The organism is Nocardioides koreensis (genome assembly GCF_039531775.1).
Lineage (GTDB): Bacteria > Actinomycetota > Actinomycetes > Propionibacteriales > Nocardioidaceae > Nocardioides > Nocardioides koreensis.
Genome location: NZ_BAAAQR010000015.1, coordinates 54068 through 107977, shown reverse-complemented (window position 1 = coordinate 107977; position 53910 = coordinate 54068). Strand labels below are relative to the sequence as shown.

Genomic DNA, 53910 nt, shown 5'->3' with positions numbered 1-53910 from the left:
CTCGACGGAGGGCGCCTCCTCCACGCGCTGCTGTGGTGGCGGTCGGGCGACGGCGAGCGGGCCACGATCCGGGCGGCCGGCGTGGGACGGACCTTCGCGATCCTGCTCATCGGCTCGGGCATGGCCCTGCTGCTCGTCGGCGACACGGTCGGGGGCGTGTGGCTCGCGGCGATCGGGTGGTTCCTCTACCAGGCCGTGCGGCAGGAGGTGATGTCCGCCCGGGCCACGCAGGCCTGGACCGGGCTGCACGTGCGCGACCTGATGACGGCGCCGCCGATCACGCTGCCACCCGACATGACGATCGCCGACCTCGCCGAGCACCTCGACGCCCTGGCCGACCACTCGGCGTACCCGGTCGTGGCCGGGGACCGCTACCTCGGCACGCTGCTGCTGTCCCACGCCGGCGCCGTGCCCGAGGCCCGTCGGTCGTTCGTCCGCGTGGTCGAGGTGATGACCCCGGCGGCCTCGCTGCCGGTGCTGCACCCCGACGACGAGGTGGTCGACGCGGCGCGGGCGATCACCGCGTCGGTGACCACCCGGGGCGTGGACATGCCGCACTCCTCCGTCGTGCTCGGCGGGCCGACCGGTGAGGAGCCGGTCGGGGTGCTGTCGACCGCCGACCTGGAGCGGGCGATCGCGGCGGCCCCGCTGCGGCGCGAGCACGTCGGCGAGGAGCGCGACCGGCGCTACCTGCGGGGCTGAGACCTGCCTACAGTGACGGGATGCCCGACGTTTCGCACCGCCCGTCCGTGCTGGTCTTCGACGTCAACGAGACGCTCTCCGACATGGCGCCGATCGCCCACCGGTTCACCGAGGTCGGCGTGCCCGGGGCCCTGGCGGCGCCGTGGTTCGCCGGCGTGCTGCGCGACGGGTTCGCGTTGGCCGTCGGCGGGGTCTCCGCGCCGTTCGCCGAGATCGGCGCCGAGGGGCTGCGGGGACTGCTGTCCGGGTGCGCGCTGGACCGGCCGGTCGAGGAGGCGGTCGAGCACGTGATGACCGGGTTCACCGGCCTCGACGTGCACCCGGACGTGCACGCCGGGGTCCCGCAGCTCGCCGGGCTGGGGCTGCGCCTGGTGACCCTGAGCAACGGCGCCGCGTCGGTCGCGAGGTCGCTGCTCGACCGCGCCGGGCTTGCCGGCCACTTCGAGGAGACGATGTCGGTCGAGGACGCAGGCATCTGGAAGCCCGCGCGCGGTGCCTATGCCCACGGCTGCGACCGCGTCAGCGTCGACGCCGCCGACGCGATGCTGGTGGCGGTCCATCCGTGGGACGTGGACGGTGCGTCGCGGGCGGGGCTGAGGACCTGCTGGATCGACCGGACCGGCGCGCCGTACCCGTCGTACTTCCGTGCTCCCGACCTCACCGCCACCGGCCTGGACGACCTCGCCCGTCAGCTGGCCTGAGGGCCGACCGCGCCCTCAGCGCCCGCGCAGCTGCCGCCGGTCGTCGGGCAGCCGCAGCGTGCGGCCGGTGCGGTCGAGGTGCGCGAGCAGCGGGAGCGCCACGCGGCGGCTGGTGCCGAGCGCCTGCCGGGCCTCGCTGGTGGTGAACGGCTGCGGCAGCGTGCCCAGCAGCTGCACCGCCTCCTCGTCGGCACCCGGGAGAAGCACGACGCCGTCGGCGACGCGCAGCAGGTGACCGGAGCGGTGCAGGGCCGCGACCGCGCGGGGGTCGAGCCCGAGCTCGGCGAGCCGCCCGGCGGCCGGGGCCGCGAACGGTGCCGGTGCCAGGTCCTCGCGCAGCGCCGCGACGGCCGGGGCGAGCGTGGCGGGCAGCGACGAGGGCGAGTCACCGAGGACCCGGCCGGCCTCCACGCGCAGCGGCGGGCGCACCAGCGCCGTCACCAGGCCGACGTCGGGCAGGCCGAGCTCGTGGGCGAGCGCGGCCTCGGGGACCCCGGGCTGCAGGGGAGTGGCCAGCCGCTCGACCGCGTCGCGGAGGCGGGACCGCAGCTCCGCGGCGGACCGGGGCGAGACCAGCCAGTCGCCGGCCTCGACCGCGCCCTCCGGCAGCGGCTCGTCGCGGACCCCGAGGCGCCGCAGCAGGCTGCGCCGCACCAGGCCTCGGGCCGCGAGCTGCGCACCGGTGGAGGCGTCGTACGCCGTCAGGGTGGCCGCGCGGGCCCGTGCGGCGCCGCGCCGGCCCAGGTCCGGGGGTGCGGGGTCGAGGACCCGCACGCCCCAGATGGCGCGGCTCCCGGGGTCGCGCAGGATCGCGCGGTCGTCGATCCGCAGGGGGAGCGGGTGCTCGAGGGTGAGCCTGGCGAACCCGTCCGCGAGCGGTCGCGCGCGCACCGTGGTCAGCGCGGCCCCCACGTGGAGGACGGGGCGCTCGGGGAGGCGGGCGGAGCCGCCGCCGGTGAGCCCGACATCGACGACCGTCACCGGCTCGAAGGCGCCGGGGGTGACCAGCACGCTGCCCCGGGTGATCGCCTCGGGCGCCCGCCCTCCGAGGTCGAGCGCCACGCGGGCGACCCCGGGGACGGCGTCGACCGGGTGCCCGAGCGACTCCAGCCCGCGCACCCGCACCTCGACCCCGTCGCACGACAGCGTGTCGCCGACGCGCACCGTCCCGGCGGGCAGGGTGCCCGTGACGACCGTGCCCGTGCCGTGCACCGTGAAGCGCCGGTCCACCCACAGCCGCACGTCGGCGGTCGGGTCGGGCGCCGGCACCCGGCCGAGCACCTCGGTCAGCACCGCCCGCAGGTCGGCCAGGCCGGCACCGGTGCGGCCGCTGACCGCCAGTGCCGGCACGTCGCGCAGGGTCGTCCGGGACAGCTCCTCCCGGGCCCGGGCCAGCGCGGGTGCCGGGTCCGCGAGGTCGGAGCGGGTCACCACGAGCACGCCGTGGCCGACCCCGAGAGCGTCGAGCGCGGCCAGGTGCTCCGCGGCCTGCGGCATCCACGGGTCGTCGGCGGCGACCACGAACAGCGCGACCGGCACCGGTCCCACGCCGGCGAGCGCCGTGGACACGAAGCGCTGGTGGCCGGGCACGTCGACGAACGCCACGTCACCGACGTCCGGGAGGTCGGTCCAGCAGTAGCCGAGCTCGATGGAGAGGCCGCGCTCGCGCTCCTCCGCGAGCCGGTCCGGATCGCTGCCGGTCAGGGCCCGGACGAGCGTCGACTTGCCGTGGTCGACGTGCCCGGCGGTGGCGACGACGTGCACGTCAGCCGGTCCGTCCGTCCGGCGCGGTGGCCGCGAGCACCCGGCGTACGGCCTCGGCCAGCAGGTCGTCGAGGTCCTCGGGGACCGCGAGCAGGTCGAGCAGCAGCCGGCCCTCGTGGACGCGGCCGACCACCGGCGTGGCGCCGATGCGCAGCGGCTCCGCGAGCACGGACGGCAGCGCCACCGCGGCGCTGGGGAGCACGACGCCCGGTGCGCCGCCGCCGCCGACGGCACCCTCGGAGACCACCGGCTCCGCGTCCGGCCCGATGGCCAACGCAAGTCGCCGGGCCCGGGCCATCAGGTCGGCGGGCCGCCGGGCCAGGGCCCGGGGGACCGGGGGCGTGGGGCCGGTGAGCGTGGCCTCCAGTGCGGCCAGCGTCAGCTTGTCGACCCGCAGGGCCCGGGCGAACGGGTGCCGGCGCAGGCGCTGGACGAGCTCGCCGCGGCCGAGCAGCAGGCCGCACTGGGGACCGCCGAGCAGCTTGTCGCCGGAGGCGGTGACCAGGTCGGCGCCCGCGGCCAGGCAGGACGCGGCGTCGGGCTCGTCGGGCAGGCGGGGGTGGGGCGCCAGCAGCCCCGAGCCGATGTCCACCACGAGCGAGGCGTCGAGGCCCGCCAGCTCCTCGACGGAGACGCTCGAGGTGAACCCCTCCACCCGGAAGTTCGACGGGTGCACCTTGAGCACGAACGCCGTGTCCTCGCCGAGGGCGGACTCGTAGTCGGAGAGGCGGACCCGGTTGGTGGTGCCCACCTCGCGCAGCCGGCCGCCCACCGACTCCAGCAGGTCGGGGATCCGGAACCCGTCGCCGATCTCGACCATCTCGCCCCGCGCCACCACGACCTCGCGCCCGGGACCGTCGGGCCTCTGGGCCAGCGCACACGTCACCAGGGCCAGGGCGGCGGCGCCGTTGTTGACGACGTGGACCCCTTCGGCGCCCGGCACCGCGGCGGCCAGGGCGGCCAGGGCGGCCGCGCCGCGCGCGCCGCGCCGGCCGGTCACCAGGTCGAGCTCGACGTCGGTGGGTCCCGCCGCGGTCGTCAGCGCGTCGATCGCGGCCGCGGACAGCGGGGCCCGGCCGAGGTTGGTGTGGACGACGACCCCGGTCGCGTTCACCACCGGGCGCAGCGACGCGCTGCCCGCCGGCAGCGCTGCCAGCGTGGCCTCGACGACGCCCTCGGGGGCGACCTCGCCGCGCCGGCAGGCGTCGAGGACGTCCACCACGACGGCCTTCGTGCGCGTGCGCCCGAGCCGGCGCGTCGCCGCCTCGACCCGGGGGTCGGCGAGCACGGCGTCGGTGCGCGGCGTACGACGTCGGGGGTCCTCCACGACCGGGTCTGCTCCCACGCTCAGGACCCTAGCCGCTGGACCGGAGCGCGCCGGCGGGGCCCGAGGAGACGGCCAACTCATCCCCGCGAGGTGATGCCTGCGCGGCACTTCCGGGATCGCATGGGAGGTGGCCCAGGACCCAGACCGAGGAGCAGGCATGGCCATCCACAGGACGACCGGAGCACAGGCGGAGGACGGGAGCGTGGTCCCGCGCTTCACCAGGGCGGGGATGCTCGAGGTCCCCAAGACCCGGCTTCCCGAGCGGGAGATGCTGCCGGAGACGGCGTACCAGATCGTCAAGGACGAGGTCATGCTCGACGGCAACGCCCGGTTCAACCTCGCCACCTTCGTCACCACCTGGATGGACGACGAGGCGGACCGCGTCTACGCGGCCACCTTCGACAAGAACATGATCGACAAGGACGAGTACCCGCAGACCGCCGAGATCGAGTCCCGCTGCGTGACGATGCTCGCCGACCTTTGGCACGCGCCCGACGCCGCCGAGACCGTCGGGACCTCGACGACCGGCAGCTCGGAGGGCTGCATGCTCGCGGGGCTCGCGCTCAAGCGCAGGTGGCAGCAGGCACGGCGCAGCGCCGGCCTCGACACGGACCGCCCCAACATCGTGATGGGCGGCAACGTCCAGGTCGTGTGGGAGAAGTTCGCCAACTACTGGGAGGTGGAGCCGCGCTACGTCCCGCTCGAGGGCGACGTCTTCCACCTGACCGCCGACCGGCTCCTCGACCACGTCGACGAGAACACGATCGGGGTGGTGGCGGTCCTCGGCTCCACGATGGACGGCACCTACGAGCCGGTGGAGGAGATCTGCGCCAAGCTGGAGGAGTACGAACGGGCCAGTGGCGTCTCGGTCCCCGTGCACGTCGACGCCGCCTCCGGCGGCTTCATCGCGCCGTTCGTGCAGCCCGACCTGGTCTGGGACTTCCGGCTGCCGCGTGTGGTCTCGATCCAGGCCTCGGGCCACAAGTTCGGGCTGGTCTACCCCGGGGTGGGCTGGGTGCTGTGGCGCGACGCGGAGCACCTGCCCGAGAGCCTGGTCTTCCACGTGAACTACCTGGGTGGTGACATGCCCACCTTCGCGCTCAACTTCTCCCGGCCGGGCGCCCAGGTCGTCCTGCAGTACTACCAGTTCCTCCGGCTCGGCCGGGACGGCTTCCGGCTGGTCCAGCAGACCTGCCAGGACGTGGCGGTCCACATCTCGCAGACCCTGGCCGCGATGCCCGAGTTCGACGTGATCTCGGACGGACGGGAGCTGCCGGTGGTGACCTTCTCGGTCAGCAAGGACGTCACGAAGTACGACGTGTACGACGTGTCCCGCAAGCTGCGCGAGCGCGGCTGGCTGGTGCCGGCGTACACGATGCCGCCGAAGCGGGAGGACCTGGCGGTGCTCCGGGTCGTGGTGCGCAACGGCTTCAGCCACGACATGGCCGAGCTCTTCCTCAAGGACCTGCACACCGCCGTCGACTGGCTCGACGACCTGTCCGGCCCGATGCCGCACGAGGAGCAGCCCAGCAGCTTCCACCACTGAGCCGGTCTCCGGGTCAGATCTCCTCGGGGAACATCTGGATCGCCCCGGAGGGGCACTCCGCGACGCAGAGGCCGCAGCCCTTGCAGTAGTCGAGGTCGATCAGGTAGCTCTCCCCGGGCCGGCCGAGCTTGATCACCGCGTTGTCGGGGCAGACCCCGTAGCAGTTGTCGCAGCCGAAGCAGTTGCCGCAGGACAGGCACCGCCGCGCCTCCATCAGCGCGGTGGACTCGTCGTGGCCGAGCACCACCTCGTCGAAGGTCGACTCGCGACGGGCCCGGTCCAGGACCGGGCGGTGCGCCCGCGGCGCGTCGGCGTAGTACCAGGTGTTGATCGTGTCGAAGGTGGCCAGCGCCGGGCGTACGACGGGCTCCGGGACCGCACCGGACAACCAGGCGTCGATGTGACGCGCCGCCCGCTTGCCGTGCCCGACCGCGACGGTGACCGAGCGCTCGTACGGCACCATGTCGCCGCCGGCGAAGATCCCCGGGCAGCCGGTCATCATGTCGGGCCCGACCGCCACCACGCCGTCGTCGACGACCAGGCCGGGGACGCCGTCGAGCAGCGAGAGGTCGGTCTCCTGGCCGAGGGCGAGGACGAGCGAGTCGGCGTCGAGCTCGTCGAGCTCACCGGTGGGCTGCGGGAAGCCGGACTCGTCGAGCTCCATCCGCTCCACGACGAGCTTGCCGGCGTCCACCTGCTTGATCGTGGTCAGCCACTTGAACAGCACCCCCTCGTCCTGGGCCTCGGCCAGCTCGGACTCGTGGGCGGGCATCCGGTCCTGGGTGCGGCGGTAGACCACGACCGCCTCGGACGCGCCGAGCCGCTTCGCGGTCCGGGCCGCGTCCATGGCGGTGTTGCCGCCGCCGTACACCGCGACCTTCCTGCCCAGCAGCGGCTTCTCGCCGGTCTCGAGGTCGCGCAGCATGTCCACCGCGTCGAGCACGTGGGCCGCGGAGCCGGCCGGGATGTAGGTGCGCCGGCCGAGCTGGGCGCCCACCGCGAGGAACACCGCGTCGTACTCGTCGCGCAGCGCCGTGAGGTCGGTGACCTTGGCGTCGAGCTCCAGGGTGACCCCGAGGTCGAGGATGCGCTGGACCTCGGCGTCGAGGACGTCGCGGGCGAGGCGGTAGCGCGGGATCCCGAACCGCATCATGCCGCCGGCCATCGGACCGGCCTCCCGGACCGTCACGGTGTGGCCGCGCCTCGCGAGGTGGTACGCCGCGGACAGGCCCGACGGCCCGGCTCCGACGACGAGCACGTGCTTGCCCGTGGGCGGCACCTCGACGGAGACCGTCCACCCCTGGCGGATGGCCTCGTCGCCGACGAACCGCTCGACGGAGTTGATCCCGACGGCCTCGTCGAGCTGTCCGCGGTTGCAGGCGGTCTCGCACGGGTGGTAGCAGACCCGGCCCATGATCGCGGGGAACGGGTTGTCCTCCATGATCACGCGCCAGGCCCGTTCGTAGCCGGCCCCGCCCTCCTCGCCCTCGTAGAGCCAGCCCTGGATGTTCTCGCCGGCCGGGCAGGCGTCGTTGCAGGGGGGCATCCGGTTCGTGTACACCGCCCGCTCGGTGCGCCACGAGCCGGTCTTGTTGGCCCGGCTGGAGCCGATGTCCAGGGTGATCGCGAAGGGCTTCTCCATCACTCGTCCCCGTCCGGCAGCAGCCCGAAGCGGGCGATGTTGCGGTCGGCGCTCGCCTGCAGCCTGGCCACGATGTCCGGTCGTCCGGGATCACCGAACAGGTGGGCGTAGCGCTTCTGGAGGCGGAGGTACTCCTCGACCGGGACCTGCCTGCGGATCCTCGACACCTCGGTGACCTCGCCGTGCTCGGCCTCGAAGACCGGGAACATCCCGGTCTCCTTGACCAGCCGGGCGAGCTTGATCGTGTCGGCGGAGTCGGCGCCCCAGCCGAGCGGGCAGGGCACGAAGACGTGGAGGTAGCGGGCCCCGCGGAAGCTCATCGCCCGCTCGACCTTGTACTCCAGGTCGCGCAGCTCGGCGACGGTCGCGGTGGCGACGTAGGGGATCTCGTGGGCCATCGCGATCAGCGGGACGTTCTTGCCCTGGCCGAACACGTTGCCGGGCTCGGGACCCAGCGCCTTGGTGTTCGCGGTCCGTGCGGCCGGCGGCGTGGCCCCGGACCGCTGCACGCCGGTGTTCATGTAGCCCTCGTTGTCGTAGCAGACGAAGAGCACGTCGTCGTTGCGCTCGAACATGCCCGAGAGCGTGCCGAAGCCGATGTCGACGGTGCCGCCGTCGCCGGCCTGGCCGACCACCCGGATGTCGTCCCGGCCCTTTGCCTTCAGCGCGGCCGCGACGCCGGCGGCGACCGCGGGGCCGTTGCCGAAGAGGGAGTGCAGCCAGGGCAGCTGCCACGACGACTCGGGGTAGGGCGTCGAGAAGACCTCGAGGCAGCCGGTCGAGTTCACCGCGAGCAGCTTCCCCTCCGTGGCCCGCATGGCTGCGTCGAGCACGTAGCGCGCCCCCAGCGCCTCACCACAGCCCTGGCACGCCCGGTGCCCGGAGGTCAGGGAGTTCGAACGGCCCATCCGCGCCTGCACCGACCGCTGCTCCGGGTCGAGCAGCCGGTTCCCGGCCACGAAGGTGCCGGTCTGGTAGAGCTTGATCTCCTGGTAGGCCATCTCCGTCCCCTACTCGTACGCGCCGGACGCGACGGTGCCGATGTCGCGCAGCATGTGCTCGGCGTGCGGCCCCGGTCGCCGGCCCTGCCGGGACCGTTCGAGCTCTCGCTGCACCAGGGCGAGGTCGAGGTCGAGGAAGTGCAGGCGCTGCGGGTCGAGCCGCCCCGCGAGCACATCGTCGAGGAGGCCGCGCAGCGACGCCCGCGTCACCGGCCGACCGCCGAGGCCGGCCACGACGTCGTACACCTCCACCGGGAGGCCCCGCGTCGCGTCCCGGGTGTTCTGGCCGACGATGCCGCCGGCACCGACCGCGAACGCCTTCTCCACGACCACGACCCGCGTCGCGTGGCCCAGCGCCTCGCGCACCTCTCCGACCGGCCAGGGGCGGAAGCAGGTGACGCCGAGGACCCCGACCGCGACCCCCTCGTCGCGCAGGGCGTCGACGACCTCCTCGATGGTGCCGAGCACCGACCCGAGGGCGACGACCACCGTCTCCGCGTCCTCGAGGCGGTAGGCCTTGAGCAGCCCGCCCGAGGACCTCCCGAAGGCCGCGCGGAAGTCATCGGCGATCGCGGGGACCTCGTCGAGCGCCGCCATCTGCTTGGCGTGCATCAGGTACTTCACCTCGGCGAACGCCTCGGGCCCCACCATCGCCCCGATCGTGACCGGGTCCTCGGGGTCGAGCACCTGCTGGGGGACGAACGCCGGCAGGAACGCGTCGACCTGCTCCTGGGTGGGGAGGTCCACCTGCTCGAACGCGTGGGTGAGGACGAACCCGTCCATGCACACCATCACCGGCACCGACAGCGACTCCGCCAGCCGGTAGGCCTGGACGTGCAGGTCCACCGCCTCCTGGTTGGACTCCGCGTAGAGCTGGATCCACCCCGAGTCACGCATCGACATGGCGTCGGAGTGGTCGTTCCAGATGTTGATCGGCGCGCCGATCGCCCGGTTGGCCACCGTCATCACGATCGGCAGCCCGAGGCCGGAGGCGTTGAACAACGCCTCGGCCATGAAGAGCAGCCCCTGGCTGGACGTGGCGGTGTAGGTGCGGGCACCGGCACCCGAGGCCCCGATGCACGCCGACATGGCGCCGAACTCGGACTCCACCATGAGGTACTCGCACGAGGCGAGCTCGCCGGTGCGGACCCGGTCCGACAGCGACTCGACGATGTGGGTCTGCGGCGAGATCGGGTACGCCGCGACCACCTCCGGCCGGCACAGGGTGACGGCGCGGGCCACCGCCTGCGAGCCCTCGATCTGCTCACGCATCGGTCAGCCTCCTCAGCGCCGCGCGGACGTGCTCGTGGGCCACCTCGGCGGCCCGGGCGTTGCCGGCGCCGACCTCGCCGGGGAACCGGTCCCGGATCGCGTCGCAGACCGCCCCGAGGGAGACCTGGCCGGTGAGCGCGGCGAAGGCGCCGAGCAGCGCCGCGTTGGGGAGCGGGCGACCGAGGTGCTCGCGCGCGATCTCGGTCGCGGGGACGCTGGCCACGTGCTCGGGCGTGAGCCGACGCACCAGGTCCTCCAGGCCGAGCTCCTCGAGCCGGCGCGAGGTGTTGACCAGCAGGAAGCCGTCGGGCTCCAGGCCGGCGAACAGGTTCACCTGGTGGAGGAGGGTCGGGTCCTGCACGATCAGCGCGTCCGGGTCCGTGATCGGCTCCCGCAGCCGGATCGGGCGGTCGTCGATCCGGCAGAACGAGACGACCGGTGCGCCGGTGCGCTCGGAGCCGAAGGTCGGGAAGGCTTGGGCATGCCGGCCCTCGTCGAAGGCTGCCACCGACAGCAGCTCGGCCGCCGTGACGGCCCCCTGGCCTCCGCGGCCATGGATGCGGACAGCGAACATCTAGCCTCCCTCTCCCCGGGAGGCTAGGTCCGTGCTCGTGCTTCGCTCAGGGTCCTTCGGCCCGACTCGGGGGAGGAGAGTCCGTCGGGTGCTCCTCCGGTAGGGATGATGCGGGCGCTGCGATCGGGTTGGGATCGTCGGACGTACACCGATGCGTAGCCGAACGCGGGAGCCGATCATGTCGCAGCAGGTCCTACACCCCAGCCTCGAGGAGCGCACGGCGCACGGCGTGGACGCGCGCGGGCACGCCCTGCCGTCGAGCCACGCGGGGTGGACGCCGGCTCCGGACCGGCCCGATCCCGTGGCGCTGATCATGGAGCAGAACCTCCGTCGCGATGCCGACCTGGTCCCGGTGCGCCACGGCCGCATGAAGGCCTCGCCGTTCACCTTCTACCGCGGCGCGGCGGCGATCATGGCCGCCGACCTCGAGCCGACACCGACGGCCGGGCTCGACGTCCAGCTGTGCGGGGACGCGCACCTGTCGAACTTCGGCGTCTTCGGCTCGCCCGAGCGGCAGCTCGTCTTCGACATCAACGACTTCGACGAGACCCTGCCCGGCCCCTTCGAGTACGACGTGAAGCGGCTGGCGGCCAGCCTCACGGTGGCCGGACGCAACAACGGCTTCACCCCCGCGGACGTCCGCGCGATCACGACGACCTCGGTCGCCAGCTACCGCGAGGCGATGGCCGACTTCTCGACGATGCGGACGCTGGACGTGTGGTACGCCCACGTCACCGAGGCCGACCTCCGGCAGGCCGTGGCCGGGCTCCTGGGCCGCGAGGTGAAGAAGAAGAACTTGAAGGGCAAGGAGGCGCGCAAGCTCGAGAAGAGGTTCGACAAGAACGCCGAGAAGGCACGCTCCCGCGACAGCCTCCAGGCCCTGACGAAGCTGACCGAGGTCGTGGACGGTGAGCGCCGCATCGTGAGCACTCCTCCCGTGGTCGTTCCGGCTCGCGAGCTGTTCGCGACGTACGGCCTGGACCCGGGGCTGGAGGAGGGGATCATCGTCAGCCAGTTCCGCGAGTACCGGTCGACGCTCCAGCACGACCGGCGCCAGCTCCTCGAGCGGTTCGAGGTCGTCGACTGGGCACGCAAGGTGGTGGGCGTCGGGAGCGTCGGGACCCGGGCGTTCATCGTGCTGCTGCGGGGGCGCGGTGAGGACGACCCGCTGTTCCTCCAGATCAAGGAGGCGTCCCGCTCCGTGCTCGAGGGGCCCTCGCGCCGCAGCGAGTTCCGGCAGGCGGGGGAGCGGGTGGTGCAGGGCCAGAGGCTGATGCAGGCCAGCAGCGACATCTTCCTGGGCTGGACCAGGGGCGTCGAGGCCGACCGCTACTTCTACTGGCGCCAGCTCCGCGACATGAAGGGCTCCGCGCTCGTCGAGCAGATGCCGGCGGGGGGAATGACCCTCTACGGGAAGCTCTGCGGCTGGACCCTCGCTCGGGCCCACGCGCGGTCGGGTGACCCGGTCGCGATCGCCGCCTACCTCGGCGAGGACGACGCCTTCGACCGGGCGGTCACCGACTTCTCGGAGCGCTACGCGGACCAGAACGAGCGCGACTTCGAGCAGTTCGCCGAGGCCGTCCGCAGTGGCCGGATCGAGGCCACCGAAGGGGTCTGAGCCGGTCCGGGTCGGTCGCAGGTCTGTTGGCGGAGGCGGACGGGAATCGAACCCGCCTGACCGGGATACCCGGCCACATCGGTTTTGAGGACCGAGCCCGTCACCAGACGAGAAACGCCTCCGCGGAGAAACCTAGCGGGTGCCGGGTTTGGCGCCGCGTGGTGTGGTTACGTGTAGGCAGCAAGGGCGGGTTCGAGCTGGGAGGACGGAACGGCGTGGGTGCGAAGACCTTCATCGGCTCCTGGCCGCTGGTCCGCCAGCTGCGGGGCGAGGACCGGCTCGGCCGCGGCGCGGCCGCGATGTCCCCGCGCAGCGAGCACCTCGAGCCCCGGACCGCGGAGGCCGACGAGGTCGTCGACTCCGTCTGCCCGTTCTGCGCGGTGGGCTGTGCGCAGAAGGTCTTCGTCAAGGACGGCAAGGTCACCCAGATCGAGGGCAACCCCGCCAGCCCGATCTCACGCGGCCGGCTGTGCCCCAAGGGCAGCGCCAGCAAGCAGCTGGTGACCTCGCCCGGCCGCGTCACCAAGGTCCGCTACCGGCGCCCGCACGGCACCGAGTGGGAGGACCTCGACCTCGACACCGCGCTGGACATGATCGCGGACCGCGTCATCAGGACCCGCAAGCAGTTCTGGGAGTGGGAGGACGACCAGGGTCGTCGTACCCGCCGCACCCTCGGCATCGCGAGCCTCGGAGGAGCGACCCTCGACAACGAGGAGAACTACCTCATGAAGAAGCTCTACACGGCGATGGGCGCGATCCAGATCGAGAACCAGGCGCGTATTTGACACTCCTCCACGGTTCCCGGTCTGGGAACCTCGTTCGGCCGTGGTGGCGCAACAACCTTCCTGCAGGACCTCGCCAACGCTGACTGCATCCTCATCGAGGGTTCGAACATGGCGGAGGCGCACCCGGTGGGCTTCCAGTGGGTGATGGAGGCGAAGCGTCGCGGCGCGAAGATCATCCACGTCGACCCGCGGTTCACGCGCACCTCGGCGGTCTCGGACCTGCACGTGCCGATCCGCGCCGGCTCGGACATCGCGTTCCTCGGCGCGCTGGTCAACCACGTGCTGAGCAACGAGCTCGACTTCCGTGAGTACGTCGTCGCCTACACCAACGCCGCGTCGATCATCGACGAGGGCTTCCAGGACACCGAGGACCTCGACGGGCTGTTCTCCGGGTTCGACAGCGAGCGCAGCCACTACGACCCCTCCACCTGGCAGTACGAAGGCACCGCGGCTGCTCCGTCCGCGGGGCAGCGCGACCCCGCGCAGGACGCCGGCCCCAACGGCGCTCGCGGCGCCGAGGACGAGGCCCACAAGTCCGCGCACGAGGCGGCCAAGTCCGAGTCGCACGGCTCCGGGGGCCCGGCGGTGTCCAGCAAGCCGCCGCGCGACGAGACCCTGCAGCACCCGCGCTGCGTCTACCAGATCCTCAAGCGGCACTTCGCCCGCTACACCCCGGAGATGGTGCAGGAGGTCTGCGGGATCGACCCGGACCAGTTCCGGGAGGTGGCCGAGGCGCTGACGGCCAACAGCGGCCGCGAGCGCACCACGGCGTTCTGCTACGCCGTCGGGTGGACCCACCACAGCACCGGCGCGCAGATGATCCGCACCGCCTCGATCCTCCAGACCCTGCTGGGCAACATCGGCCGCCCGGGCGGCGGCATCATGGCGCTGCGCGGCCACGCCAGCATCCAGGGCTCGACCGACATCCCGACGCTGTTCAACATCCTGCCGGGCTACCTGCCCATGCCCCACGCGGCCATGCACCGCGACCTCGACGAGTACGTCGCCTCCGACGCCGGCGCCACCGGCTTCTGGGGGAACATGAAGTCCTACATGGTCAGCCTGCTCAAGGCCTACTGGGGCGATGCGGCGACGCCCGAGAACGACTTCTGCTTCGACTACCTGCCGCGGCTCACCGGCGACGCATCGACGTACACCACGGTGAAGTCGATGATCGACGGCGGCTGCAAGGGCTACTTCCTGGTGGGGGAGAACCCCGCCGTCGGCTCGGCCAACGGCAAGATGCAGCGGCTTGGCATGGCCAACCTCGACTGGCTGGTCGTGCGCGACCTGCAGATGATCGAGTCGGCGACCTTCTGGCAGGACGGCCCGGAGATCGAGACCGGCGAGCTGGCCACCGAGGAGATCGGCACGGAGGTCTTCTTCCTGCCGGCCGCCTCCCACGTGGAGAAGGCCGGGTCCTTCACCCAGACCCAGCGGATGCTGCAGTGGCGCGACAAGGCCGTCGACCCGCCGGGCGACTGCCGCAGCGAGCTCGACTTCTACTTCGAGCTCGGCAACCGGATCCGGGAGAAGCTGCAGGACTCGACCGACGAGATGGACCGGCCGCTGCTCGACCTGGCCTGGGACTACCCCGTCGACGAGAAGGGCGAGCCCGACGGACAGGCGGTGCTGCGCGAGATCAACGGCACCGGCCCGGACGGCAAGGCGCTCAGCGCCTACACCGAGCTCGAGGACGACGGGTCCACCGCCTGCGGCTGCTGGATCTACTGCGGCGTGTACGCCGACGAGGTCAACCAGGCCCGGCGCCGCAAGCCGCACTGGGAGCAGGACTACGTCGCCGCGGAGTGGGGCTGGGTCTGGCCCGCCAACCGGCGGATCATCTACAACCGAGCCTCGGCGGCGCCGGACGGCACCCCGTGGAGCGAGCGGAAGAAGTACGTCTGGTGGGACGCCGAGGCCGGGAAGTGGACCGGCTCCGACGTGCCGGACTTCATCGCGGACCGGGCCCCCGACCACGTCCCGCCGGACGACGCCCGCGGACCGGACGCCATCGGCGGCCAGGACCCGTTCGTCATGCAGACCGACGGGAAGGCGTGGCTCTACGCGCCGCTGGGGCTGGCCGACGGCCCGCTGCCCACGCACTACGAGCCGCCTGAGTCGCCGGTGCGCAACCCGCTCTACGGGCAGCAGAACAACCCCTCCCGACGCAAGCTGGCCGATGCGTCCAACCCGATCAACCCCAGCTACAGCGACGTGTTCCCGTACGTCTTCACCACCTACCGGCTCACCGAGCACCACACGGCCGGCGCGATGAGCCGGACGCTGCCCTACCTCACCGAGCTGCAGCCCGAGCCGTTCTGCGAGGTCTCGCCGCGGCTGGCGGCCGAGCGGGGGCTCGAGCACCTCGGCTGGGCGACCATCGTCACGGCCCGCACGGCCATCGAGGCGCGGGTGCTGGTGACCGACCGGCTGCGCTCGCTCCGGCTCGGTGACCAGGTGGTCGAGCAGGTCGGGCTGCCCTACCACTGGGGCCGCAACGGCATCACCCAGGGCGACTCGCCCAACGACCTGGTCAACGTCACGATGGACCCCAACGTCTACATCCAGGACAAGGTCGGCACCTGCGACATCCGGCCCGGCCGGCGGCCGCGCGGGCCGGCGCTGACGTCGTACGTCGAGGACTACCGCCGGCGCGCCGGCGTCGACATGGACGACCCCACGAACGGGAGGACCGACTAGATGGCCAACTCGCTGTGGGGCCGGCTGGACGACGTCCAGGCCGACGCGGGGTACGACGGCGCCCACCCGCCACGGATGGGCTTCTTCACCGACACCTCGGTGTGCATCGGCTGCAAGGCCTGCGAGGTGGCGTGCAAGGAGTGGAACGAGGTCCCCGACGACGGCTACGAGCTGTCCGGGATGTCCTACGACAACACCCAGGCGCTGGGGGCGAGCACCTGGCGGCACGTGGCCTTCGTCGAGAAGCCCCTGGAGACCTCGGCCGGGAAGCCGCTCACGACCACCGACCTCGGGCTGCCGGGCATGGGCCCGCCCGGCGCCATGGAGGGCGACGACCAGGGCGCCCGGTCCGGGGACGCTGGCGTGCGCTGGCTGATGTCCTCGGACGTCTGCAAGCACTGCACCCACGCGGCCTGCCTCGACGTCTGCCCGACCGGCTCGCTCTTCCGGACCGAGTTCGGGACCGTCGTGGTGCAGCCCGACATCTGCAACGGCTGCGGCTACTGCGTGCCCGCCTGCCCCTACGGCGTGATCGACCTGCGCAAGGAGGACGGCCGGGCCTTCAAGTGCACGCTCTGCTACGACCGGCTCAAGGTCGACGAGACCCCGGCCTGTGCGAAGGCGTGCCCGACCGAGTCGATCCAGTTCGGCGAGCTCGGCGAGCTGCGCGAGCGGGCCCACGCGCGGGTCGAGCAGCTGCACGAGCAGGGCGTGGACGTGGCCCGGCTCTACGGCGCCGACCCCGAGGACGGTGTCGGGGGTGACGGGGCGTTCTTCCTGCTCCTCGACGAGCCCGAGGTCTACGGGCTGCCGCCGGACCCGGTGGTGACCACCCGCGACCTCGGCTCCATCTGGAAGCACGTCGGCGCCGCGGCCGCGGCGATGACCGGCCTGGGTGTCGCCTCGTTCACTTCGAGACGCCTCGTCCCTCGGCTCCTCAGTACAAGCCTGGGGAGGCGCAGATGAGCCCGAAGGGCGGCGGTGGCCGCGGCGACCGCCTGATGGTGCCGGAGGCGGAGTTCGAGTCCTACTACGGCAAGCAGATCATCAAGACGCCCACCTGGAAGACGCCCGACGTCCCGCTCTACCTCTTCCTGGGCGGGATGGCCGGAGGGTCGGCGCTGCTCGCCGAGGGCGCGGCGCTCCAGGGCCTGCCGACGCTGGAGAAGGTCGCCCGGGGTGCCGCGGCGGCCGGAGCCGGGATCGGGACCGTCTTCCTGGTGCACGACCTCGGGCGTCCGGAACGGTTCCTCAACATGCTGCGCGTGTTCAAGCCGACCTCGCCGCTCTCGGTCGGCTCGTTCATCCTGGCGCCGTTCTCGGCGTTCGCCACGGCGGCGTTCGGTTCGCAGGTCACCGGGTGGTTCCCGCGGCTCGGCCGGCTCGCGGGCGTCGGGGCGGCCGCGTTCGGGCCGCCGCTGGCGACGTACACCGCTGCCCTGTTCGCCAACACCGCCGTCCCGATCTGGCACGAGGGGCACCGCGAGCTGCCGTTCGTCTTCGGCGGCTCCGGAGCCGCGGCGGCCGGCGGCGTGGCGATGATGCTGGCGCCTGCTGCGCAGAGCGGACCCGCGGTCCGAATGGCCCTCGCCGGTGCCGCGCTCGACGTCGGCGCCCTCGAGGTGATGAACCGCCGGCTCGGCATGATCGCGGAGCCCTACGAGCAGGGGTTCTCCGGGCGGCTGATGAAGACCGCGCGTGCGTTGACCGGCGCTGGTGCCGGCCTGTCGCTGCTCGGCGCCCTCGGCAAACGGGGCGGCAAGGGGCGGCGCTCGCGCGTGGCCCGCGTGGCCGCGGGCGCGGCGTACGTCGCCGGCTCGGTGACGCTGCGGTTCGGGGTCTTCGAGGCGGGGCTCGCCTCGGCCCGCGACCCGAAGTACACCGTGGTCCCGCAGAAGGAGCGGCTCGCGGCCCGTGAGGCCGCGCGGGCCGCGAGCGCCCCGAGCTGAGGGTCAGGACCCGCTGCTGGCCCTGCCGCCCTTGCGGCCGGCCTCCTTCTTCTGCGCGGTGGTGCCGCCCTGGGAGCTGTCGCCGCCCGAGCCGCTCCTCTGCCCGCCGTGCTTCGAGGCCTCGGGGGAGTTGGCGATCTTCGCCGCCCGCTCCTTCGACATGCCCTTGTCCTTGAGCGCCTCGTACTGCTTCTCGTTCTTGATGTTGTCGGGCACGGTTCGCCTCCTCGTGATCGAGATGGGGACCCTGGTGTCGTACCCGACCACCCGGCGAGCATGCTGGGGCTGGCCACTCGACGACCTGTCCCGACGACCGGAGGACCACGTGACGCAGGACCTCACCACCCACCGCCTCACCCAGTTCGCCTCCGGCGGCGGCTGCGCCTGCAAGGTGCCGCCCGGGGAGCTGGAGCGGGTGCTGGCCGGGCTGGGGGGAGCCGCGGGCGGGCCCGCGACCGATGACCTGCTGGTGGGGCTCGAGAACGGCGACGACGGCGCGGTCGTACGCATCCAGGACGACCGGGCCGTGGTCGTCACCGCCGACTTCTTCACGCCCGTGGTCGACGACGCCTACGACTGGGGCCGGATCGCGGCGGCCAACGCGCTCTCCGACGTCTACGCGATGGGCGGCGACCCGGTCGTCGCGGTGAACCTGCTGGCCTGGCCGCGCGACCGGATCCCCTTTGAGCTCGCCGCCGAGGTGCTGCGCGGGGGAGCGGCGGTCTGCGCGGAGGCGGGCTGCCACCTCGCGGGCGGCCACAGCATCGACGACCCCGAGCCCAAGTACGGGCTCGCCGTCACCGGGCTCGCCCACCCCGGCCGGCTCCTGCGCAACGACGCGGGGGTCGCGGGTACGCCGCTCACGCTCACCAAGCCGCTGGGCCTCGGGGTCCTGAACAACCGGCACAAGGCGACCGGTGAGGTGTTCCCGGACGCCGTCGAGACGATGACGCTCCTCAACCGCGACGCCTCCCTCGCCGCCCGGCAGGCGGGGCACGTGTGCGCCACCGACGTCACCGGCTTCGGCCTGCTCGGCCACCTCTACAAGCTCTGCCGCGCCAGCGGCGTCTCCGCGGTTCTCGACGCCGCAGCCGTCCCCTACCTCGGGGCCGCGCGACCCTCGCTCGCCGAGGGCTACGTGCCCGGCGGCAGCCGCCGCAACCTCGACTGGGTGCGCCCGCACGTCTCGTCGTCGGTCGCCGACGACGAGCTGCTGCTGCTCGCCGACGCGCAGACCTCCGGCGGGCTGCTGGTCGCGGGCGAGCTGCCGGGACACCCGGTGATCGGCGAGCTGGTGCCGCAGGGGGAGCACGCGATCACGGTGCGCTGAGGGCGGCGATCAGGCCTCCGGGCTCAGGAGCCGCACGGCGGTCGCCTCGGCCTCCGCATGGTGCGGCAGGTCCTGGCCGGTGACCAGGTCGAACTCGTAGCGCCCGTCGCAACGGGGGCCGAACATGGTGACCGCGGCGGGGCACCAGACGTCCAGGACGCCGGTGCCGTCATCGATGGTGGGCCTGGTCCCGTCGGAGAAACCCCAGATCTCGCGCACCAGGGCATGGACCCGACCCGCGGATCCGGTCGACGCGGCGGACGCCCGCAGGGCCGCGATGGTGGTGGTGGCCCCTCGGGCGTGCTGCTCGTCCGCCGCAGGGCCGACCGACGCCAGCCAGTGGACGGGCCAGGCCGGCGGGTCCCAGCCGATCTCGGCCGCCGCGCCGTACACCGGGTGCGGCTCTCGGCGGAGCCGTGCCCGGAGGGCCTCCTGGAAGGCCTCGTCGTCGAAGAGGTTGAAGACGGACCCGTCGCGCTCATGACGCTCGAGGTGCCCGGCCTCCAGGGTCTCGGCGGCGACCTCGAGGTAGGCGGTCAGGTCGGTGGCCACCAGCACGAACGGGTTGAGCCCGCCGGACGCCCAGGTGAAACAGGCTCCGCCGCGCCCGTGGGGGCCGTCCCGCTCCACCAGCAGGTAGGCGTGGCTCTCGTAGCCGACCGGGAAGAGCAGGTCAGGTGTCATGCCGGGCTGCTGCTGGTGCTCGCGCCAGCACTCGAGCGCGAACGCCGGGCTGGTGGCATGCGGGTGGGGGAAGCAGGTGAGGCTGGACGAGTCGCCGTCCACGAGGCGCCAGAGCTGGTCGACCTCGACCGGCAGCCCGAGTGGGGCGAGCGCGGCGGCGACCTCGTCGAGCACGGTCGGGTTGCTCGGCTGGCTCAGTGGAGCCGCCCCGATTGCGGCCAGCGCGTGCTGGAGCCGGCGTACCGCGGCATCCATGGCGGCACGGCGGTCGGCGTCCTCGGTCACCGGCCGAGGATCCCACTCGTCGAGCAGGCACGCCCGGCTTCGCGAGGCAGGACCAGACCAGTCGTGTGGGGTTTGAACCTCAGGTGCGCGGGCTACGGTCGTGGACATGAGCGAAGACCAGCTGCAGCCCCAGGACACGCTCGACGACCGTGGCGTGGACGACGTCCTCGACGAGGGGATCTCGCCCCCGGAGCGGCCTCGCGGTGTCAACGCCAAGGGCGTCACCCCGCTCGAGGCCGCCGAGGGCGAGACGCTCGACGACCGGGTCCGTCAGGAGGAGCCCGAGGTGTGGGAGCAGGCGGAGGCCGAGCGTGAGGCCGACGTCGTGGACGGTCCCGTGGGTGGCGAGGTCGGCAGCGACCGCTCCGGACGCCTGCTGGCCCCCGACGCGGGCGTCGACGAGGACGTGGACGGCCTGGTGGCCGAGGACGAGGGCATCGACGGTGCCGCCGCGAGCGCCGAGGAGGCCGCGGTCCACACGATCGAGGACTAGGCCGAAGCGCTGAGTCGTAAGCGCTGAGTCGTAAGCGCTGAGTCGTAGGCCCCCAGGAGCGTGCCGGCAGGCTCCAGCGCCCGGTGTCCGGGTGGTGGAGCCTGCTGACGTCAGCTGGTGCTCAGTTGTTGTGGATCTCGAGGGTGCCGAGCGGGGTGACCAGGTAGGAGCGGCCGTGGGGGCCGTGCCATTCGTAGCTGCCGTCGGATCTGCGTCGGTAGCGCCAGCGGCCCGAGGTTTTGCAGCGGTGATGTCGCCGGCAGAGGCAGGCCAGGTTGTGCGGGTTGGTCTGCCCGGGTGGTCCGCCCTCGTCGGGGGGCAGGTAAGGCTCGATGTGGTCCAGGTCGGTGTGGCGGGCGTCGACGGCGCACCAGGGGAAGACGCAGTGGCCGTCGCGGAGGATGACGATCTCGCGGATCTCCTCGCTCGGGTCGTGCCCGTCCACCGCGGGGCACCGGTTCAGGTCGAGCACCGGGCGGATGACCACGTCCTCGGACCGGGCCAGCCAGTCGCGGATCCTGGTCAGGGTGGCCGGGCCGAGCTTCTCCACCTCGCCGACCGCGTCCTGGTCGAGGTGTAGCAGGTCGGCCAGCGAGGCGTGGACGTAGAAGACGGTCTGCCGCCGCCGCAGCACCGCAGTGGTGGCCGCGACCGGCTCGACCCCCGTCGGGTCGTCAGCGTCGTCGTCGCTGTCGCTGTCGCCGGTGAGCGAGCCGAGGTCGAGGGTGGCCTGCTGGGCGGCGATCACGCCCAATGCTTTGGCCTTGCGGATCTCCAGGTCGTCGGTGTCGCCGAGGGCCTTGAGGGTGGCGGCCTGGTCGCAGACCAGGTCGTGGAAGGCGGTCAGGTCGAGGGTGTCGCCGGCGACGTCGAGGTAGCTGGTGCCGTCGGCGTCGCCGGGGGCGGGGTGGCGCAGGGTGACGTGCCAGCCCTTCCTGCCCTGCTTCTCGCGCTGCTCGAGCAGCTCGGGGTGGTACTTGGCGATCGCCATCGCGACCGCGGTCTGGATCGCGGCGAACCCGCACGAGGCCAGCCGGGGGGCGAGCTGCGCGTCGACATACGCGGCGGCCTCGCGGGAGAGGGGGTGGGTGGCCTGGGCGACCTGGCGGGCCTTCCACGGGTCCACGGCCAGGTCTTCGACGAGCCGCCAGATCCGCGGCAGCCGGTGCTGGAGGTCGAGGGCGTCGGCGATCAGCTTCATCCCGGTCAGGGTGGAGACCCCGAGCGCGGCGGCGACCGGCTCGGGCGCGAACGCGGACACCGCGGGGGTGCCCTCCCCGCCCAGCGACTCGTCGACGTTCAGGACCCCGGGCAGCGAGTCGCCGGCCCAGGTGGCCACCCCGGTGTCGGCGGTGGCGGGGTGCCGCACGCACCACTGCGCGGCCAGCCGGAGCTTGGATCGCTCGGCGACCCGGGCCGCGATCTTGGCGTCGTCGAGCAGGGCGAGGAGCCAGTCGGGGTCGAGGTCCTCGACCACCACCGGCTGTCCCATCGCGTCCACCTCGAGCATGGATCAATCCAAGCACCGGGCACCGACAGTCCGGCCCCGAAAACCGCGTGGTTGAGCGGGTCTGGGGAAATCGGAAAGTAAACTTCTCGGACCCGGGATGCGTGGTCTCGACAAGCTCGACCACCGGGGGGCCGACCGGGATGGGGTGGTCTCGACAAGCTCGACCACCGGGGGCGACGCGCATGGCGTGGTCTCGACAAGCTCGACCACCGGTGAGCTCGACCACCGGCGAATCCGGCAGGCGCGTGAGCCGGAGAGCGACCGCAAACCAGCGGCGTACCCGTCCCCGTAGCTGCCAAGGACCGCAACCACCGTCGAGCCGCAGGCCACCTGGTCTACGCCGACGACTACGCCGACTTCGTCGTCGTCCGGGTCCGCACGATCGACAGCAGGTGCCGGACCCAGGTCCGGGCGCGCTCGCGCTCCCCGGTGACGAGGGGTCCCTTGACGTCCTCGACATAGAAGCTCGTCGGGTGGTCGATCAGGTCGATGCCGTGGCCGTGCAGCACCCGTCCGGTCTTGCGGGCGGCCGAGCCCGGCCAGTGCTTGACCTTCTCGACCCGGGTGTCGAAGACCGCCGCGCAGGGCCGCGCCGTGCCGGCGCCGAAGACCTCGTCGAGCGAGGCCAGCCACTCCCGCAGCCCGAGCGCGGCCCGGGATTCGTGCGCGCCCTGGCGCACGGCGTCGGCGCGGGTGCTGGGCCGGCTCAGCGTGAACGCGTGCGTGGGCGCGCCGAGCACGATCAGGTCGCAGCCGGCGAAGTCCTCGGGGCGGACGTGCCGCACGTCGGCGAGCGCGACCTGCACGCCCTCGCCGGCGAGGCCGTCGCCCATCTCACGGGCGAGCTTCTCGGTGTTGCCGAACATCGACTCGAAGACGATCACGGCCTTCAGGGTTGTCATGGTCACCTCGGGAATCTCGGAGCGGCTCAGGGCTGGTAGCTGTCGTGGGGCACGACCACGGCGCGACCGCGGACGGTCCCGTTCGCGAGGTCGCGATAGGCCTGCGCGGCGTCGTCGAGGGTGAAGATGGTCGTCTCGGCATGGAGGATCCGGCGAGCGGCCAGGTCGAGCACCTCGACCAGCTCGCGCCGGTTGCCCCAGTACGTCGTCTGCACGCTCGCCTCGTAGGGGACGCCGAAGAAGGAGACCGGCAGCGTGCCGCCGGCGATGCCGACGATCGTGAGGTCACCGAGCATCCGGACGCTCGCCGCGCTGGCCGCCAGCGTCTCGTCGGAGCCCACGAAGTCCAGGACGACGTCCGCACCCCGGCCGCCCGTCGCGTCGCGCACCTGCTCGGCCAGGCCCTCGCCGGGTGCGAGCACCAGGTCGGCCCCGCAGCACAGGGCCAGGTCACGGGCGGACTCGCGCGGGTCCACCGCGATGACCCGTGCTGCGCACGTCGCCTTCAGGATCTGCAGGCCCAGGTGGCCGAGGCCGCCCACGCCGAAGACCAGCGCGGTGGAGTCCGGGCCCAGCTTGGCCTGCGAACGGCGCACGGCGTGGTAGGGCGTCAGGCCCGCGTCGGTCAGGGGCGCCGCGTCGACCGGGTCGAGGCCATCGGGCAGGGGGACCAGGTGCCGGACGGCCGGGACCAGCAGGTACTCCGCCATCCCGCCGTCCAGGCCGAGGCCACCGCCACCACCGGGCACCGGCGCACGATCGGGGCGCTCGCAGTAGGTCTCGAGACCGTCGAGGCACCGGCCGCACGAACCACAGCCCCAGGCGCCGACGACGGCGACCGGCTGGCCGGGCTCGACGTCGCGCACGCCGGGGCCGAGCGTGTGCACCCAGCCGGCGTTCTCGTGGCCGAGGGTGAACGGCGGGGACCACGCCAGATGGTCGGCCTCGAAGTCGTGCATCAGGTGCAGGTCGGAGTGGCAGGCGCCGGCAGCGCCGACCTGGACGAGCACCTCGCCGGGCCCTGGTTCGGGGACCGGGACCTCCTCCAGCTCCGGCTCGCTCTTCCAGGACTTCAGGCGCAGTGCCTTCATGCTCGACCTCTCGACACGTGGTTCGGACAGCGCGACACAGGCCGCCGCCGGCCTCGGGGCCCAGCCTGCCGTCGGGAGCGCTCCGGACCGAGGGGCGTCGGACCGGTCACCCCCGGGACGTTGGTCCCTAGGTGGGTCCGGGTCCCGAGGCGAGGGTGGAGCCAGCACGCGCCGTCCAGTCCGCAACCGGCGCCGGAGCACGGAGGTCGTCATGTCCGAGCAGAGCCCGAAGCCGGTCGTGGTGGCCGTCGGCAACGACCCTGTCGACAGCGCACTGGAGTACGCCGCGGCGGAGGCGCTGCGCCAGGACTGCGGCCTGCACGTGCTGCACGCGGTGCACGTGACCCCCACCGGTCCCGAGATGGTGCTGCTCGACTTCGCCGAGATCGAGCAGATCGGGTACGCCACCCTGCACGCGGCGGTGGAGCGTGCCGAGGACCTGGTGCAGGGCCGGGTCCCGCTGACCAGCGCGCTCGTGCGCGGCCCGGTCGTGCAGTCGATCCTCGAGGCCACCGCGGACGCCCGGCTGGTCGTGCTCCAGCGCCGCGACCTGTCCCGGATGGCTCGCACGGTGACCCGGTCGACCTCCAGCGGTGTCGCCGCGCACGCCCACGTGCCGGTGGTCTCCGTGCCCACCGGCTGGACCGAGTCGAACCACGACGGCGGGCTCCGGCCGCTCGTGACCGTCGGGGTGGACATCCCCGAACGGTCCGCCGCCGTGCTCGCCGTGGCGGCGGCCGATGCGCGTTCCCGCGGGGCGCGCCTGCACGTGCTGCACACGTGGTGGTTCCCGAGCGTCTACGACGACATCATCATGAGCCGCGTCGAGAACGACGCCTGGGCCGAGCGCGCGCGGGAGGAGATCCAGGGCGTCCTCGACGGACTCGGCGACGTGGTGGCGGAGCTGCCGGTCGAGATCGAGGCGCGGCACGCGCACCCGGCCGACGCCCTCATCGACGCCGGTCGCGACTCGTCGCTCCTGGTGGTGGGCCGGCACGATCCGCTGGTGCCGATCGGCTCCCACCTCGGACCGGTCGCGCGCGCGGTGCTGCGCGAGGCCACCTGCCCGGTCATGCTGGCCAACCCCACCCACGCCCACCGGGTCAGCCGCACCACCCACCACTCGTCGAGCTCGGCCCCCGAGCCCTTCGTGAGCTTCTAGCCGGCTGGGGCCTGCCTCGAGGTCCGGCTCTCTGATCTCGTGGCAAGATCGCGGGATGTTGCGACTCACCGACTTCATCATCGACTGCCCGGACACGATGAAGCTGGCAGCCTTCTACTCCGGGGTGGTGGGGCTCCCGACCAAGGAGGGCAGCAACGAGAGCTGGGCCGGTATCCAGCTCGGCGAGATCGAGCTGGCCTTCATCCAGGTGGAGGACTACCGCGCCCCGCAGTGGCCCGACAGCGAGCACCCCAAGCAGTTCCACCTCGACTTCGAAGTCGACGAGATCGAGGCCGAGCAGCGCCGCGTCCTGACCCTCGGCGCGACCCTGCAGCGGGACTGCATCGGCCCCGACGGCTACGGCTTCCGCGTCTACGCCGACCCCATCGGCCACCCCTTCTGCCTCTGCCGCAACAAGGGCGTCACCTGGACCGATCAGGGCCCCATCTGGCCCAGTCGCCACTAGCAGGCGCTCGACCAGGGCATCGTCACGACCGCCGAGCCGCTGAGCCGGCCGGCGGCGAGATCGGCCAGCGCCCGGTCCGTCTCGGCGAACGGGTACGTCGTCGCGTGCACCCGGACCCCGAGCCGTGCCGCCAGCCGGAGCAGTTCCTCGCCGTCGCGACGCGTGTTCGACGTGACCGTCCGCAGGTCCCGCTCGTAGAAGAGGTGTCGCTCGTAGTCCAGCGACGGCACGTCAGACATGTGGATACCGGCCAGCGCCAGGGTGCCGCTCCGGTCGAGGGCCTCGAGCGCCACCGGGACCAGCGGGCCGGCGGGGGCGAACACGATGGCCGAGCTCAGCGGGACGGGCGGTCGTTCGTCCTCGCCGCCGACCCAGGTCGCCCCCACCTCCGCGGCCAGCCGACGGTTCCCCTCGCCGCGGGTCATCACGTACAGCTCGGCGCCCTGGGCGAGCGCGATCTGTGCCGTGATGTGCGCGCTGGAGCCGAAGCCGTAGATCCCGAGGCGCCCGCCGGGCGGCAGCGCCGCCCTCCGCAGCGCGCGGTAGCCGATGATCCCGGCGCACAGCAGCGGGGCCGCGTGCACGTCGTCGTAGGCCTCCGGCACCCGGTAGGCGAAGGCGGCAGGGACCACGGCGTACTCCGCGAAGCCGCCGTCCGCGTCCCACCCGGTGTACGCCGAGGCGGGGCACAGGTTCTCCGCGCCGCGACGGCACCACTGGCAGGAACCGCAGGTACGGCGCAGCCAGGCGATGCCCACCCGGTCGCCGACGGCGAAGCGGTCGGTGGCCGCACCGGCCCGCTCGACCACGCCGACCACCTGGTGGCCGGGCACGACGCCGGGCCGCCGAGGCGTCAGGTCGCCCTCGACGAGGTGGAGGTCGGTCCGGCACACGCCGCACACGCGCACCCGGACCAGGATCTCGTCGGGCGCCGGCCCGGGCACCGGTCGCTCGGTCAGCTCGAGCGGATGCTCGTCCACGGGCGCCGACCGCGGGACCGACCACGCCCGCATCGTCACCCGTGGGTCCGGGCGAGCAGCGGCTCCAGCACCTCGGTCTCGCCGGCGTCGGCCACGACGATCGCGACCGGGCAGTCCACCCGCTCCCGGCAGCGCTCGGCGAGCTCGGTCCGGGCCTGTTCGACGTGGTCGGCGCCGGCGCCGACCACCAGCATCCGCCGGCCGCGGGCCCGCAGGCTGAGGGCCTCCTCCGGCCGGGCGTTCTCCAGGACGGCGGACACCGCGACCGCGTCGGTCGCGGCCGTCCGCGCCTCACGGATCGCCTGGTGCTGGGCGGTTCGGGCGCGTTCGCGTGCGTCGCTGTGGTGCCCGGGCACCTCGCGCACGAACACCGGGCCGGTGTGCGGCCAGGCCGTCACCACCTCCACCTGGTAGCCGTGGTCCGCCGCCTCCGCCAGGGCCCACCGGAGGGCCCGGACGCTGCCCCGCGAGCCGTCGACGCCGACGACGACGGTGCCGCTCACGGCAGGACCCCGGGAAGCGCGGGAGTGACCTCGAGCCCGGCCAGGGCCGCGCTGACCACCTCGTGCTCCTCGTGCCGGGGACCGGGGACGAGCACGACCGGGCAGGTGGCCCGGCGGGCCACCTCGGCACAGGTCGACCGCTCGGTGATGCCGTGGCCCGGCCCGTCCCGGCGCTGCAGCACGACCTGTCTGGCCCGTGAGGCGCGCTGGACGATGACGTCGGCAACCGGGCCGGCGTGGGCGAGCTCGGTGCTGACCCGGGGTGCGCCGGGCGCCAGCTCCCCGGCGCGCACCGCGGCGTCGCGCAGGAGCCGCTCACCTGTCGCGTGGGCCGTGGGTGAGCTGCCGGGCACCACGACGTGGAGCAGGTGGACCGCACAGCCGGCGCGGCCGGCGGCGTCCACTGCGTAGCGCAGCGCGGGAGCGGCGTCGTCGTCGAGGGCCACGAGGATGGCCGGGCTGTCCGCAGGCATCGAGCACCTCGCTTGTCGGGGGTCGGTCGGTCGGGAGGCACGCAGGTGGGCAGGCGCGTCCTCGAGCCCGCCCCGGCGCCCAGCCTCCCGGTGCGGCAGGGGGTCCCGACAGTGACCAAAGGCCCGATCCGGTCGGGCCGTCCGGGGGGAGGGGGGTCGGGGTGCCGGCCCCGGGCCATGCCGCGCAGGACCCACGGCACCGGCGTGCGGGGACCTCCGGCCCTGACCCGGTCCGCGACGGCCGCGACACCGTGGGTGCCAGGAGGTGTTGGACATGTCGACGGACGCTTCGACCGGTCACGGGCCGGTGCCACGCACGTTTCACCGCATGGGGCGCAGGTCCACCTCCACTCCGACCTTCAGCGAGCGCCGACCCGTCACCGGCTCGATCGTCACGATCTGTCTCCTGGTGCTGCTCGGCGTCGCGGTCGGCGCGGCCCTCGGAGGGGCGCTCGCCATGGCCGTCCAGGGAATCCTCGACATCGTCACGCCGTGGATGAAGCCATGACCCTCTACCGCGCCTGCTGGAACGTGGTGGCCGCCGTGCTGGTGGCCGTCGGCCTCACCCTGGCCCTCGCACGGCTGGGCGTCGCCGAGGTGCTGGCGGTGTCGATCCCGCTGGCGGGCATCGCGGGCCTCTACGCCTATCTCTACGCGCCGGCCGGCGGCGGTGGCGTCGGGCACGTCTGCGCGTGGGCGCTGCGGGTCGGGATCGGCGCACCCGCATTCGTGGGCCTGCTGGCCCCCCTCGGTCCCCAGGCGCTGCTGCCGCTCGTGGCGTTCCTCGCCGCCGCCCCCTCGGTCGTGGCGTGGCTCCAGCAGCGGTACCTCGCCTCGGAGCGGACCTGGTCGTCCCGCCCGTCCTTCGCCGCGCGGATCAGCGACCGGGACCTGGCGATGGCCTGGCAGTCCAGCTACGTGGCCCTGCAGACGACGACCGACGTGAGGACCAAGGCGCGGATCGTGCAGGTCCGCACCCTGCTGCTCGACGAGCTCGAGCGGCGCTCCGCCCCGTCGCGGCGCACCCGACGCTGGGTGGCGAGCCCGGACCACCTGTACGCCGCCCGGACCCGCCCCTGGGACTCGGCCAGCCTGTGAGCTGCCGCGTCAGCGCTTGAAGGCGGCGACCGTCAGCTTGTAGGTGCTGGCGTTGTCCTTCGCCTTGCCCCGGCAGGAGAGGCTGGTCTGCTGGTGGCAGTCGAAGCGGGTCGAGGCGTTCACCGCGGTGATGGTCACCCGCTTCACCTCGCCGCTGCTGAACCCGAACGTCGTCCTCCCGACGCCGCTGCGGCTCAGCCGGAGGGTCTTCTCGACCTGGTGGCCGCCGGCGCGGGTCACGACGACGCGCACCGCGGGGCTCTTCGCGAGCCCCGGGCCGTCGACGACGACCTTGCCGCGCCAGCGCTTGCCCGCCAGGGAGTCGTCGGGCTTCATGACCGCGTTGCGCGAGGCCATGTGGTTGATCGTGAGCTTCGTGCTTCCGCGCAGCTTGTCCCGGGAGAGCTTCCAGCGCTTGTCGATGGCGGCCTTCGGCCAGCTGCTGCCCTCGGCGTAGTTGCGTGCCGGGGCGGTGTTGGCGGAGGCGTAGCGGGAGAAGACGTCGGTGAACCCGCCGTGCCGGCCCAGCACGGCGGCCACGGCCTCGGTGGAGTACTTCTTGCCGCCGTCGGGGAACTCGCCGGCCGCGTTCCAGATCCGCCGGACGATCCCGGCGCCGAAGTGGCTGCTGAGGTACTCGAAGAACGCCCAGTTGCCGTACTGGTTGAAAGTCCACTGATGGGAGACGTCGAGCGACGAGGACGACAGGTGCACCTGGCCGTAGGGGAGGTACTGCCGGTTGTCGTTGATGCCGTCGGCGAAGCGCTCCTCCATCCAGGTGGAGGTCGCCTCCATCAGCCAGGGGTCTTCCTTGTAGTCGTAGCCGAACTGGACCGCGTGGAAGAACTCGTGCGCCGCCGTCACGCGGAGGCTGTCCACGGGTCGGGCTCCAGAGAACTGCGAGGAGTCGAAGTCGTTGTCCAGGACGCAGTAGCCCGAGGCCTCGCGCTTGCGGCCCGGCTTGAGGTACTCGGCGGCGCAGTAGCCGTACAGCCCATCGTTGCCGATGTCCTTGAGGTAGACGTCGAACAGGTTGTTGCCCCCGTGCTTGCCGTCCTTGACCGGCGCGCGGTAGTTCAGGCCGCCGACCTCCTTGGCCCAGACCTGGTTCATGGTCCGCAGGGTCTTGTCGACCCAGCTCTTGCTGGGCGGAGCGTCGGAGGTGGTGGGGACCCAGTGCAGGCAGAAGTGGCCCTTGCACTTCCGCTTGGCCGAGACGGTGTAGCCGTCGTAGTTGGGGTCGTTGGTGCCGTCGGTGGGACGGGCGAGCACCGCGCGAGCCTCCCGGCGCTCGCTGCCGCTCAGGTCGGGCATCGCGGCGAAGAGGTCACGCATCGCGAGCGTCCCCTCGGAGTGCGAGCCCGGTGCCGCAGCGGCCGTGCCGGACAGCACCTCCCGGGCGTGCTCGAGGGCCAGGCGCGCGTTGTCCTGCGCCAACAGCCCCGCGAGCGGCTCCGACGGCGTCACGGTCGTGTCGGTCGCGGACGAGGCCGTGGCAGGAACCACGGACAGGGCCGTGGCCAGTGACACCACGGCGGCGGCGATCGAACGGCGCATTGTTTCCCCTTGGTCTCGCAAGTGATGGGCGACGGCGCGTCGACCGCCGTCCGGACGCCGAGCCGGTCCGGACCACGGGCCACCCTAGACGTCGACGGTGACAGGGTCCCGGAGGCACCGGCCGGTCGGCTCAGGTGGCCGAGGAGATCTTCTCGATCAGGGCGGTCGTCGAGATGGCCGGCGTACGCGGGAGGTAGACGACCTCGCAGATGTCCTCGAACTCGTCGAAGCGCCCCGACCAGTCGTCTCCCATCACCAGCACGTCGGCGCCGTGCTGGAGGATGTAGTCGCGCTTCAGCTCGAGGCTCTCCTCGACGAAGACCTCGTCGACGGGCTTGAGCGCCGCCACGATCGCGAGCCGCTCCGACTGGCTGAAGACCGGCTCCCGGCCCTTCTTGCGCAGGTTGAGCTCGTCGGCCGACACGCCGACCACCAGCCGGTCGCCGAGGGCGGCGGCGCGCTCGATGACCCGCAGGTGCCCGACGTGGAAGACGTCGAAGGTGCCGAAGGTGATCACGGTGCGAGCCATGCGGGGGATTCTGACACGTCCGCGATGCGTGGCCCGATTCCTCGTGGGGGAGAATCAGCCGCGATGACCGCCACGATCTCGATGACCACGCCGGACACCGGCTCCGACGACGCCCGCCGCCGGGGCCTGCGCCGGATGCGGAGCCTGGCGGTCTCGCTGCTGGTCTTCGCGGCCGTGGTGTACGTCGCGACACTCGGCCTGGAGGGCTTCTGGGGCTTCGTGAACGCCGGCGCCGAGGCCTCGATGGTGGGTGCCATCGCGGACTGGTTCGCGGTGACCGCGCTCTTCAAGCACCCCCTGGGCCTGCCGATCCCGCACACCGCGCTGATCCCGCGCCGCAAGGACGAGCTGGGCCGGGGGCTGGAGGAGTTCGTCGGGGACAACTTCCTCCAGGAGGACATCATCCGCGACCGGATCGCGGCCGCCACGATCTCCCGGCGGGTGGGTCGTTGGCTCTCCGACCCGGACCACGCGCGGCGGGTCGTCGACGAGGCCGCCGACGTGGCCGCCATCGGTCTCGGCAAGGTCCGCGACGAGCACATCGCCGACCTGGTCACCGAGGCCCTGGTGCCGCGCTTCCGCGAGGAGCCGATCGCGCCGCTGCTCGGGACCCTGCTCACGGAGGTGGTGCGCGACGACCTGCACCACGGCCTCGTGGACCTCGCCCTCGAGGAGCTCCACGAGTGGCTCGAGCGCAACCCCGAGACGGTCTCCGAGATCCTGGGGGAGCGGGCGCCGTGGTGGGCGCCGCCGCGCCTGAACGAGGCGGTGACCGCGCGCATCCACGTCGAGCTGGTCCGCTGGGTCGGCGACATCCGCGACGACCCGCGCCACCACGCCCGCCAGGCCCTCGACTCGATGCTGTCCCAGCTGGCCACCGACCTGCTGGAGGACCCCGACACGCAGGCGCGCACGGAGCGGCTCAAGGAGCGGCTGCTGGACCACCCGCAGGTGATCGCGTCGAGCATCTCGCTGTGGAACGCCCTGCGCCGCGCACTGCTCACGTCGCTGACCGACCCCGAGGGCGCCGTACGCAAGCGGCTGCTCACCGAGCTGAGCCGGTTCGCGGAGCGGCTCGAGGCCGAGGAGGAGCTGCGGTTCCGGCTCGACGGCCTCGCCGCCGACGTCGCGGTCTTCGCCGTGGAGCGCTACGGCACCGAGCTGACCGCGGTCATCACCCACACGATCGAGCGCTGGGACGGCAAGGAGGCCGCGCGCCGGATCGAGCTGCACGTCGGGCGCGACCTGCAGTTCATCCGGATCAACGGCACGATCGTCGGCGGGCTGGTGGGTGTGGTCATCCATGCCGTCAGCGTGCTGATTTACTGATCCCGTGACCGAACCCATGGACGTCCCGATCCGCGACGAGTCGATCCGGCTCGGCCAGTTCCTGAAGCTGGCGAACCTCGTCGAGACGGGCGCCGAGGCCAAGCCCCTGATCGCCGACGGCGCGGTCGAGGTCAACGGCGAGGTCGAGACCCGCCGCGGCCGCCAGCTGGTGCTGGGTGACGTGGTCACCCTGGGCGGGCAGTCCGCCCGCGTCTCCGACGAGAGCGCGGGCGACGACCTGCCCTGGTGAGACGTCGTCCTGCGGGATGCACGGCAAGGCGGAGGAGCGAAGGCGGCCTTCGAGCGGAGCGGGCCGTCGAGCGACGACAACGCAGCCGAGCGCCCGCAGGGCGGCGTCTAGCTGACGCCGAGCAGGTCCACCACGAAGATCAGGGTCTCGCCGGGCTTGATCACGCCGCCGGCACCGCGGTCGCCGTACCCCAGGTGCGGCGGGATCACGAGCTGCCGCCGGCCGCCGACCTTCATGCCCTGCACGCCCTGGTCCCAGCCCGAGATGACCTGGCCGATGCCGAGGCGGAAGCGCAGCGGCTCGCCGCGGTTGTACGAGGCGTCGAACTCCTCGCCGGTCGAGTGCGCGACCCCGACGTAGTGCACGGAGACGGTGTTGCCCGCGGCGGCCTCGGGCCCCTCGCCGACGGTGATGTCGGTGACGACCAGGTCGGCCGGCGGCTCGAAGTCGGGGAAGTCGATCTCGGGCTTGTCCATGATGTCCTCTCGGCGGGGGGATGGTCCCGACGACCCTAGACGAGGCCCGCCGCCGAGTCCGGGGCGGCCGGGACGTCGCTCCGGTGGACCGCTCAGCTCCGGTGGACGTAGCTGTCGAGCTGGTCGCGCTCGAACTGCAGCTGGTCGATGCGGTGCTTCACCACGTCGCCGATGCTGATGATCCCCACCAGCCGGCCGTCGTGGACCACGGGCACGTGCCGGACCCGCCGCTCGGTCATCACCTTCATGATGTCGTCGAGGTGGGTGTCCTCGTCGCACGTCTCGACGGCCGCGGTCATGATCGCAGAGACCGTGTTGTTGATGACGGTGCCGTCGTGGTGCAGGTGGCGCACCACGTCGCGCTCGCTGACGATGCCGTCGACCTTCGCGCCGTCGGCGCTGACGATCAGGGCGCCCACGTTGTGCTCGGCCAACCGGGCGATCAGCTCCCGGACGCCGGCGTCCGGGCCGATCGTGACCACGTCGTGGCTGGGCTTGGCCTTGAGTACGTCGCCGATCCGCATCGCTCCACCTCCGGGTGTCACCTCCGAAGTTACCCGGGTCACGGCAACGTTGAACAGATCGACGCGCCCGCCGCGAGACGCGGACCTCAGTCGAGCTGCGGCTCGTCCTCCTCCGTGTCGGCCGGACGGGTCCTGCGGGCGCGCAGCTCGTGGACCGAGCCGGCGCGCTCGGGGCGGGAGTCGGGGTCGTCCTCGTCGTGGGGGAGCGACCCGAGGAACGCGAGGGCCGCCTCGTGCAGGTGCCCGTTGGACGCCAGCGCGTTGCCGCCGAAGGGGCCGTCGGTGCCGTCGAGCGAGGTGAACCGGCCGCCCGCCTCGCGCACGATCACGTCGAGCGCGGCCATGTCGTAGAGCTCGAGCTCGGGCTCGGCGGCGAGGTCGACTGCGCCCTCCGCCAGCAGCATGTATGACCAGAAGTCGCCGTACGCGCGGGTGCGCCAGCAGCGTCGGGTCAGCGACACGAAGTCCTCGAGCCGGCCGCGCTGGTCCCACCCGGAGAGCGAGGAATAGGCGAACGACGCGTCCTCGAGGCGGCGTACGTCGGAGACCTGGCAACGGGTCGCCTTGAGCAGCGACCGTCCGGTCCACGCGCCGTTCCCCACCGACGCCCACCAGCGGCGCTGGAGCTGGGGAGCGGACACGACGCCGAGGACGACCTCGTCGTCGACGACGAGCGAGATCAGGGTCGCCCAGACCGGTACGCCGCGCACGAAGTTCTTGGTGCCGTCGATGGGGTCGACGACCCAGCGTCGCTGGCTGTGCCCCGTCGTGCCGTGCTCCTCGCCGATCACCGCGTCGCGGGACCGCACCCGTGACAGGGTGCGCCGGATGCCCTCCTCGACAGCGGTGTCCGCGTCGGTCACCGGCGTCAGGTCCGGCTTGCTCATGACGTGCAGGTCCAGGGACTTGAAGCGCGCCTGGGTGAGCGAGTCGGCGTCGTCGGCGAGCACGTGCGCGAGGCGCAGGTCGTCGGTGTAGTCGGTCGAACCGGTGGTCGGCATGGGCACAGGCTATTCCCACCCGATTCGGGCTTACCGTGTGTGCATGGAGATCAACGGTCTCCCGCTGCACCCGCTGGTGGTGCACGCGGCCGTGGTGTTCGGGCCGTTGGGCGCCCTGCTGGCCCTCGCCTACGTGTCCCTGCCGTCGCGTCGCGACCAGCTGCGCTGGCCGATGCTCGGCCTCGTGGTGGTGGCCGGGCTGTCGATCCTGGCGGCCTACCTCACCGGTCGCTACTTCCTCACCCAGCGACCCGAGCTCAAGCAGCTGCCCGGCGTGTCGACCCACCGGGCGCGCGCCCGGGTCCTGCTGGCGGTGACGTCCGCGTTCACGCTCGTGGGCGTCGCCACGGCGTGGCTCCACACCCGGACCGGGGTCGTCCGGGTGCTGCTGCTGACCCTGCTCGGCCTCTCGGCGGCCGGCACGCTCGTCATGGTCGTGCTCACCGGTGACGCCGGCGCGCGGGCGGTGTGGGGCCAGTAGCGGCGCGGGTCAGTAGGCGGGCTCGCTCCGCGCGGCCAGCAGCCGCCGGAAGGACTCCACCCGCTCCGGGTCCGCCGTCCCGGCGCCGAGCGCCTCGTCGAGGCCGCACTCCGGTTCCTCCATGCCGTGGGTGCAGCCCCGGGGGCACTCCTCGGTCATCTCGTCGAGGTCGGGGAAGGCCTCGATCAGGCGCTCCGGCCGGACGTGTGCCAGGCCGAAGGAGCGGATGCCGGGCGTGTCGATGATCCAGCCACGCCGCCCGTCCGGGGCCTCCGGCAGCGCGAGCATGAACGCCGAGGTGGAGGTGTGCCGCCCGCGCCCGGTGACCGCGTTGACGATCCCGACGTCGCGCCCTGCGTCGGGCACCAGCGCGTTGACCAGCGTCGACTTGCCGACGCCGCTGGACCCGACGAGCACGCTGGTCCTCCCGGTGAGCCGCTCCCGGAGCGCGGTCAGGTCGCCGCCCCGCCGGGTCACCACCCAGGGGACACCCAGGGACCGGTAGGTCGAGAGCAGGGTCTCGGGGTCGGCCAGGTCGGACTTCGTCAGGCACAGCAGCGGCTGCATGCCGGCGTCGTACGCCGCGACCAGCGCCCGGTCGATCAGCCGTGGCTGGGGGTCCGGGTCGGCCAGCGCGGTGACGATCACCAGCTGCTCGGCGTTGGCGACGATCACCCGCTCCACGGGGTCGTCGTCGTCGGCCGTGCGCCGCAGCGTGGTCAACCGCTCGGTGACCTCGACGATCCGGGCCAGGGAGCCGGGGTCGCCGGAGGTGTCGCCGACGACCCGGACCCGGTCACCGACCACGACGCCCTTGCGACCCAGCGGCCGGGCCTTCATCGCCATCACCGTCAGCCCGTCGATGAGCACCGTGAACCGCCCCCGGTCGACCGTGACGACGACGCCGTCGACGGCGTCGTCGTACGTGGGGCGCTCCTTGGTGCGCGGCCGGGTGCGCCGGCGGGGCCGCTCGTAGTGCTCGTGGTCGTGCTCGGTGTAGCGGCCGCTCATCGAGGGGCGTCCGCCCCGTGCGCAGGCTCCAGCAGCCCGGACCAGAAGCCCGCGAAGTCGGGGAAGGTCTTGCCGGTCGTCGCGATGTCCTCCACGAGGACACCGTCGACCGCCGCGCCGACGATCGCGCCGGCGTGGGCCATCCGGTGGTCGGCGTAGGTGTGGAAGACGCCGCCGTGCAACGGGGCCGGACGCAGGGACAGGCCGTCGGCGTGCTCGACGACGTCGGCGCCGAGACCTCCCAGCTCGGTCGCGAGGGCGGCCAGCCGGTCGGTCTCGTGGCCGCGGATGTGGGCGATGCCGCGCAGGTGGGACGGCGACGAGGCGAGTGCGCACAGCGCGGCCACCGCAGGGGCCAGCTCGCCGACGTCGTGGAGGTCGGCGTCGATGCCCTCGAGGGTGCCGGTCCCGGTGACCCGCAGCCCGGCGTCCACCCGCTCCACCGCGCAGCCCATCCGGGAGAGCAGGTCACGCAGGGCGTCGCCGGCCTGCGTGGTGTGCTGCGGCCAGTCGCGGACCGTGACCGAGCCGCCCGACACGGCGGCCAGGGCCAGGAACGGGGCGGCGTTGGACAGGTCCGGCTCGATCACGTGGTCGAGGGCGCGGATCGGGCCCGGCGCCACCGCCCAGCGGTTCGGGTCGGAGTCGTCGACCGCGACCCCGTGCTCGCGCAGCATCGCCACGGTCATGTCGATGTGGGGGAGCGAGGGGACCGGCTTGCCGTCGTGGCGGACGTCGACGCCGAGGTCGTACCGGGCCCCGGCCAGCAGCAGCGCCGAGATGAACTGGGAGGAGGCCGAGGCGTCCACGACGACGGTGCCCCCGCGGACGGAGCCGGTGCCGTGGACCGTGAACGGCAGGGCGCCGCGGTCGCCGTCGTCGACGCTGACGCCGAGGGTCCGCAGCGCGGCGAGCACCTCCCCGACGGGGCGGGAACGCATGTGCGGGTCGCCGTCGAAGGAGACCGCCCCCCGTGCCAGCCCGGCCGCCGGCGGCACGAACCGCATCACGGTGCCGGCCAGCCCGCAGTCGACGGTCGCGTCACGGTCGAAGGCGCCGGGCGTCACCGCCCAGTCCTCGCCCGAGGTATCCACCACGGACCCCAGCGAGGTCAGGGCCGCAGCCATCAGCGTCGTGTCCCGCGAGCGCAGGGCGCGCCGGACCACCGAGGGACCGTCGGCGAGTGCGGCGAGCACCAGGGCCCGGTTGGTCAGCGACTTGCTGCCCGGGAGGGTCACCACGACGTCGACGGGGTCGGTGGCCCGTGGCGCGGGCCAGGGGTCGAGCACGGTCGCGGTCGGTGTCGTCACCCGCGCAAGACTAACGAGCGCGGCGCCCCCCGAGCGCCGCCTCCACCGATCGGTCCGCCCAGCCGACGCCCAGCCGACGCTCAGCCGACCTTGGCCTTCGCGAGCTTCGCCTCGTGCCGGGCGGACTGGGCGAGGTGCCTGGCCTCGCGACGGGCGTCCTTGGCGGCGCGGCGGGCCCGCCAGGCGACACCGGGCTTCCCGTCGGTGTCGCCGGCGGCGATGATCAGGCCGCCCAGCATCGAGACGTTCTTGAAGAAGTGCAGCTGCTGCTGGGTGCGCTCCTGCTTGTCGCTGACCTCCCAGAAGCGGTGGCCGGCCAGGGTGGTCGGGACCAGCGACGCGGCGAGCACGGTGGACGCGAGGCGCGGCGCGCGCCCGGTCGCGAGGGCAGCAGCCGCCCCGAGCTGCAGCACCGCATTGACCCGGACCAGCGTGACCGGGTCCTCCGGGATCGGCGCGGAGGGGACGGCCTTGCGGGCCAGGGGGACGAGCTTCTCGGCCACGGGTCCGGCCTTCTGGGCCGCCGCCGGGGCGTTGCGGAGGGCGTTGACACCACCCACGACGAACATGGACGCGAGCATCGGACGGGCGATCATTCGGCTGACGGTCATGGCACCTTCATACCCGATCCCGGCCGGCTCAGACCTCCCGGTTCAGGGCACGAGCTGCACCCGGGTGGTGTTGTCCGACGGGTCGGACTCGAGCACCTGCCCGTCCGGGCGCACGGTGAAGGTCAGCGTGGTCGGGGCGTCCGGCGGCGCCGCGACCACGAAGGTGTAGGTCGTGGGCGTGTCGGTCACCGCGCAGGATCCGTGACCGATGCCGAGGCCCGCGCAGCGGGTGTCGGGGGTGAGCGTGACGGAGGTGTGGTCGGCGGTGACGCCGAGCGTCGCGGTCCGGCCCGGGTCCAGCCCGGTCACCGTCACCCGGACCTCGAACGCCACCCCGGCCGAAGGCGACGCCGCCGCCGACACGGCGAGGTCCATCCCGGCCGGCTGGTCCGGGGTCGCTGCGCCGTCCCCCGCGGGCCCGTCGCCGTCGGCCCCGTCCTCCGTGGGCCCGGGGTCGGTGGGCTGGCTGCCGGACTGCTGGTGGTCCGGCGGCGCGGCGCTCGGGGAAGGAGGTGACGACTCCGCGGCGGCGGGGGCGACGGGCGGGGCAGCGGCGGACGGGGGCGGTCCGCCGGGGTGGGTCGTACGCCGGCCGCCCGGCGCCGCGTCCCGGCCCTCAGGTCCACCGGGTTCCCGGGGGCCGCGCTCGGGGCCGGTCGTGCTGACGACGGGCGCCTCGGCCTGCGGACCGGGGGAGGGCCCGTCGAACGGGTGCAGCAGCGTTCCCGCCGCGACGACCGCCGCGGCGACCCCCGCGACCGCCGTCGTCGGGGCGTTGGCGAGCGCGACGTCCCGGGCCCTGCCGAGCAGCGCGAGGAGACCGCCGGCAGCGGCGGACCCGCCGGCGGAGGCGACGTACCCCGCGGCGGCACCGCCGAGGAGCAGGGGTGCGAGCAGGCCGGCGAGGCCGGAGTTGACCTCGTCCAGCTCGAGGTAGACCGCCATGCAGCGCCGGCACTCGCGCAGGTGTCCCTCCACCCGGGTCGCGTCCCGCCGGGAGAGGCCGTGGCGGACGTAGGAGCCGAGGTGCTCCTGGGTCCAGGTGCAGGAGGCGTCCACCGTGTCCTGGGCGTGCATCGAGAGGAACGCCTGGCGCAGCCCCTCGCGGGCCCGGTAGGCCAGGGCGGACACCGAGTTGGCGCTGAGGCCGAGCAGCGGCGCGACCTCGGCGGGCTTCTGGCCCTCGACCTCGGTGTGCCAGAGGACCAGCTGCCAGCGCTCGGGGAGCGACGCGAAGGCCCGGGCGGCGGCGGCGTTCTCGAAGCCCTCCACCGCGGTGTCGCGGAACGGGATGCCGGGGTCGAACGGCGTCAGGTCGTCGGTCGTGTGGAGGCGCGCGGTGGCCCGGATCCGGTCGACGTGGAGACGGCGGACCGCGGTCAGCAGGTAGGCCCGGAAGGCGAGGTCGGGGCCGCCACCACGCTGCAGCACCACCATCACCTTGGCGAAGGCCTCGGAGACGAGGTCGTCGACGTCCGGACCGGACACCAGCTGGTGGGCGAGTCGTCGCGCGGCCGTGACGTGGCGCTGGAAGAGCTCACCGTAGGCGTCGACGTCGCCGCCGCGGACCGCCGAGATCAGCTCGGCGTCCGCCGGGCCCTCGATGGTCGGCGCAGTGGTGCTCACAGGGGTCCAACGCACGAGCGCCCCAAAGATCACGGACGAATTCCGGGTCCACGGAAGATTTCCGAGAAGTTCTGCGAGAACGGCGTCATGGGTGCGCCGACCCCTCGTCACAGAGGCGGAGCCAGGGGGGATCGAGGAGGGAGCACCGTGGGGATCTTCGCGATGGGGACGCGGCGGCCCACGGACGGTCCGGAGGCGAGGGCCGAGCTGCCCGAGGTGCAGCGGCAGGGGGTGCCGCCGCACTTCGAGGCAGTGGGGGAGGCCCTCGCCTCGGGATCGGGCTCCACCGACGCGTGCGAGGTCCTCGGGGGGAACCTCGCCCGCGAGGGGGCGTCGCTGGAGGAGGTGCTGGGGGGACTGGCGGCCACGTGCCTGGTGGTGCGTGGCCGCGAGCCGGACCACGCCGAGACCAGGGCGATCGCGGTCGCCTGGGCGGACGCGACGCTCGCCTACCTGCACCAGCTCTCCTGCGAGGACCCGCTCACGGGCCTCGCGAGCCTGGCGCACGTGCGGGGGCGCCTGGCGGACCTGTACCGGGGGGAGGTCCGCCGGCGCGTCCGGGTCTCCGAGAGCCACGCCCTGGTGGTCGTCGCGGCGCCGGTGAGCCGGGACCCGGGGGAGCGTCTCGACGCGGACGACCTGACCCGCGCCCTGCGGCTGAGCCACCTGGGTGCCACCGCGCGCACCGTCTTCCCCGGCGGCGAGACCATCGGCCGGCTCGGGCCGAGCGGGCTCGCCGTGGTCGCACGACGCGAAGGGCTGGGGCCACGGGTCGCGCTGCTGCGCCGGTTGCTGCCCGACACGGACCAGCCGCTGCGGGTCTGGATCGAGGGGCTCCCGGGCACCGACGACGCGGCCGCCCGGTTGCTCGACGAGCTCGCGCGCTCCTGAGTCGCGCCCCACAGGGGGACCCATCTCCTAGGCTGGCGCCATGTGTGGCCGTTACGCGTCGAGCCGGCGCCCCGAGGACCTCGTCGAGGAGTTCGAGATCGAGGACAACCGGGTCGTGACGCCGCTGGAGCCCGACTACAACGTCGCCCCCACCAAGGAGGTGTACGCGGTGGTCGAGCGGCCGCCGCGCACGGAGGAGTCCGGTGACGCGCAGCCGCCCGAGCGGCAGCTGCGGGTGGTCCGCTGGGGGCTGGTGCCGTCGTGGGCCAAGGACCCCTCCATCGGCAACCGCATGATCAACGCCCGGATGGAGACGGTGGCCGAGAAGCCGGCGTTCAAGCGGGCGTTCGCCAAACGGCGTTGCCTGCTGCCGGCCGACGGGTACTTCGAGTGGTACCCGACCCAGCAGCAGACGAAGTCGGGGAAGCCCCGCAAGCAGCCGTTCTTCATCCGGCCGGCGGACGGCGGCGTGCTGGCGATGGCCGGCCTCTACGAGATCTGGCGCGACCCCACCCGTGACGACGACGACCCCCAGCGGTTCCGGTGGACGTGCACGGTGCTCACGACCGAGGCCGAGGACGCCGTGGGCCACATCCACGACCGGATGCCGCTGACCGTGGAACGGGACCGCTGGGAGCAGTGGCTGGACCCCACCATCGCCGGCCGGGACGACCTGCTGGGCCTGCTGGTCCCGGCCGCACCCGGCCGGCTGGAGATCTACCCGGTCTCGACCGCGGTCAGCAACGTGCGCAACAACGGTCCGGAGCTCGTCGAACCCATCCCGGCGGAGGAGTCCCTGACATGAGCACCGAGCGCCGCATCATGACTCCGCACGGCGAGGGACGCCTGGTCACCGACCGGTCCCGCCACCCGGTGGCCACGCTGCTGGTGAGCCACGGCGCCGGGAACGGCGTCGACACCCGCGACCTCGAGGCGCTGGCCCGCAACCTGCCCCGCAACGGCATCACGGTGGTCCGCTTCGAGCAGCCCTGGAAGGTCGCCGGCCGCAAGATCGCGACCTCGCCGAAGACCCTGGACGAGGCGCTGGTCGCCGCCGCGGACCAGCTTCGGGTGCGCACCCCGCTCGTCGTGGGCGGACGCAGCGCCGGGGCCCGGTCGGCGGCCCGCTGTGCCCGGCACCTCGGCGCGGTCGGCTGCCTGGCGCTGGCGTTCCCGCTCCACCCGCCCGGGCACCCGGAGAAGTCGCGGCTCTCCGAGCTGCGTGAGGCGCGGGTCTCGACCTTGGTGATCCAGGGGGAGCGCGACTCGATGGGCCGGCCCGAGGAGTTCCCCGCCGACGTCGACCTGGCCGTCGTACCCTCCGCCGACCACGGCTTCAAGGTCCCGGCCCGGGGCGACCTCTCCCAGGACGACGCCATGGAGATCGTGGTCGAGGCGACCCTGGAGTGGATCGTCCGCGAGGTGGTGGGCAGCGCCGGTCGGGCCGGTCCGGATACGGGCGGGAATGGTCCACGCGCCTGAGGTGTTCTGGCCTTGTGCTCGCCATCCTCGAACCAGCGCCCGGTCCGGTGACCCTGTCGCGACTAGACTGGGACGCGATGACTGACTCCCTGAACATCCCCGACGAGGTCGTGGACCCCGCCACGGAGACCGACGAGCAGCGCTCGGCGCGGTTCGAGCGCGATGCGCTCCCCTTCCTGGACCAGCTCTACTCGGCCGCGATGCGGATGACCCGCAACCCCGCGGACGCCGAGGACCTCGTCCAGGAGACCTTCGCCAAGGCCTACTCCTCGTTCCACCAGTTCCGTCCCGGGACGAACCTCAAGGCCTGGCTGTACCGCATCCTCACCAACACGTTCATCAACTCCTACCGCAAGAAGCAGCGGGAGCCGCAGCAGTCGATGTCCGAGGACGTCGAGGACTGGCAGCTCGCGCGCGCCGAGTCGCACTCCTCGACCGGCCTCCGCTCCGCCGAGATGGAGGCGCTCGAGCACCTGCCCGACTCGCAGGTCAAGGACGCCCTGCAAAGGCTCCCGGAGGAGTTCCGGCTCGCGGTGTACCTCGCCGACGTCGAAGGATTCGCCTACAAGGAGATCGCCGAGATCATGGAGACACCCATCGGCACCGTCATGTCCCGGCTGCACCGGGGTCGCCGCCAGCTGCGGGACATGCTCTCGGACTACGTGCGCACCAACGACCTGCTGCCCGTCGGCCGTGAGGGGGGAGAGTCGTGAGCCACTCCCACGACCATCCCAGCAACGAGGACTGTGCGGACTACCTCGAGCGCATCGTCTACTTCCTCGACAACGAGCTCGACGAGGCCGACTGCTCGGCGGTGCGGCTCCACCTCGACGCCTGCAACCCCTGCCTGGAGAAGTACGACCTGCAGCGGACGGTGAAGGCCGTCGTGGCCCGGTCCTGCTCCGAGGCGGCCCCCCAGGAGCTGCGCGAGCGCGTGATGTTCCGGATCCGTGAGGTGCAGGTGCAGATCAGCGAGGGCTGACCCACCGTTCCACCGAGAAGCAACGAGCCCCCGGCCGGATCGGCTGGGGGCTCAGTGCTGTGTGCTACTGACGTAGCAGCGCTCAGGCGTTGGGGCGCTTGCCGTGGTTCGCGCCCTTCTTCTTGCGAGCGCGGCGCTTGCGGCCGGTCTTGCCCATGGTGTCCTCCTGGATCGACGATCGTGGCCCAGCCCGTCAAGGAGCGGACGAGCCATCGGCCATCCTCTCAGGTCGCGGCGACCAGACGAAATTGGGCCCCGGGGCGAAACCGGGCCGGGTCACAGCCGGGAGAGGAACCGCTCCGCGTCGACCACCACGCGGGTGACCTCGCCGGAGCCCACGACCTTGCCCCCCACGTGACGGGCGGCCACCGCGAACCGGTGCAGCCGGCCGTCGACGTGGGCCAGCGACGCGGTGACCTCGAGCTCCTGGCCTACCGGGCTCGCGCCGACGTGCTCCAGCGCGACCCGGGTGCCGACGCTGGTCGCCCCCTCGGCCAACGAGCCCTCGAGCGCGGCGCAGGTGGCCGCCTCGCACCAGGCCAGCAGCCGCGGGGTGGCGAGCACGGGCAGGCTGCCCGAGCCGAGGGCCGCGGCCGTGTCGTCGTCGGTGACGCTGAACCGGAGCCTGGCCTCGCTCATGCGAGCAGGTCCAGCCGGTAGGCGATCAGCTCGACGTGCGGCACCGGCCGCCAGTCCCGCTCGGGCGTCCGCTCGAAGCCGAGCCGCTCGTAGAGCCGGTGGGCGTCGGCCATCTGGGGCAGGGTCGACATGACGATCGCGACCGCGCCCTCCTCGCGGAAGCGGTCCAGGACCAGGCGGACCAGCGCCTCGCCCACGCCCGAGCGCCGGGCCCCGGGCGCGACCGCCAGCATCCGGAACTCGCCCTCGTCGTGGCCGCCCAGCTCGCGCCACGGTGAGCCCTCCCGGCAGAGGGTGACGCTGCCGAGGACGGTGTCGCCGTCGTCCGGCGTGGCGACCCACAGCTCCGCCTCGAGGTCGCGGGCGGCAGCGTTGCGCAGGTGCTCGAGGTAGGGGTCGTCGGGGCCGAGGGTGAAGTCGGAGTACGCCGCGACGGTGACCTCGCCGACGGCCTCGTAGTCCTTCGGGGTCGCCCGTCGCAGTCGCATCTCGCTCCTCAGATCCCGAAGGTGTTGCGCGGGTACGCCGCGTCGACGTCGGTGATGACGTTGACGAGGTACGGCACGCCGGAGGCGAACGCCCGGTCCAGGGCGGGCCCGATCTGCCGCGGGTCGGTGACGGTCTCGCCGGCGCCGCCGAGCGCCCGCACCACCTCGTCGTACGCCGTCCGCGGTGCGAGGTCGGCGACCACGTCGTAGCCGTAGAGCATCTGCATCGGGCCCTTCTCCAGGCCCCACGCCGAGTTGTTGCCCATGACCATCACCACGGGCAGGCCGTGGCGCACCAGCGTGTCCACGTCCATCAGCGAGAAGCCGGCGGCGCCGTCGCCCAGGAGCAGCACGACCTGCGCGGACGGTCGGGCCAGCCGCGCCGCGATCGCGGCGCCCAGGCCGGCGCCCAGGCAGCCGTAGGGGCCCGGGTCGAGCCAGCCGCCGGGGCGTCGCGGCTCGACGAACTTGCCCGCGAAGCTGACGAAGTCGCCACCGTCCCCGATCACGACCGCGTCCTCGGCGAGCCGGGGGACCAGCTCGCCGTAGATGCGGGCCGGGTGGATCGGGTCGGCCTCGGCGGCGAGCAGGGCGGCGTCCCGCTCGGTGGCGGCGGCCACGGTGTCCTGGAGGTCGGCCACCCAGGTGGACCAGTCCGGGCGGCGCACGACCTGCTCCAGGCCCGCCTGCAGGCCGTCGAAGACCGCCGTGAGGTCACCGGAGACCGAGGCTGCGAGGTCGGCGTGGCCCGAGACCTGGCCGGGGGAGTCGGCGACGTGCACGACCTGGGCCGGCGCCGCGTCCTCCCGTCCGCCGAAGACGCCGTAGCCGAGCCGGAAGTCCAGCGGGGTCCCGACGACGACCACGAGGTCGCTGCCGCCGAGCGCCTTGCCGCGGGCCTTGGTCACCAGCAGCGGGTGGCCGCCGGGCACGACGCCGCGGCCCATCCCGTTGGTGATGGTGGGGATCCCGACCGCCTCGACGAAGCGCAGCGCCGCCTCCTCCGCGCCGTCGGCCCACACGTCGGTGCCGAGCACGAGCACCGGCCGGTGGGCGTCGGCGAGCAGCTCGGCGATCTCGGTGACCGCGTCCGGGTCGGGCTCCGCGCCGCGGACCTCGGACAGCACCGGGGCCGGGCCGGACGCCACGTTGAAGAGCTCGTCCATCGGGACGTCCACGAACACCGGGCCACGGTGGGAGGAGCGGGCCGTCGTGAACGCCCGGTCCATCCCGTCGAGGACGTCGCCGGCGGTGTGCAGGGTGCGGGCCATCTTGGAGACCGAGGCGAGGATCGGCGGCTGGTCGAGCTCCTGGAGGCTGCCGCTGCCCCAGCGGTTGGCGGGCGCCCGCCCCCCGACAACGACCATCGGCGACCCGGCGAACTGGGCCTGGGCGATGGCGCTGACGCCGTTGGTGACGCCCGGCCCCGCGGTCAGCACGGCGAGTCCGGGCACCCGGGTGAGCTTGCCCGTCGCCTCGGCGGCGAACGCCGCGGTCTGCTCGTGGCGCACGTCGAGCAGTCGCATCGGCGGCTCGGCCTTGACGGCGCCGTCGTACATCGGGAAGACGTGCGCCCCGGACAGCGTGAACATCGTCTTCACGCCGTGGGCGCGGGCCACCGCGACCGCCAGCTCACCGGCGTGGCCGCTGAGCTCCCCGCCCTCCGTGCTCTCGTTCCCCTCGGGGAGGTCGGTGCCGTCGCTGGTCCGGGTCGCCGCGTCGCTCATGCCTCGCAGGTTACTCGGGCGTAGTACCGAGGTAGTGGGGGTTGGTCGCCTTGAGGGCGTCGACGAGCACCAGCAGCAGGTCGGTCCGGTGCTCGGGCGGCTTCGGCCCCATCGCCAGCTGCAGGTAGAGCGCCCGCAGGAAGGCCTGGGCGTTGCCGCCCACGAGATAGGGGTCCCGGTCGTCGTAGGACCCCTGGGTGCCGGCAGCCGCCGCGAGCCGGGCGATCCAGGGCTCCAGCACGCGCAGCGGGACGAGGTTGCGGTGCAGCACCTTCATGGTGGCCAGCGCCAGCCGGTCCGGCTCGCCGGCGGTGAAGAGCCGGTCGACCGGCAGCAGGACGCGGTCGGCGATCACGTCCAGCACCACGGTCAGCTCGGGGGTGTAGACGTGGGGCGACAGGGCCAGGGTGCCCAGGGCGTCGGCACCGTGCGCCACGGCGTGCGCCCACCCCTTGCCGGGGACGAAGCCACGCAGGTCGCGCTCGCGCAGCAGCCAGGTGGCGACCCGGTCGCCCCAGTCGAGGATCTTGCCGCCCGGCAGCAGCGGGCGGCCGTTGTCCCGGGCGATGCACTCGGCGAGGACGAGCACCGAGAAGCTGCGGCGGAAGACGGTGTCGGTGTCGGTCTCGCCGACCCCGACCCTCAGCCCGGCGGCCATCCCGTCACCCAGGCCGGCGAGCAGGTCGTCGTACACGCCGCGGTCGACCCAGGTCGCGAGCGTGGGGTACGCCGTGCCGTCGCGCAGGGCGGGATCCGGCGATCCCAGCATCCGGGTGAGCTCGGCGGTGAGGTCGTCGAGGGGCCGGTCCGAGGGGACCGCGAGCCCTCTGGCTTGGACCTGGCTCCAGTACGACCCCGACATGGGGGACATCCTGCCAAAGCCCCGTCGGCGACACGCCCGGAGGGCCCCGGGTGATAGACACTGTGGCCGTGCCGTCGCTGACCGAGCTCGTCCGCAGCCACACGGACCTCGACGACGAGGACGTGGCCTGGCTGCAGCTGCTGCAGGCGGACTGGCAGATCATCGCGGACCTCTCGTTCGCCGACCTCGTCCTCTGGCTGCCCGACCGCGAGGGCCAGGGCTTCTGGGCGGGGGCCCAGATGCGCCCCACCACCGGCCCCACGGCGTATGTCGACGACGTGGTCGGCACGTTCGTCCCGGCCGGCCGCCGCCCGATGCTGGACGCGGCCTGGGCCCAGGGCCGGCTGGTCCGGGAGGGCGACCCCGAGTGGCGTGACGACGTGCCGGTGCGGGTGGAGACGATCCCGGTGCGGCGCAACGATCGCGTGATCGCGGTCGTGGCGCGCAACACCAACCTGCTGGGGGTGCGCACGCCCAGCCGCCTGGAGCTGTCCTACCTGCAGACGGCGGCCGACCTGACGCAGATGATCTCGCACGGCTACTTCCCGGCCCCCGGCCAGCGCAGCGACCACGCGGACTCCCCCCGCGTCGGGGACGGGTTCCTGCGGGTGGACGCGTCCGGGCGGGTCGTCTACGCGAGCCCGAACGCGCTCTCGGTCTACCGGCGGCTCGGGCTGTCGGGGGACCTGGCGGGCCTGTCCCTGGCGGAGCTGACCCGCGAGCTGGTGCCGCCGCGCCGACGGCCGGACGAGGAGACCCTGAGCGCGGTGCTGGGCGGAAGAGCCCACCGGGACACCGAGCTCGGCACCGACGAGGCGTCGCTGATCGTGCGGTCCATCCCGCTGCGGCCCCAGGGCGACCACATCGGCGCGCTGGTGCTGGTGCGGGACGTGACCGACCTGCGGCGCCGGGATCGGGAGCTGGTGACCAAGGACGCCACGATCCGGGAGATCCACCACCGGGTGAAGAACAACCTGCAGACCGTGGCGGCGCTGCTGCGCCTCCAGGCGCGGCGGATCGACTCGGAGTCGGCACGGTCGGCCCTCGAGGAGGCCGTGCGCCGCGTGGGCTCGATCGCGATCGTCCACGAGACGCTGAGCCAGGCGGTCGAGGAGCAGGTGGACTTCGACGAGATCGCCGACCGGCTCGGGCGGATGGTCACCGAGGTCAGCGCGGTGGGGGACCGCGTCCACGTGCGCCGGGACGGACGCTTCGGGGTGCTGCCCTCAGAGGTGGCGACCGCGCTGGCGATGGTGCTGACCGAGGTGCTCCAGAACGCCGTCGAGCACGGCTACGCCGGGGCCCCCGCGGACGTCGCGGCCGGAGGCGAGATCGTGGTCACCGTGCGCCGGCTGGTGGGGCGGCTGCACGTGAGCGTCGAGGACGACGGGAAGGGGCTGCCGGACGGCTTCGACCTGGACCGGTCGACGAACCTGGGGCTCTCCATCGTCCGCACGCTCGTCGAGTCCGAGCTCGGTGGGCTGCTGGAGGTGGGGCCGGCGCCGGGAGGGCGTGGTGCCCGCGCGGCGATCGACGTACCCCTGGAGTGACTCAGGCCGTACGCACGCGGGCCCGGGCGTTGCGCCGCTTCAGGGCACGACGCTCGTCCTCGCTGAGCCCACCCCACACGCCGTGGTCCTGGCCAGCCTCGAGCGCCCAGGCGAGGCACTGCTCGCGCACCTCGCAGCGTCGGCACACCTGCTTGGCCTCCTCGATCTGGAGGATGGCCGGACCGGTGTTGCCGATCGGGAAGAACAGCTCCGGGTCCTCGTCGAGGCAGGCGGAACGGTGGCGCCAATCCATGGCTGGGGGATCCCTACTTCCTTCTACGTGCGTACAGGTCAGGAGTTCTCACAGCCCTGCGGGCGCGAGCGAACGACTCATGGGTGAAGGCGTTCACGAGCGCGTCGTCTAGCGTGGCAACTATTGGACCGTTAAACAAGGCCTGAGCGCGGTCTCTTTGCGTCACGAGCGTCACACGGCGTGACCGTTGACGCCGACTGCGCCGGGACCGCTCCGCTGGATCTCCTACGCTGGCGCCGTGAGCCCGCAGTCTACCGCCACCCCTGCACCCCTCGTCGTCGCCGCCTCCCTGGTGGCGATCGAGGGCCTGCTGATGATCGTCCTGGCCGTCCTGGAGCTGGCCAGCCTGTCCTCGGAGCGGGTGTCGCTGGGCCTCACCACCGCCGGCTTCTTCGTCGTGTACGGCGTGGGGCTGGCGCTGTGCGCGTGGGCGCTGAGCCGCTGCCGGTCGTGGGCCCGCAGCCCCGTCGTGCTCGCCCAGCTGATCTGGCTGGGCATGGCCTGGAGCCTGCGCGGCGGCGACGGCCCGTGGGCGTCCGTGGCGCTGGCGGTGGTGGCCGTGGTCGTCCTCGCAGGGGTCCTGCACCCGGCGAGCATCGATGCGCTGTCGGACCGGCCCTCCGAGGAGGGCTGAGCGACCCTCAGCCTCAGCCGGACTCCTCCAGCGAGGCCCGCAGCTGGTCGAGGGTGCGGTTCAGCAGCCGGGAGACGTGCATCTGGGAGACGCCGATCTCCTCGGCGATCTGCGACTGCGTCATGTTCTTGAAGAAGCGCAGCAGCAGGATCTTCTTCTCCCGGGGCGCGAGCTGGTCGAGCAGCGGCTTGAGGGACTCCCGGATCTCGACGTGCTCGAGGTTCTGGTCGTCGATGCCGATGGCGTCCAGCATCGTGGCGGCGCCCTCCTCGTTGTCGTCGCTGGCGTCCAGCGACAGGGTCGAGTAGGCGTTGCTGGACTCGATCCCCTCGACGATCTCCTCCACCGAGCACCCGATGCTCTCGGCGAGCTCGCGCGGGGTGGGGGAGCGGCCGAGCGACTGGGTCAGCTCGGCGGTCGTGGTGCCGATCTGCATCCGCAGCTCCTGGAGCCGCCGGGGCACCCGGATCGCCCAGCCCTTGTCGCGGAAGTAGCGCTTGATCTCGCCGATGATCGTCGGGGTCGCGTAGGTGGAGAACTCGACGCCGCGCTCGGCGTCGAAGCGGTCGATGGACTTGATCAGGCCGATCGTGCCCACCTGGACGAGGTCCTCGAAGGGCTCACCACGGTTGCGGAAGCGTCGGGCGCAGTGCTCCACGAGGGGCAGGTGCAGGTGCACGAGCTCGTCGCGGGCGTAGTCCCGGCTGTCGGCCGAGGCATCCTCGTCCCGGAGCTGGCCGAACAGGTCCGCGCTGCGTCGCCGGGTCACCTCGACGCCTGATGGTGGGCCTTCCGGCCTGTCGTCGGCGTCGTCGGTCATGACCGGGTCCATGTCACAGGTCGAGCTCCGGGTGGCCGGACTCCATGGTCAGCGTGATGGTGAACCGTCCGTCGGTGGTGTCGGCGGAGGCGCTGGTCGCGAGGGTCGTCAGCACCTGCCAGGCGAAGCTGTCGTAGTCGGGGCGCTGCGCGGCACGCGAGGTGCTCACGCCCACGGTGACCGTGAGCCGGCCGGGGTGCATGAAGAAGCGGCACAGCAGGTCCGCCGCCTCGTCGGCCTCCGGCAGCACCATCGCGCTGGCCTCGCCGACCGCGATCCGCAGGTCCTCGATGTCGTCGATGGGGAAGTCCAGCCGGGCGGCCAGCCCGGCGGTCGTGGTGCGCAGCACGGAGACGTAGGCGCTGTCCGCGGGAACGCGCAGCTCCACGTCGGCCCGGTCCTGGGAATGACCGCTCGCCGGCCCGGTCAGTGGCCCGCTCAATGACATCGTCGTCGTCCTCCGGTGGTGGGTCTCGCGCTGCAGACTAGTGGGGGCCGGCCCCGGGGTGGTGTACCCGGTGGCCGACCCCGTCACACATGTCGGATCAGAAGCCCCTGCTGGGCTCCCGTCCTCAGCCCTTCTTCGTCTCCCAGAAGATCTCCGCGATCTCGTCGATCTTGGCGAGCAGCTCGTCGGCCTTGCCGGCGTCCAGCTCACCCTTGGTGCCGGAGGCGCCGGCGAGCTTGGTGGCCTCGTTGACCAGCGTGTGCAGCTGGGGGTACTTCTCGAAGTGCGGGGGCTTGAAGTAGTCGGTCCACAGCACCCACAGGTGGTGCTTGACGAGCTCCGACCGCTGCTCCTTGATGAGGATCGCGCGGGTGCGGAAGTCGGGGTCGTCGTTGTCCGCGACCTTGGCGATGATCGCCTTGATCGACTCGGCCTCGATGCGGGCCTGGGCGGGGTCGTAGACACCGCAGGGGAGGTCGCAGTGAGCGGAGACTTCAACGGTGGGTGCGAACAGTCGCGCGAGCATCCGGGGTCCTCTCGTGTAGGGGATCGTCGTATCGACTGCGACACTACTCCGCGTGCCGCGTCGTCCTCGTGGGGAGGTTTCGTACCCCTCAGCGCACCCTCCATTCGGGTTCGCCCGGGTGCGCGGCAGCTCGATGCTGCCCACGCTGCGCGACGGGGACCTGCTGCTGGTGCGGTACGCCGGGCCGGTGCGGCCCGGGGCGCTGGTGCTGGCCCGGTTCCCGGACGGGACCCTCGCGGTCAAGCGCGCCGTCGAGCGGCGTACCTCGCGGTCCGGCGCTCCGGCCTGGTGGCTGCTGAGCGACAACCCCGACGAGGGGGTGGACTCGCGGCACCGCGGCGCGGTCGCCGAGGACCAGGTCCCGGCCGTCGTGGTGGCCCGCCTGTGGCCCCGGCCCGGGCGACCCCGCGGTTCCCGCACGCGCCGGCCGGGCTGACGGTCCCCGGTCGTGACCGTCAGTCGTGGACCGTCAGTCGTGGACCGTCAGCCGTGGACGGTCAGCCGGGCGGCGAGGCGCGCTGTGCCACACTGGCACCAGGGTGATCCCCTGGTCCGACGAGTTCCGCGTACCACCCTTGCCGCGTCGAGCTTGACCATCCTCGTTCCCTGCCGGCCGCGCGCCTGGAGAGTCAGATTGGCCATGGAAGCTGAGTCGCACCCGCACACCGGTGACCCCGTCTTCGACCTGCACGTCGGCGGGAAGATGGAGACCCGGTCGACGGTATCCCTCAGGGGTCCTGACGACCTGTCGCTCGCCTACACGCCGGGCGTCGCCCTGGTCTGCGAGGCGATCGCCGCGGACCCGGCGCTGACCCAGCACTACACGTGGGTGCCGAACACCGTCGCCGTCGTCACCGACGGCACCGCCGTCCTCGGGCTCGGCGACATCGGCCCGGCCGCGGCGATGCCGGTGATGGAGGGCAAGGCCGTGCTGTTCAAGCAGTTCGGCAACGTCGACGCGGTTCCGATCTGCCTGGACACCACCGACACCGAGGAGATCATCGAGACCGTGGCCCGGCTCGCGCCCAGCTTCGGCGGCGTGAACCTCGAGGACATCTCCGCGCCGCGCTGCTTCGAGATCGAGCAGCGGCTCAAGGAGCGGCTCGACATCCCGGTCTTCCACGACGACCAGCACGGCACCGCCGTGGTGGCGCTGGCCGCGCTCCAGAACGCGCTGCGGCTGACCGGCCGCAACCCGGGGTCGACCCGCGTGGTCATCTCGGGCGCCGGGGCCGCCGGGGTGGCGGTGGCCCGGATCCTGCTCGAGGCCGGCATCAAGGACCTCGCCGTCACCGACCGCAAGGGCGTCCTGAGCTCCGCCCGTGGCGACCTCACGCCCGTCAAGCGCGCCCTGGCGGTGGACACCGCCGACAACTTCGGGCGCTCGGGCTCCCTGGCCGACGTGCTCGCCGGCGCCGACGTCTACATCGGCGTCTCCGGGGGCACGGTGCCGGAGGAGTACGTCGCCACGATGGCGCCGGACGCCATCATCTTCGGGCTGGCCAACCCGATCCCCGAGGTGCACCCCGAGGTCGCCCACCGGCACGCCCGGGTGGTCGCCACCGGCCGGTCGGACTTCCCCAACCAGATCAACAACGTGCTGGCGTTCCCGGGGATCTTCCGGGGTGCCTTCGACGTCCACGCGACCGCCATCACCGAGGGCATGAAGCTGGCCGCGGCCGACGCGCTCGCGCAGCTGGTGGGCGACGACCTCGCCGAGGACATGATCATCCCCTCGCCGTTCGACCCGCGGGTGGGCCCGGCGGTGGCCACCGCGGTGGCCGAGGCCGCGCGTCGCGACGGCGTCGCCCGCCGCTGACCCCGGCCGCCGTCCGTCCGGTGGTCGAGCTTGTCGACACCACACCCCCGGTGGATAGGTTGGCGAACATGTTCTCCGTCTACGCCGAGAAGTTCTCCTCCGACGACCCGCTGTCCGGCCTCGTGGTGGGGGAGCGGCCCGACCCGGTCGCCCCCGACGGATGGACGACGGTCACCGTCAAGGCGGCCTCGCTCAACCACCACGACCTGTGGTCGCTGCGCGGTGTCGGGCTGCGCGAGGAGGCGCTGCCGATGATCCTCGGCTGCGACGCCGCGGGCCACGACGAGGACGGCAACGAGGTCCTCGTGCACGCCGTGGTCAGCGACCCGTCGTGGACCGGCGGGGACGAGACCCTCGACCCGAAGCGGTCGCTGCTCTCCGAGCGGCACCAGGGCACCTTCGCCGACAAGGTCGTCGTGCCCCGCGGGAACGTCATCCCCAAGCCCGAGTCGCTGTCCTTCGAGGAGGCCGCGTGCCTTCCCACGGCCTGGCTCACGGCGTACCGCATGCTCTTCACCCAGGGCGACCTCAAGCCCGGCGACACGGTGCTGGTGCAGGGCGCCGGCGGCGGTGTCGCCACCGCCCTGATCACGCTGGCGCGGGCGGGCGGCCTCCGGGTGCTGGCCACCAGCCGCGACGAGGCCAAGCGGGCGCGGGCGCTGGAGATCGGCGCGCACGAGGTCTTCGAGTCCGGTGCCCGGCTCCCGGTCAAGGTGGACGCGGTGATGGAGACCGTGGGTCGCGCCACCTGGTCGCACTCGATCCGCTCGCTGCGTCCCGGCGGTGCCATCGTCATCTCCGGCACCACCTCCGGTCCCGAGCTCGACGACGCGGAGCTCACCCGCATCTTCTTCCTGCAGCTGCGCGTCATCGGCTCCACCATGGGCACCCGGGCCGAGCTCGCCTCGCTGGTGACCCTGCTCGACGCCTCCGGTGCGCGGCCGCTCATCGACCGCACCCTGCCCATGGACCAGGCCCGCGACGGCTTCGCGGCGATGGCCGCGGGCGACGTCTTCGGCAAGATCGTCTTCACCCGCTGATGGCGACGCACGTCATCTCCGGTGCCGGGTCCGGCATCGGCGCCGTCCTGGCGGACCGGTTGCACGAGCGCGACGACGACCTGTGGCTGCTCGCGCGCAGTGACGAGCGGGCCGCCGAGCTGGCGGCGAGGTACCCCGGTGCCCGGATGCTCGTCGCCGACCTGGCCGACCCCGGCGGGCTCGAGCGCGCCCTGGCCGAGGCGGACCTGCCCGACCGCGTGGACTCCCTGCTGCACGTCGCCGGCGTGGTCGACCTCGAGCCGGTGGCCGCGCTCGACCTCGGCCGCTGGCAGCAGCAGCTCGACGTCAACCTGACCGCGCCGATGCTGCTGACCCGGGCGCTGCTCCCGGCGCTGCGGGCCGCCCGCGGGACGGTCGTCTTCGTCAACTCCGGGGCCGGGCTGTCCGCCAGCCCGACGTGGTCGGGCTACGCCGCCTCGAAGTTCGGCCTGCGGGCCCTGGCCGACGCGCTGCGCGGCGAGG

At 73.0% G+C, this 53910-nt stretch carries 59 protein-coding genes, 1 tRNA gene and 1 pseudogene (2 of these 61 only partly in view); 28 read left to right on the top strand and 33 right to left on the bottom strand.

Features of this window, described 5'->3' with window-relative positions:
* Positions 1-702: the 3' portion of a site-2 protease family protein gene (locus ABD268_RS20385; RefSeq protein WP_344156870.1), read on the top strand. It extends 480 nt beyond the left edge of the window; 702 of the gene's 1182 nt are visible here — the last part of the coding sequence; its start codon lies beyond the left edge, outside the window; its stop codon occupies positions 700-702.
* A 20-nt stretch (positions 703-722) separates the two neighbouring features.
* Positions 723-1403 (top strand): haloacid dehalogenase type II, encoded by a 681-nt coding sequence (locus tag ABD268_RS20380; RefSeq protein ID WP_344156868.1) that lies wholly within the window; start codon positions 723-725, stop codon positions 1401-1403.
* Positions 1404-1418: 15 nt separating this feature from the next.
* Here ABD268_RS20380 and ABD268_RS20375 read toward each other — a convergent pair whose 3' ends face one another.
* Together ABD268_RS20375 and selA are read right to left on the bottom strand one after the other, a co-directional pair.
* Positions 1419-3167, bottom strand: coding sequence for a SelB domain-containing protein (locus ABD268_RS20375; RefSeq protein WP_344156865.1), 1749 nt, complete (start codon positions 3165-3167; stop codon positions 1419-1421).
* A gap of 1 nt (position 3168) precedes the next feature.
* Positions 3169-4512, bottom strand: coding sequence for an L-seryl-tRNA(Sec) selenium transferase (gene selA / locus ABD268_RS20370; protein WP_344156863.1), 1344 nt, complete (start codon positions 4510-4512; stop codon positions 3169-3171).
* 139 nt (positions 4513-4651) lie between these two features.
* Here selA and gad point away from each other — a divergent pair, with 139 nt between their 5' ends.
* Positions 4652-6040 carry a glutamate decarboxylase gene (gene gad, locus ABD268_RS20365; RefSeq protein ID WP_344156860.1) on the top strand — a complete coding sequence of 463 codons (1389 nt, stop codon included), beginning with the start codon at positions 4652-4654 and terminating at the stop codon, positions 6038-6040.
* A 13-nt stretch (positions 6041-6053) separates the two neighbouring features.
* Here gad and ABD268_RS20360 read toward each other — a convergent pair whose 3' ends face one another.
* The 4 genes from ABD268_RS20360 to ABD268_RS20345 are packed head-to-tail and all read right to left on the bottom strand — an operon-like array spanning position 6054 to position 10529.
* Complete coding sequence (locus tag ABD268_RS20360; RefSeq protein ID WP_344156857.1) at positions 6054-7682, bottom strand: NAD(P)-binding protein; 1629 nt, start codon at positions 7680-7682, stop codon at positions 6054-6056.
* Positions 7682-8683, bottom strand: coding sequence for a thiamine pyrophosphate-dependent enzyme (locus ABD268_RS20355; RefSeq protein WP_344156853.1), 1002 nt, complete (start codon positions 8681-8683; stop codon positions 7682-7684). The genes ABD268_RS20360 and ABD268_RS20355 overlap by 1 nt, the downstream gene beginning before the upstream one ends.
* Before the next feature lie 9 nt (positions 8684-8692).
* Positions 8693-9955, bottom strand: a complete 1263-nt coding sequence (locus tag ABD268_RS20350; protein WP_344156850.1) for a transketolase C-terminal domain-containing protein — start codon at positions 9953-9955, stop codon at positions 8693-8695.
* Positions 9948-10529: a 2-oxoacid:acceptor oxidoreductase family protein gene (locus ABD268_RS20345; RefSeq protein ID WP_344156847.1), complete on the bottom strand. Its 582-nt coding sequence runs from the start codon at positions 10527-10529 to the stop codon at positions 9948-9950. Before ABD268_RS20345 ends, ABD268_RS20350 begins: the two co-directional genes overlap by 8 nt.
* Positions 10530-10707: 178 nt before the next feature.
* On the opposite strand from ABD268_RS20345, the gene ABD268_RS20340 reads away from it, so the two are divergent.
* On the top strand, positions 10708-12147 hold the full coding sequence (locus tag ABD268_RS20340) for a DUF2252 domain-containing protein (RefSeq protein WP_344156844.1): 1440 nt from the start codon (positions 10708-10710) through the stop codon (positions 12145-12147).
* A 27-nt stretch (positions 12148-12174) separates the two neighbouring features.
* Here ABD268_RS20340 and ABD268_RS20335 read toward each other — a convergent pair.
* Positions 12175-12269, bottom strand: a tRNA-Sec gene (locus ABD268_RS20335).
* A gap of 93 nt (positions 12270-12362) precedes the next feature.
* On the opposite strand from ABD268_RS20335, the gene ABD268_RS22895 reads away from it, so the two are divergent.
* The 4 genes and pseudogenes from ABD268_RS22895 (at position 12363) to nrfD (ending at position 17584) form a co-directional block, all read left to right on the top strand.
* Positions 12363-12932: a hypothetical protein gene (locus tag ABD268_RS22895; RefSeq protein ID WP_486348107.1), complete on the top strand. Its 570-nt coding sequence runs from the start codon at positions 12363-12365 to the stop codon at positions 12930-12932.
* A 12-nt stretch (positions 12933-12944) separates the two neighbouring features.
* Positions 12945-15635, top strand: a pseudogene (gene fdh / locus ABD268_RS20330) (formate dehydrogenase); the annotation flags it as partial.
* Complete coding sequence (locus ABD268_RS20325; RefSeq protein WP_344156837.1) at positions 15636-16601, top strand: 4Fe-4S dicluster domain-containing protein; 966 nt, start codon at positions 15636-15638, stop codon at positions 16599-16601. It abuts the pseudogene before it with no gap.
* Positions 16598-17584, top strand: coding sequence for an NrfD/PsrC family molybdoenzyme membrane anchor subunit (gene nrfD, locus ABD268_RS20320; protein ID WP_344156834.1), 987 nt, complete (start codon positions 16598-16600; stop codon positions 17582-17584). The genes ABD268_RS20325 and nrfD overlap by 4 nt, the downstream gene beginning before the upstream one ends.
* Before the next feature lie 3 nt (positions 17585-17587).
* Here the strand turns inward: nrfD and ABD268_RS20315 are convergent, their stop codons facing one another.
* Complete coding sequence (locus ABD268_RS20315; RefSeq protein WP_344156831.1) at positions 17588-17800, bottom strand: DUF7218 family protein; 213 nt, start codon at positions 17798-17800, stop codon at positions 17588-17590.
* A gap of 109 nt (positions 17801-17909) precedes the next feature.
* On the opposite strand from ABD268_RS20315, the gene selD reads away from it, so the two are divergent.
* Positions 17910-18914: a selenide, water dikinase SelD gene (gene selD / locus ABD268_RS20310; RefSeq protein WP_344156828.1), complete on the top strand. Its 1005-nt coding sequence runs from the start codon at positions 17910-17912 to the stop codon at positions 18912-18914.
* A 9-nt stretch (positions 18915-18923) separates the two neighbouring features.
* Here selD and ABD268_RS20305 read toward each other — a convergent pair whose 3' ends face one another.
* The gene (locus tag ABD268_RS20305) at positions 18924-19883 is read right to left on the bottom strand and encodes a hypothetical protein (protein ID WP_344156825.1); all 960 of its coding nucleotides are present in this window, start codon (positions 19881-19883) and stop codon (positions 18924-18926) included.
* Between the two features lie 106 nt (positions 19884-19989).
* On the opposite strand from ABD268_RS20305, the gene ABD268_RS20300 reads away from it, so the two are divergent.
* On the top strand, positions 19990-20376 hold the full coding sequence (locus ABD268_RS20300; RefSeq protein ID WP_344156822.1) for a DUF5709 domain-containing protein: 387 nt from the start codon (positions 19990-19992) through the stop codon (positions 20374-20376).
* Between the two features lie 121 nt (positions 20377-20497).
* On the opposite strand, the gene ABD268_RS20295 is transcribed toward ABD268_RS20300, so the two are convergent.
* The 3 genes from ABD268_RS20295 to ABD268_RS20285 all read right to left on the bottom strand — a co-directional run bounded on the left by ABD268_RS20295 (position 20498) and on the right by ABD268_RS20285 (position 23879).
* On the bottom strand, positions 20498-21886 hold the full coding sequence (locus ABD268_RS20295; RefSeq protein WP_344156819.1) for an HNH endonuclease signature motif containing protein: 1389 nt from the start codon (positions 21884-21886) through the stop codon (positions 20498-20500).
* Between the two features lie 347 nt (positions 21887-22233).
* The gene (locus ABD268_RS20290; RefSeq protein ID WP_344156970.1) at positions 22234-22788 is read right to left on the bottom strand and encodes a flavodoxin family protein; all 555 of its coding nucleotides are present in this window, start codon (positions 22786-22788) and stop codon (positions 22234-22236) included.
* A gap of 26 nt (positions 22789-22814) precedes the next feature.
* Positions 22815-23879 (bottom strand): NAD(P)-dependent alcohol dehydrogenase, encoded by a 1065-nt coding sequence (locus ABD268_RS20285; RefSeq protein ID WP_344156816.1) that lies wholly within the window; start codon positions 23877-23879, stop codon positions 22815-22817.
* A 211-nt stretch (positions 23880-24090) separates the two neighbouring features.
* On the opposite strand from ABD268_RS20285, the gene ABD268_RS20280 reads away from it, so the two are divergent.
* Positions 24091-25041, top strand: coding sequence for a universal stress protein (locus tag ABD268_RS20280; RefSeq protein ID WP_344156813.1), 951 nt, complete (start codon positions 24091-24093; stop codon positions 25039-25041).
* Positions 25042-25096: 55 nt separating this feature from the next.
* Positions 25097-25507, top strand: a complete 411-nt coding sequence (locus ABD268_RS20275; protein WP_344156810.1) for a VOC family protein — start codon at positions 25097-25099, stop codon at positions 25505-25507.
* Here the strand turns inward: ABD268_RS20275 and ABD268_RS20270 are convergent.
* The 3 genes from ABD268_RS20270 to ABD268_RS20260 are packed head-to-tail and all read right to left on the bottom strand — an operon-like array spanning position 25504 to position 27463.
* Positions 25504-26520 (bottom strand): zinc-dependent alcohol dehydrogenase family protein, encoded by a 1017-nt coding sequence (locus tag ABD268_RS20270; protein WP_344156967.1) that lies wholly within the window; start codon positions 26518-26520, stop codon positions 25504-25506. The genes ABD268_RS20275 and ABD268_RS20270 overlap by 4 nt on opposite strands.
* A 2-nt stretch (positions 26521-26522) precedes the next feature.
* Complete coding sequence (locus tag ABD268_RS20265) at positions 26523-26990, bottom strand: universal stress protein (protein ID WP_344156807.1); 468 nt, start codon at positions 26988-26990, stop codon at positions 26523-26525.
* Complete coding sequence (locus ABD268_RS20260; protein ID WP_344156802.1) at positions 26987-27463, bottom strand: universal stress protein; 477 nt, start codon at positions 27461-27463, stop codon at positions 26987-26989. Before ABD268_RS20260 ends, ABD268_RS20265 begins: the two co-directional genes overlap by 4 nt.
* 328 nt (positions 27464-27791) lie before the next feature.
* On the opposite strand from ABD268_RS20260, the gene ABD268_RS20255 reads away from it, so the two are divergent.
* Together ABD268_RS20255 and ABD268_RS20250 are read left to right on the top strand one after the other, a co-directional pair.
* Positions 27792-27971 (top strand): hypothetical protein, encoded by a 180-nt coding sequence (locus ABD268_RS20255; protein WP_344156799.1) that lies wholly within the window; start codon positions 27792-27794, stop codon positions 27969-27971.
* On the top strand, positions 27968-28561 hold the full coding sequence (locus tag ABD268_RS20250) for a hypothetical protein (protein WP_344156796.1): 594 nt from the start codon (positions 27968-27970) through the stop codon (positions 28559-28561). The genes ABD268_RS20255 and ABD268_RS20250 overlap by 4 nt, the downstream gene beginning before the upstream one ends.
* A gap of 9 nt (positions 28562-28570) precedes the next feature.
* Here ABD268_RS20250 and ABD268_RS20245 read toward each other — a convergent pair whose 3' ends face one another.
* Both ABD268_RS20245 and ABD268_RS20240 read right to left on the bottom strand, forming a co-directional pair.
* Positions 28571-30118 (bottom strand): MXAN_6640 family putative metalloprotease, encoded by a 1548-nt coding sequence (locus tag ABD268_RS20245; RefSeq protein WP_344156793.1) that lies wholly within the window; start codon positions 30116-30118, stop codon positions 28571-28573.
* Between the two features lie 130 nt (positions 30119-30248).
* Positions 30249-30647, bottom strand: coding sequence for an FAD synthase family protein (locus ABD268_RS20240; RefSeq protein ID WP_344156790.1), 399 nt, complete (start codon positions 30645-30647; stop codon positions 30249-30251).
* Between the two features lie 63 nt (positions 30648-30710).
* On the opposite strand from ABD268_RS20240, the gene ABD268_RS20235 reads away from it, so the two are divergent.
* Together ABD268_RS20235 and ABD268_RS20230 are read left to right on the top strand one after the other, a co-directional pair.
* Entirely contained in the window at positions 30711-31976 is a 1266-nt protein-coding gene (locus ABD268_RS20235) for a DUF445 domain-containing protein (protein WP_344156787.1), read from the top strand.
* Positions 31977-31992: 16 nt separating this feature from the next.
* Positions 31993-32226, top strand: a complete 234-nt coding sequence (locus tag ABD268_RS20230; protein ID WP_344156964.1) for an RNA-binding S4 domain-containing protein — start codon at positions 31993-31995, stop codon at positions 32224-32226.
* A gap of 107 nt (positions 32227-32333) precedes the next feature.
* Here the strand turns inward: ABD268_RS20230 and ABD268_RS20225 are convergent, their stop codons facing one another.
* From ABD268_RS20225 to ABD268_RS20215, 3 genes are all read right to left on the bottom strand, one after another.
* Entirely contained in the window at positions 32334-32702 is a 369-nt protein-coding gene (locus ABD268_RS20225; protein WP_344156784.1) for an FKBP-type peptidyl-prolyl cis-trans isomerase, read from the bottom strand.
* Between the two features lie 92 nt (positions 32703-32794).
* Complete coding sequence (locus tag ABD268_RS20220; protein ID WP_344156781.1) at positions 32795-33226, bottom strand: CBS domain-containing protein; 432 nt, start codon at positions 33224-33226, stop codon at positions 32795-32797.
* An 86-nt stretch (positions 33227-33312) separates the two neighbouring features.
* Positions 33313-34227, bottom strand: coding sequence for an inositol monophosphatase family protein (locus tag ABD268_RS20215; RefSeq protein ID WP_344156778.1), 915 nt, complete (start codon positions 34225-34227; stop codon positions 33313-33315).
* A 43-nt stretch (positions 34228-34270) separates the two neighbouring features.
* Between ABD268_RS20215 and ABD268_RS20210 the strand changes: the two genes are divergently transcribed.
* Positions 34271-34708 (top strand): DUF2231 domain-containing protein, encoded by a 438-nt coding sequence (locus tag ABD268_RS20210; protein ID WP_344156775.1) that lies wholly within the window; start codon positions 34271-34273, stop codon positions 34706-34708.
* Positions 34709-34717: 9 nt separating this feature from the next.
* Here the strand turns inward: ABD268_RS20210 and rsgA are convergent, their stop codons facing one another.
* From rsgA to ABD268_RS20190, 4 genes are all read right to left on the bottom strand, one after another.
* Entirely contained in the window at positions 34718-35719 is a 1002-nt protein-coding gene (rsgA, locus tag ABD268_RS20205) for a ribosome small subunit-dependent GTPase A (RefSeq protein ID WP_344156773.1), read from the bottom strand.
* Positions 35716-37029 carry a 3-phosphoshikimate 1-carboxyvinyltransferase gene (gene aroA / locus ABD268_RS20200; protein WP_344156770.1) on the bottom strand — a complete coding sequence of 438 codons (1314 nt, stop codon included), beginning with the start codon at positions 37027-37029 and terminating at the stop codon, positions 35716-35718. The genes rsgA and aroA overlap by 4 nt, the downstream gene beginning before the upstream one ends.
* A gap of 80 nt (positions 37030-37109) precedes the next feature.
* Entirely contained in the window at positions 37110-37640 is a 531-nt protein-coding gene (locus tag ABD268_RS20195) for a DoxX family membrane protein (RefSeq protein WP_344156767.1), read from the bottom strand.
* A gap of 42 nt (positions 37641-37682) precedes the next feature.
* Entirely contained in the window at positions 37683-39266 is a 1584-nt protein-coding gene (locus ABD268_RS20190; RefSeq protein ID WP_344156764.1) for a sigma-70 family RNA polymerase sigma factor, read from the bottom strand.
* A 147-nt stretch (positions 39267-39413) separates the two neighbouring features.
* Between ABD268_RS20190 and ABD268_RS20185 the strand changes: the two genes are divergently transcribed.
* The 5 genes from ABD268_RS20185 (at position 39414) to rsrA (ending at position 42621) form a co-directional block, all read left to right on the top strand.
* Positions 39414-40157, top strand: a complete 744-nt coding sequence (locus ABD268_RS20185; protein WP_344156761.1) for a hypothetical protein — start codon at positions 39414-39416, stop codon at positions 40155-40157.
* A 40-nt stretch (positions 40158-40197) separates the two neighbouring features.
* Positions 40198-40962 (top strand): SOS response-associated peptidase, encoded by a 765-nt coding sequence (locus ABD268_RS20180; RefSeq protein WP_344156758.1) that lies wholly within the window; start codon positions 40198-40200, stop codon positions 40960-40962.
* On the top strand, positions 40959-41639 hold the full coding sequence (locus tag ABD268_RS20175) for an alpha/beta hydrolase family protein (protein ID WP_344156755.1): 681 nt from the start codon (positions 40959-40961) through the stop codon (positions 41637-41639). The genes ABD268_RS20180 and ABD268_RS20175 overlap by 4 nt, the downstream gene beginning before the upstream one ends.
* 77 nt (positions 41640-41716) lie before the next feature.
* Positions 41717-42352 carry a sigma-70 family RNA polymerase sigma factor gene (locus ABD268_RS20170; protein WP_344156752.1) on the top strand — a complete coding sequence of 212 codons (636 nt, stop codon included), beginning with the start codon at positions 41717-41719 and terminating at the stop codon, positions 42350-42352.
* Positions 42349-42621, top strand: a complete 273-nt coding sequence (rsrA, locus tag ABD268_RS20165; RefSeq protein WP_344156749.1) for a mycothiol system anti-sigma-R factor — start codon at positions 42349-42351, stop codon at positions 42619-42621. Before ABD268_RS20170 ends, rsrA begins: the two co-directional genes overlap by 4 nt.
* Positions 42622-42703: 82 nt before the next feature.
* Here the strand turns inward: rsrA and ABD268_RS22850 are convergent, their stop codons facing one another.
* The 5 genes from ABD268_RS22850 to ABD268_RS20145 form a co-directional block, all read right to left on the bottom strand.
* The gene (locus tag ABD268_RS22850) at positions 42704-42778 is read right to left on the bottom strand and encodes a 50S ribosomal protein bL37 (RefSeq protein WP_369759046.1); all 75 of its coding nucleotides are present in this window, start codon (positions 42776-42778) and stop codon (positions 42704-42706) included.
* A 119-nt stretch (positions 42779-42897) separates the two neighbouring features.
* Positions 42898-43260 (bottom strand): thioesterase family protein, encoded by a 363-nt coding sequence (locus ABD268_RS20160; RefSeq protein ID WP_344156747.1) that lies wholly within the window; start codon positions 43258-43260, stop codon positions 42898-42900.
* On the bottom strand, positions 43257-43748 hold the full coding sequence (locus ABD268_RS20155) for a GNAT family N-acetyltransferase (RefSeq protein ID WP_344156744.1): 492 nt from the start codon (positions 43746-43748) through the stop codon (positions 43257-43259). The genes ABD268_RS20160 and ABD268_RS20155 overlap by 4 nt, the downstream gene beginning before the upstream one ends.
* Before the next feature lie 8 nt (positions 43749-43756).
* Positions 43757-45475 (bottom strand): acetolactate synthase, encoded by a 1719-nt coding sequence (locus tag ABD268_RS20150; protein WP_344156741.1) that lies wholly within the window; start codon positions 45473-45475, stop codon positions 43757-43759.
* Positions 45476-45485: 10 nt separating this feature from the next.
* On the bottom strand, positions 45486-46337 hold the full coding sequence (locus ABD268_RS20145; protein ID WP_344156738.1) for a DUF2785 domain-containing protein: 852 nt from the start codon (positions 46335-46337) through the stop codon (positions 45486-45488).
* Positions 46338-46405: 68 nt separating this feature from the next.
* On the opposite strand from ABD268_RS20145, the gene ABD268_RS20140 reads away from it, so the two are divergent.
* Complete coding sequence (locus tag ABD268_RS20140) at positions 46406-47887, top strand: histidine kinase N-terminal domain-containing protein (RefSeq protein WP_344156735.1); 1482 nt, start codon at positions 46406-46408, stop codon at positions 47885-47887.
* 1 nt (position 47888) lies between these two features.
* On the opposite strand, the gene ABD268_RS20135 is transcribed toward ABD268_RS20140, so the two are convergent.
* The gene (locus ABD268_RS20135) at positions 47889-48140 is read right to left on the bottom strand and encodes a WhiB family transcriptional regulator (RefSeq protein ID WP_011755173.1); all 252 of its coding nucleotides are present in this window, start codon (positions 48138-48140) and stop codon (positions 47889-47891) included.
* Positions 48141-48378: 238 nt separating this feature from the next.
* On the opposite strand from ABD268_RS20135, the gene ABD268_RS20130 reads away from it, so the two are divergent.
* Positions 48379-48774 carry a hypothetical protein gene (locus ABD268_RS20130; protein WP_344156720.1) on the top strand — a complete coding sequence of 132 codons (396 nt, stop codon included), beginning with the start codon at positions 48379-48381 and terminating at the stop codon, positions 48772-48774.
* Between the two features lie 13 nt (positions 48775-48787).
* On the opposite strand, the gene ABD268_RS20125 is transcribed toward ABD268_RS20130, so the two are convergent.
* From ABD268_RS20125 to sodN, 3 genes are all read right to left on the bottom strand, one after another.
* Positions 48788-49594 (bottom strand): RNA polymerase sigma factor SigF, encoded by an 807-nt coding sequence (locus ABD268_RS20125; RefSeq protein ID WP_344156717.1) that lies wholly within the window; start codon positions 49592-49594, stop codon positions 48788-48790.
* 13 nt (positions 49595-49607) lie between these two features.
* A complete protein-coding gene (locus ABD268_RS20120; RefSeq protein ID WP_344156714.1) occupies positions 49608-49982 on the bottom strand; it encodes an ATP-binding protein in 375 nt (124 codons plus the stop codon).
* A gap of 184 nt (positions 49983-50166) precedes the next feature.
* Positions 50167-50568, bottom strand: coding sequence for a superoxide dismutase, Ni (gene sodN, locus ABD268_RS20115; protein WP_344156711.1), 402 nt, complete (start codon positions 50566-50568; stop codon positions 50167-50169).
* A 52-nt stretch (positions 50569-50620) separates the two neighbouring features.
* On the opposite strand from sodN, the gene ABD268_RS20110 reads away from it, so the two are divergent.
* From ABD268_RS20110 to ABD268_RS20095, 4 genes are all read left to right on the top strand, one after another.
* A complete protein-coding gene (locus ABD268_RS20110; protein ID WP_344156708.1) occupies positions 50621-51004 on the top strand; it encodes a S24/S26 family peptidase in 384 nt (127 codons plus the stop codon).
* A 204-nt stretch (positions 51005-51208) separates the two neighbouring features.
* Positions 51209-52387, top strand: coding sequence for an NAD(P)-dependent malic enzyme (locus ABD268_RS20105; RefSeq protein WP_344156705.1), 1179 nt, complete (start codon positions 51209-51211; stop codon positions 52385-52387).
* Positions 52388-52455: 68 nt separating this feature from the next.
* On the top strand, positions 52456-53427 hold the full coding sequence (locus ABD268_RS20100; RefSeq protein ID WP_344156702.1) for a zinc-binding dehydrogenase: 972 nt from the start codon (positions 52456-52458) through the stop codon (positions 53425-53427).
* Positions 53427-53910, top strand: partial view of an SDR family oxidoreductase gene (locus tag ABD268_RS20095; protein ID WP_344156699.1) — the 5' portion only. Its footprint extends 206 nt past the window's final position; only the first 484 of its 690 coding nucleotides appear in the window; the start codon lies at positions 53427-53429; its stop codon lies beyond the right edge, outside the window. Before ABD268_RS20100 ends, ABD268_RS20095 begins: the two co-directional genes overlap by 1 nt.

Bases quoted from the DNA above. Each gene is read 5' to 3' on its own strand.
- ABD268_RS20240 (WP_344156790.1), bottom strand. From the start codon at position 30,647: ATGGCTCGCACCGTGATCACCTTCGGCACCTTCGACGTCTTCCACGTC.
- ABD268_RS20225 (WP_344156784.1), bottom strand. From the start codon at position 32,702: ATGGACAAGCCCGAGATCGACTTCCCCGACTTCGAGCCGCCGGCCGAC.
- ABD268_RS20255 (WP_344156799.1), top strand. From the start codon at position 27,792: ATGGGGCGCAGGTCCACCTCCACTCCGACCTTCAGCGAGCGCCGACCC.
- ABD268_RS20270 (WP_344156967.1), bottom strand. From the start codon at position 26,520: ATGCGGGCGTGGTCGGTCCCGCGGTCGGCGCCCGTGGACGAGCATCCG.
- ABD268_RS20280 (WP_344156813.1), top strand. From the start codon at position 24,091: ATGTCCGAGCAGAGCCCGAAGCCGGTCGTGGTGGCCGTCGGCAACGAC.
- ABD268_RS20295 (WP_344156819.1), bottom strand. From the start codon at position 21,886: ATGCTCGAGGTGGACGCGATGGGACAGCCGGTGGTGGTCGAGGACCTC.
- ABD268_RS20340 (WP_344156844.1), top strand. From the start codon at position 10,708: ATGTCGCAGCAGGTCCTACACCCCAGCCTCGAGGAGCGCACGGCGCAC.
- ABD268_RS20260 (WP_344156802.1), bottom strand. From the start codon at position 27,463: ATGCCTGCGGACAGCCCGGCCATCCTCGTGGCCCTCGACGACGACGCC.
- ABD268_RS20285 (WP_344156816.1), bottom strand. From the start codon at position 23,879: ATGAAGGCACTGCGCCTGAAGTCCTGGAAGAGCGAGCCGGAGCTGGAG.
- rsgA (WP_344156773.1), bottom strand. From the start codon at position 35,719: ATGAGCGGCCGCTACACCGAGCACGACCACGAGCACTACGAGCGGCCC.
- ABD268_RS20160 (WP_344156747.1), bottom strand. From the start codon at position 43,260: ATGAGCGAGGCCAGGCTCCGGTTCAGCGTCACCGACGACGACACGGCC.
- ABD268_RS20150 (WP_344156741.1), bottom strand. From the start codon at position 45,475: ATGAGCGACGCGGCGACCCGGACCAGCGACGGCACCGACCTCCCCGAG.
- ABD268_RS20345 (WP_344156847.1), bottom strand. From the start codon at position 10,529: ATGTTCGCTGTCCGCATCCATGGCCGCGGAGGCCAGGGGGCCGTCACG.
- ABD268_RS20230 (WP_344156964.1), top strand. From the start codon at position 31,993: ATGGACGTCCCGATCCGCGACGAGTCGATCCGGCTCGGCCAGTTCCTG.
- ABD268_RS20135 (WP_011755173.1), bottom strand. From the start codon at position 48,140: ATGGATTGGCGCCACCGTTCCGCCTGCCTCGACGAGGACCCGGAGCTG.
- gad (WP_344156860.1), top strand. From the start codon at position 4,652: ATGGCCATCCACAGGACGACCGGAGCACAGGCGGAGGACGGGAGCGTG.
- ABD268_RS20250 (WP_344156796.1), top strand. From the start codon at position 27,968: ATGACCCTCTACCGCGCCTGCTGGAACGTGGTGGCCGCCGTGCTGGTG.
- ABD268_RS20100 (WP_344156702.1), top strand. From the start codon at position 52,456: ATGTTCTCCGTCTACGCCGAGAAGTTCTCCTCCGACGACCCGCTGTCC.
- ABD268_RS20245 (WP_344156793.1), bottom strand. From the start codon at position 30,118: ATGCGCCGTTCGATCGCCGCCGCCGTGGTGTCACTGGCCACGGCCCTG.
- sodN (WP_344156711.1), bottom strand. From the start codon at position 50,568: ATGCTCGCGCGACTGTTCGCACCCACCGTTGAAGTCTCCGCTCACTGC.
- ABD268_RS20180 (WP_344156758.1), top strand. From the start codon at position 40,198: ATGTGTGGCCGTTACGCGTCGAGCCGGCGCCCCGAGGACCTCGTCGAG.
- ABD268_RS20325 (WP_344156837.1), top strand. From the start codon at position 15,636: ATGGCCAACTCGCTGTGGGGCCGGCTGGACGACGTCCAGGCCGACGCG.
- ABD268_RS20155 (WP_344156744.1), bottom strand. From the start codon at position 43,748: ATGCGACTGCGACGGGCGACCCCGAAGGACTACGAGGCCGTCGGCGAG.
- ABD268_RS20355 (WP_344156853.1), bottom strand. From the start codon at position 8,683: ATGGCCTACCAGGAGATCAAGCTCTACCAGACCGGCACCTTCGTGGCC.
- ABD268_RS20125 (WP_344156717.1), bottom strand. From the start codon at position 49,594: ATGACCGACGACGCCGACGACAGGCCGGAAGGCCCACCATCAGGCGTC.
- ABD268_RS20105 (WP_344156705.1), top strand. From the start codon at position 51,209: ATGGAAGCTGAGTCGCACCCGCACACCGGTGACCCCGTCTTCGACCTG.
- nrfD (WP_344156834.1), top strand. From the start codon at position 16,598: ATGAGCCCGAAGGGCGGCGGTGGCCGCGGCGACCGCCTGATGGTGCCG.
- ABD268_RS20275 (WP_344156810.1), top strand. From the start codon at position 25,097: ATGTTGCGACTCACCGACTTCATCATCGACTGCCCGGACACGATGAAG.
- ABD268_RS20145 (WP_344156738.1), bottom strand. From the start codon at position 46,337: ATGTCGGGGTCGTACTGGAGCCAGGTCCAAGCCAGAGGGCTCGCGGTC.
- ABD268_RS20380 (WP_344156868.1), top strand. From the start codon at position 723: ATGCCCGACGTTTCGCACCGCCCGTCCGTGCTGGTCTTCGACGTCAAC.
- ABD268_RS20215 (WP_344156778.1), bottom strand. From the start codon at position 34,227: ATGCCGACCACCGGTTCGACCGACTACACCGACGACCTGCGCCTCGCG.
- ABD268_RS20220 (WP_344156781.1), bottom strand. From the start codon at position 33,226: ATGCGGATCGGCGACGTACTCAAGGCCAAGCCCAGCCACGACGTGGTC.
- ABD268_RS20170 (WP_344156752.1), top strand. From the start codon at position 41,717: ATGACTGACTCCCTGAACATCCCCGACGAGGTCGTGGACCCCGCCACG.
- ABD268_RS20235 (WP_344156787.1), top strand. From the start codon at position 30,711: ATGACCGCCACGATCTCGATGACCACGCCGGACACCGGCTCCGACGAC.
- ABD268_RS20290 (WP_344156970.1), bottom strand. From the start codon at position 22,788: ATGACAACCCTGAAGGCCGTGATCGTCTTCGAGTCGATGTTCGGCAAC.
- ABD268_RS20300 (WP_344156822.1), top strand. From the start codon at position 19,990: ATGAGCGAAGACCAGCTGCAGCCCCAGGACACGCTCGACGACCGTGGC.
- ABD268_RS20360 (WP_344156857.1), bottom strand. From the start codon at position 7,682: ATGGAGAAGCCCTTCGCGATCACCCTGGACATCGGCTCCAGCCGGGCC.
- ABD268_RS20210 (WP_344156775.1), top strand. From the start codon at position 34,271: ATGGAGATCAACGGTCTCCCGCTGCACCCGCTGGTGGTGCACGCGGCC.
- ABD268_RS20195 (WP_344156767.1), bottom strand. From the start codon at position 37,640: ATGACCGTCAGCCGAATGATCGCCCGTCCGATGCTCGCGTCCATGTTC.
- ABD268_RS20350 (WP_344156850.1), bottom strand. From the start codon at position 9,955: ATGCGTGAGCAGATCGAGGGCTCGCAGGCGGTGGCCCGCGCCGTCACC.
- ABD268_RS20175 (WP_344156755.1), top strand. From the start codon at position 40,959: ATGAGCACCGAGCGCCGCATCATGACTCCGCACGGCGAGGGACGCCTG.